The 56080-nt window shown below is 68.3% G+C and carries 56 protein-coding genes and 1 riboswitch (1 of these 57 cut by a window edge); of the genes, 23 read left to right on the forward strand and 33 right to left on the reverse strand.

The features are described from left to right. Positions 1-174 precede the first annotated feature (174 nt). Positions 175-1032 (reverse strand): LysR substrate-binding domain-containing protein, encoded by an 858-nt coding sequence (locus FHT36_RS16305; RefSeq protein WP_169123563.1) that lies wholly within the window; start codon positions 1030-1032, stop codon positions 175-177. Positions 1033-1128: 96 nt separating this feature from the next. Here FHT36_RS16305 and FHT36_RS16310 point away from each other — a divergent pair, with 96 nt between their 5' ends. Further along, complete coding sequence (locus tag FHT36_RS16310; RefSeq protein WP_169123564.1) at positions 1129-1509, forward strand: tautomerase family protein; 381 nt, start codon at positions 1129-1131, stop codon at positions 1507-1509. 125 nt (positions 1510-1634) lie between these two features. After that, positions 1635-1970: a GIY-YIG nuclease family protein gene (locus tag FHT36_RS16315; RefSeq protein ID WP_169123565.1), complete on the forward strand. Its 336-nt coding sequence runs from the start codon at positions 1635-1637 to the stop codon at positions 1968-1970. 11 nt (positions 1971-1981) lie between these two features. Here FHT36_RS16315 and FHT36_RS16320 read toward each other — a convergent pair whose 3' ends face one another. The 7 genes from FHT36_RS16320 to FHT36_RS16350 all read right to left on the reverse strand — a co-directional run bounded on the left by FHT36_RS16320 (position 1982) and on the right by FHT36_RS16350 (position 8846). Next, a complete protein-coding gene (locus FHT36_RS16320; protein WP_169123566.1) occupies positions 1982-3076 on the reverse strand; it encodes a ring-opening amidohydrolase in 1095 nt (364 codons plus the stop codon). A gap of 8 nt (positions 3077-3084) precedes the next feature. Further along, positions 3085-3858: an ABC transporter permease gene (locus FHT36_RS16325; RefSeq protein ID WP_169123567.1), complete on the reverse strand. Its 774-nt coding sequence runs from the start codon at positions 3856-3858 to the stop codon at positions 3085-3087. Next, a complete protein-coding gene (locus tag FHT36_RS16330) occupies positions 3855-4682 on the reverse strand; it encodes an ABC transporter ATP-binding protein (protein ID WP_169123568.1) in 828 nt (275 codons plus the stop codon). The genes FHT36_RS16325 and FHT36_RS16330 overlap by 4 nt, the downstream gene beginning before the upstream one ends. Next, positions 4679-6115, reverse strand: coding sequence for an allantoinase AllB (gene allB / locus FHT36_RS16335; protein ID WP_169123569.1), 1437 nt, complete (start codon positions 6113-6115; stop codon positions 4679-4681). The genes FHT36_RS16330 and allB overlap by 4 nt, the downstream gene beginning before the upstream one ends. Before the next feature lie 10 nt (positions 6116-6125). Further along, the gene (locus FHT36_RS16340; protein WP_169123570.1) at positions 6126-6917 is read right to left on the reverse strand and encodes an SDR family NAD(P)-dependent oxidoreductase; all 792 of its coding nucleotides are present in this window, start codon (positions 6915-6917) and stop codon (positions 6126-6128) included. Positions 6918-7022: 105 nt separating this feature from the next. Beyond that, a complete protein-coding gene (locus FHT36_RS16345; protein ID WP_169123571.1) occupies positions 7023-8078 on the reverse strand; it encodes an ABC transporter substrate-binding protein in 1056 nt (351 codons plus the stop codon). Positions 8079-8102: 24 nt separating this feature from the next. Continuing rightward, entirely contained in the window at positions 8103-8846 is a 744-nt protein-coding gene (locus FHT36_RS16350) for a cysteine hydrolase family protein (protein WP_169123572.1), read from the reverse strand. Between the two features lie 127 nt (positions 8847-8973). On the opposite strand from FHT36_RS16350, the gene FHT36_RS16355 reads away from it, so the two are divergent. Then, the gene (locus FHT36_RS16355) at positions 8974-9888 is read left to right on the forward strand and encodes a LysR family transcriptional regulator (RefSeq protein WP_169123573.1); all 915 of its coding nucleotides are present in this window, start codon (positions 8974-8976) and stop codon (positions 9886-9888) included. Positions 9889-10164: 276 nt separating this feature from the next. Here FHT36_RS16355 and FHT36_RS16360 read toward each other — a convergent pair whose 3' ends face one another. From FHT36_RS16360 to FHT36_RS16420, 13 genes are all read right to left on the reverse strand, one after another. Next, positions 10165-10848, reverse strand: a complete 684-nt coding sequence (locus tag FHT36_RS16360) for an SDR family NAD(P)-dependent oxidoreductase (protein WP_348644481.1) — start codon at positions 10846-10848, stop codon at positions 10165-10167. Further along, entirely contained in the window at positions 10845-11207 is a 363-nt protein-coding gene (locus FHT36_RS24900; RefSeq protein WP_348644482.1) for a DUF393 domain-containing protein, read from the reverse strand. Before FHT36_RS24900 ends, FHT36_RS16360 begins: the two co-directional genes overlap by 4 nt. Before the next feature lie 234 nt (positions 11208-11441). Then, the gene (locus tag FHT36_RS16370; protein WP_169123574.1) at positions 11442-12269 is read right to left on the reverse strand and encodes an ABC transporter ATP-binding protein; all 828 of its coding nucleotides are present in this window, start codon (positions 12267-12269) and stop codon (positions 11442-11444) included. Next, entirely contained in the window at positions 12266-13027 is a 762-nt protein-coding gene (locus tag FHT36_RS16375; RefSeq protein WP_246702278.1) for an ABC transporter permease, read from the reverse strand. The genes FHT36_RS16370 and FHT36_RS16375 overlap by 4 nt, the downstream gene beginning before the upstream one ends. Before the next feature lie 137 nt (positions 13028-13164). Beyond that, positions 13165-14160 carry an ABC transporter substrate-binding protein gene (locus tag FHT36_RS16380; RefSeq protein WP_169123576.1) on the reverse strand — a complete coding sequence of 332 codons (996 nt, stop codon included), beginning with the start codon at positions 14158-14160 and terminating at the stop codon, positions 13165-13167. 56 nt (positions 14161-14216) lie between these two features. After that, positions 14217-15692, reverse strand: a complete 1476-nt coding sequence (locus FHT36_RS16385; RefSeq protein ID WP_210257815.1) for an aldehyde dehydrogenase family protein — start codon at positions 15690-15692, stop codon at positions 14217-14219. After that, positions 15689-17302 carry a GMC family oxidoreductase gene (locus FHT36_RS16390; RefSeq protein WP_169123577.1) on the reverse strand — a complete coding sequence of 538 codons (1614 nt, stop codon included), beginning with the start codon at positions 17300-17302 and terminating at the stop codon, positions 15689-15691. The genes FHT36_RS16385 and FHT36_RS16390 overlap by 4 nt, the downstream gene beginning before the upstream one ends. 267 nt (positions 17303-17569) lie before the next feature. Continuing rightward, the gene (locus FHT36_RS16395; RefSeq protein WP_169123578.1) at positions 17570-18118 is read right to left on the reverse strand and encodes a MarR family winged helix-turn-helix transcriptional regulator; all 549 of its coding nucleotides are present in this window, start codon (positions 18116-18118) and stop codon (positions 17570-17572) included. Between the two features lie 34 nt (positions 18119-18152). After that, complete coding sequence (gene guaA, locus FHT36_RS16400; RefSeq protein ID WP_169123579.1) at positions 18153-19721, reverse strand: glutamine-hydrolyzing GMP synthase; 1569 nt, start codon at positions 19719-19721, stop codon at positions 18153-18155. Between the two features lie 106 nt (positions 19722-19827). Continuing rightward, positions 19828-20049, reverse strand: coding sequence for a hypothetical protein (locus FHT36_RS16405; protein ID WP_169123580.1), 222 nt, complete (start codon positions 20047-20049; stop codon positions 19828-19830). 597 nt (positions 20050-20646) lie between these two features. After that, positions 20647-21948 carry an RsmB/NOP family class I SAM-dependent RNA methyltransferase gene (locus tag FHT36_RS16410; protein WP_169123581.1) on the reverse strand — a complete coding sequence of 434 codons (1302 nt, stop codon included), beginning with the start codon at positions 21946-21948 and terminating at the stop codon, positions 20647-20649. A 22-nt stretch (positions 21949-21970) separates the two neighbouring features. Further along, entirely contained in the window at positions 21971-22633 is a 663-nt protein-coding gene (locus FHT36_RS16415; RefSeq protein WP_169123582.1) for a 5'-methylthioadenosine/S-adenosylhomocysteine nucleosidase, read from the reverse strand. A gap of 92 nt (positions 22634-22725) precedes the next feature. After that, positions 22726-23085, reverse strand: coding sequence for a hypothetical protein (locus FHT36_RS16420; protein ID WP_169123583.1), 360 nt, complete (start codon positions 23083-23085; stop codon positions 22726-22728). A 204-nt stretch (positions 23086-23289) separates the two neighbouring features. Here FHT36_RS16420 and FHT36_RS16425 point away from each other — a divergent pair, with 204 nt between their 5' ends. Then, entirely contained in the window at positions 23290-23799 is a 510-nt protein-coding gene (locus FHT36_RS16425; RefSeq protein WP_169123584.1) for a low affinity iron permease family protein, read from the forward strand. Between the two features lie 12 nt (positions 23800-23811). On the opposite strand, the gene FHT36_RS16430 is transcribed toward FHT36_RS16425, so the two are convergent. Then, positions 23812-25515 (reverse strand): tetratricopeptide repeat protein, encoded by a 1704-nt coding sequence (locus tag FHT36_RS16430; RefSeq protein ID WP_169123585.1) that lies wholly within the window; start codon positions 25513-25515, stop codon positions 23812-23814. A 154-nt stretch (positions 25516-25669) separates the two neighbouring features. Between FHT36_RS16430 and FHT36_RS16435 the strand changes: the two genes are divergently transcribed. Continuing rightward, entirely contained in the window at positions 25670-26200 is a 531-nt protein-coding gene (locus tag FHT36_RS16435) for a gamma carbonic anhydrase family protein (RefSeq protein WP_169123586.1), read from the forward strand. A 108-nt stretch (positions 26201-26308) separates the two neighbouring features. On the opposite strand, the gene FHT36_RS16440 is transcribed toward FHT36_RS16435, so the two are convergent. Further along, a complete protein-coding gene (locus FHT36_RS16440) occupies positions 26309-26977 on the reverse strand; it encodes a transglutaminase-like cysteine peptidase (RefSeq protein WP_169123587.1) in 669 nt (222 codons plus the stop codon). Positions 26978-27210: 233 nt separating this feature from the next. Between FHT36_RS16440 and FHT36_RS16445 the strand changes: the two genes are divergently transcribed. From FHT36_RS16445 to FHT36_RS16510, 14 genes are all read left to right on the forward strand, one after another. Further along, on the forward strand, positions 27211-27888 hold the full coding sequence (locus FHT36_RS16445; RefSeq protein ID WP_169123588.1) for a TetR/AcrR family transcriptional regulator: 678 nt from the start codon (positions 27211-27213) through the stop codon (positions 27886-27888). Next, positions 27885-28862, forward strand: coding sequence for an HlyD family efflux transporter periplasmic adaptor subunit (locus FHT36_RS16450; RefSeq protein ID WP_348644485.1), 978 nt, complete (start codon positions 27885-27887; stop codon positions 28860-28862). Before FHT36_RS16445 ends, FHT36_RS16450 begins: the two co-directional genes overlap by 4 nt. Next, positions 28859-29839, forward strand: a complete 981-nt coding sequence (locus tag FHT36_RS16455) for an ABC transporter ATP-binding protein (RefSeq protein ID WP_169123589.1) — start codon at positions 28859-28861, stop codon at positions 29837-29839. The genes FHT36_RS16450 and FHT36_RS16455 overlap by 4 nt, the downstream gene beginning before the upstream one ends. Further along, entirely contained in the window at positions 29836-30972 is a 1137-nt protein-coding gene (locus tag FHT36_RS16460; protein ID WP_169123590.1) for an ABC transporter permease, read from the forward strand. Before FHT36_RS16455 ends, FHT36_RS16460 begins: the two co-directional genes overlap by 4 nt. A 314-nt stretch (positions 30973-31286) precedes the next feature. Further along, on the forward strand, positions 31287-32951 hold the full coding sequence (gene ccoN, locus FHT36_RS16465; RefSeq protein ID WP_169123591.1) for a cytochrome-c oxidase, cbb3-type subunit I: 1665 nt from the start codon (positions 31287-31289) through the stop codon (positions 32949-32951). A gap of 10 nt (positions 32952-32961) precedes the next feature. Continuing rightward, positions 32962-33711, forward strand: coding sequence for a cytochrome-c oxidase, cbb3-type subunit II (gene ccoO / locus FHT36_RS16470; RefSeq protein WP_169123592.1), 750 nt, complete (start codon positions 32962-32964; stop codon positions 33709-33711). Positions 33712-33714: 3 nt separating this feature from the next. Further along, entirely contained in the window at positions 33715-33876 is a 162-nt protein-coding gene (locus FHT36_RS16475; protein ID WP_029557082.1) for a cbb3-type cytochrome c oxidase subunit 3, read from the forward strand. A 4-nt stretch (positions 33877-33880) separates the two neighbouring features. Beyond that, entirely contained in the window at positions 33881-34762 is an 882-nt protein-coding gene (gene ccoP / locus FHT36_RS16480; protein ID WP_169123593.1) for a cytochrome-c oxidase, cbb3-type subunit III, read from the forward strand. Positions 34763-35037: 275 nt separating this feature from the next. Further along, positions 35038-36501 carry a cytochrome c oxidase accessory protein CcoG gene (ccoG, locus tag FHT36_RS16485; RefSeq protein ID WP_169123594.1) on the forward strand — a complete coding sequence of 488 codons (1464 nt, stop codon included), beginning with the start codon at positions 35038-35040 and terminating at the stop codon, positions 36499-36501. 26 nt (positions 36502-36527) lie between these two features. Continuing rightward, positions 36528-37046 carry a FixH family protein gene (locus FHT36_RS16490; RefSeq protein WP_169123595.1) on the forward strand — a complete coding sequence of 173 codons (519 nt, stop codon included), beginning with the start codon at positions 36528-36530 and terminating at the stop codon, positions 37044-37046. A gap of 216 nt (positions 37047-37262) precedes the next feature. Next, entirely contained in the window at positions 37263-39491 is a 2229-nt protein-coding gene (locus tag FHT36_RS16495) for a heavy metal translocating P-type ATPase (protein WP_169123596.1), read from the forward strand. Further along, the gene (gene ccoS / locus FHT36_RS16500; protein WP_169123597.1) at positions 39488-39682 is read left to right on the forward strand and encodes a cbb3-type cytochrome oxidase assembly protein CcoS; all 195 of its coding nucleotides are present in this window, start codon (positions 39488-39490) and stop codon (positions 39680-39682) included. Before FHT36_RS16495 ends, ccoS begins: the two co-directional genes overlap by 4 nt. Next, positions 39679-40803: a hypothetical protein gene (locus FHT36_RS16505; protein ID WP_348644488.1), complete on the forward strand. Its 1125-nt coding sequence runs from the start codon at positions 39679-39681 to the stop codon at positions 40801-40803. Before ccoS ends, FHT36_RS16505 begins: the two co-directional genes overlap by 4 nt. A 47-nt stretch (positions 40804-40850) precedes the next feature. Further along, the gene (locus FHT36_RS16510) at positions 40851-41606 is read left to right on the forward strand and encodes an SDR family oxidoreductase (RefSeq protein ID WP_169123598.1); all 756 of its coding nucleotides are present in this window, start codon (positions 40851-40853) and stop codon (positions 41604-41606) included. Between the two features lie 12 nt (positions 41607-41618). On the opposite strand, the gene FHT36_RS16515 is transcribed toward FHT36_RS16510, so the two are convergent. The 3 genes from FHT36_RS16515 to FHT36_RS16525 all read right to left on the reverse strand — a co-directional run bounded on the left by FHT36_RS16515 (position 41619) and on the right by FHT36_RS16525 (position 44986). Continuing rightward, positions 41619-43127 carry a TrkH family potassium uptake protein gene (locus FHT36_RS16515; RefSeq protein WP_169123599.1) on the reverse strand — a complete coding sequence of 503 codons (1509 nt, stop codon included), beginning with the start codon at positions 43125-43127 and terminating at the stop codon, positions 41619-41621. Between the two features lie 121 nt (positions 43128-43248). Continuing rightward, complete coding sequence (gene apaG, locus FHT36_RS16520; protein ID WP_169123600.1) at positions 43249-43641, reverse strand: Co2+/Mg2+ efflux protein ApaG; 393 nt, start codon at positions 43639-43641, stop codon at positions 43249-43251. A gap of 124 nt (positions 43642-43765) precedes the next feature. Next, positions 43766-44986, reverse strand: a complete 1221-nt coding sequence (locus FHT36_RS16525) for an O-succinylhomoserine sulfhydrylase (RefSeq protein WP_169123601.1) — start codon at positions 44984-44986, stop codon at positions 43766-43768. 71 nt (positions 44987-45057) lie between these two features. Beyond that, a riboswitch (SAM riboswitch) is annotated at positions 45058-45138 on the reverse strand. A gap of 69 nt (positions 45139-45207) precedes the next feature. On the opposite strand from FHT36_RS16525, the gene FHT36_RS16530 reads away from it, so the two are divergent. Beyond that, entirely contained in the window at positions 45208-46335 is a 1128-nt protein-coding gene (locus FHT36_RS16530; RefSeq protein WP_169123602.1) for a 2'-deoxycytidine 5'-triphosphate deaminase, read from the forward strand. A 202-nt stretch (positions 46336-46537) separates the two neighbouring features. Here FHT36_RS16530 and FHT36_RS16535 read toward each other — a convergent pair whose 3' ends face one another. Next, positions 46538-46978: a hypothetical protein gene (locus FHT36_RS16535; RefSeq protein WP_169123603.1), complete on the reverse strand. Its 441-nt coding sequence runs from the start codon at positions 46976-46978 to the stop codon at positions 46538-46540. Positions 46979-47024: 46 nt separating this feature from the next. Continuing rightward, on the reverse strand, positions 47025-49256 hold the full coding sequence (locus FHT36_RS16540; RefSeq protein ID WP_169123604.1) for an FUSC family protein: 2232 nt from the start codon (positions 49254-49256) through the stop codon (positions 47025-47027). 148 nt (positions 49257-49404) lie between these two features. On the opposite strand from FHT36_RS16540, the gene FHT36_RS16545 reads away from it, so the two are divergent. Both FHT36_RS16545 and zapE read left to right on the forward strand, forming a co-directional pair. Further along, entirely contained in the window at positions 49405-50049 is a 645-nt protein-coding gene (locus FHT36_RS16545) for a glutathione S-transferase (protein WP_169123605.1), read from the forward strand. 110 nt (positions 50050-50159) lie between these two features. Continuing rightward, positions 50160-51347, forward strand: coding sequence for a cell division protein ZapE (gene zapE, locus FHT36_RS16550; protein ID WP_169123606.1), 1188 nt, complete (start codon positions 50160-50162; stop codon positions 51345-51347). Between the two features lie 3 nt (positions 51348-51350). Here zapE and FHT36_RS16555 read toward each other — a convergent pair whose 3' ends face one another. The 5 genes from FHT36_RS16555 to FHT36_RS16575 all read right to left on the reverse strand — a co-directional run bounded on the left by FHT36_RS16555 (position 51351) and on the right by FHT36_RS16575 (position 55637). Further along, positions 51351-51902 (reverse strand): hypothetical protein, encoded by a 552-nt coding sequence (locus tag FHT36_RS16555; RefSeq protein WP_210257817.1) that lies wholly within the window; start codon positions 51900-51902, stop codon positions 51351-51353. 76 nt (positions 51903-51978) lie between these two features. Then, positions 51979-52794 (reverse strand): WYL domain-containing protein, encoded by an 816-nt coding sequence (locus tag FHT36_RS16560; RefSeq protein ID WP_169123607.1) that lies wholly within the window; start codon positions 52792-52794, stop codon positions 51979-51981. A 121-nt stretch (positions 52795-52915) separates the two neighbouring features. After that, entirely contained in the window at positions 52916-54268 is a 1353-nt protein-coding gene (locus tag FHT36_RS16565) for a (Fe-S)-binding protein (protein WP_169123608.1), read from the reverse strand. A 201-nt stretch (positions 54269-54469) separates the two neighbouring features. Continuing rightward, on the reverse strand, positions 54470-55192 hold the full coding sequence (locus FHT36_RS16570; RefSeq protein ID WP_169123609.1) for a cytochrome c biogenesis CcdA family protein: 723 nt from the start codon (positions 55190-55192) through the stop codon (positions 54470-54472). Between the two features lie 7 nt (positions 55193-55199). Beyond that, complete coding sequence (locus FHT36_RS16575; RefSeq protein ID WP_169123610.1) at positions 55200-55637, reverse strand: thioredoxin family protein; 438 nt, start codon at positions 55635-55637, stop codon at positions 55200-55202. A 188-nt stretch (positions 55638-55825) separates the two neighbouring features. Here FHT36_RS16575 and FHT36_RS16580 point away from each other — a divergent pair, with 188 nt between their 5' ends. Then, positions 55826-56080, forward strand: the start of a protein-coding gene (locus FHT36_RS16580) for a Maf-like protein (protein ID WP_169123611.1). It continues 366 nt past the right edge of the window; 255 of the gene's 621 nt are visible here — the first part of the coding sequence; the start codon lies at positions 55826-55828; its stop codon lies beyond the right edge, outside the window.

Below are 56080 nucleotides of genomic sequence, written 5' to 3' on the forward strand. Positions count from 1 at the left end.
GCCTGCAAAGCACATGTGCAAAATGCCCTATCACAATCACAAAACCCCCTGCCGAAACCGGCGGGGGGTTTTTGCGTTCCAAGCAGTGCAAGGCGCGATGAAATGCCGAGAGCCGCGGCTGGAGTAACGTATTCCGAACGTCCTTCGAATACTGCAACCCCTCGTGCCTTTACTTCACGTTCGGGCTGCGCCCCGGAAGGCGGCGGCCAACGCCGCGAGCGCTTCGCGTGATGGGCCATCCTTCACCCGGCTGTGCAGCATGATCGGTTGACGGGGCAGGGTCGGCAGGCCGAGCCGCCGGCCGACGTCCATCGCGCCGAACGGCACCATGCGCGGTGAAAGAGCGGCCACGCCCAGGCCCGCCATCACGGCAGCAGCCACGGCCATGACTCCGCCGCCGACAAAGATTTCCCGCCACTTCACCCCGGCATCATCGAGAAGCCGGCAGGCCAGCGCGCGCACGCCGCAAGGCTCGGCCATCGTTGCGATCGGCAGCGGCTCGTCCGGGCGGTGTTGCCAGCCGGGAGCGGCGAACCAGCCAAACTGCTCTTCCGCGATCAGGCTTCCATCGTCCCGGTCCGACCTGAGGCGAATGAGCGCGCTGTCGATCTCCCGTCGGTCGAATTGCTGCAGGAGATCGGCCGACGAGCCGATCCGGATCTCGATTACAAGCTGCGGATCCTGGCTGTTCATGCGCGCAATCAGCGCCGGAAGCTCGGGGCCAGCAACGTGATCGCTGATGCCGATGGTGAGGCGCCGGCGCTGTTCCGAGAGGGAGGCCAGCGTCCGGTCGTGCAGTTCAAGCAAGGCGCGGGCCTGATCGAGAAAGCTTGCGCCGCGGGGTGACAATTGGACGTAGCGCGGGGTGCGATCGAACAGGCGGCATCCGAGGCGCCCTTCGAGCCGCTTCAGCTTGAGACTTACGGCCGCCTGGCTCGTGCCCATGGCTTCCGCCGCCCTGGTGAAGCTTTCCAGCTCGGCGATATGCACGAAGGTCCGAACGGAATCGAGGTCGAGTGGCGGATCCATCATATCAAAACGCAATCTCAGATATGAGCTGAGATAGCGTACCAAAAAGGAACGGCCATTCCTATTGTTTCGATATCGATCAACGGGAAGGAGCCACGCATGCCTCTCACGCACATCTCCCTCAGGGCCGGCAAGCCGGAAGCCTATCGCCGGGCCATTTTCGATAGCCTCGCGCGCGCCATGCAGGAGACGTTCAACGTGCCGCGCGACAACCAGTTCATGACCATCACGGAGCATTCGGCCGAGAACTTCCGGTTCGACCCTTCCTATATGGGCATCTCGCGCACCGACGATCTGGTGTTCATCCAGATCGCCGCGAACGACACGCGCACGGTCGACCAGAAGAAGGAGATGTTCCGGCGCATCGCTCTCTATCTCAGCGAGAGCCCCGGCCTTCGGCCGGAGGACGTCTTCGTCAACCTTATCGAGGTGAAGAAGGAGAACTGGTCTCTCGGGAACGGCGTCGCCCAATACGCCTGAGCGTCGGTCTCAGCCTGCGGGCGGGGTCGGGGTCGGTAGCGATCAACAGCGAGACCTCTCTTCGGTATTCATATTTACCCGGATGAAAGAGACATGTATATAATCCGGGTAAATATGGAGATGTCATGGACAAGCAGGCGCGAAAGGCGGCCGTCGCGGCCTATCGGGAGCGTAAGCCCGCATTCGGGGTCTATGCGATCATCTGCACCGCGACGGGGGAGGCGTGGGTCGGCACCAGCCGCACCGTAGACACGCACAAGAACAGGCTCTGGTTCGAACTCGGCATCGGCAGCCACGCCAATGGCACGCTGCAAGCGGCGTGGCGGTCGCATGGCGCCAGCGAATTCCGGTATGAGGAACTCGACCGGCTGCGGGATGATTTTCCCGATTTCGATCGGGACGACGAACTCAAGAAGCGTCGGGCCCTCTGGCAGACGCGGTTGCGCGCCCAATTGCTCTAGCGCGGCATCCTTCATTCGGGCAGAGAGACCCGCGCGCAATCTGCGAGGCTCTCGAGGATGACGGCCACCGGTCCCCCGCCGTCCGGCCCCTGATGTTCGGCGCCGCCGGACACATAGATCTCCGTGTGGCCGACCACGCCCGCCAAGGCGCCGGCGACGAAGGCGCGGGCGTGGCGGGTGGAGGAGATGTCGCTGTCGTCCAGCATGGTATGGCGCTTGCCGCGGATGAGGCCGCTGCGGCTCGCCTCGGCCTTGGCGAGCACGATGGTGTCTTCTCCCAGCGCGCCTCCGAGACTGTCGATGGCTTCGCGCACCGGCGCGACGTCGATGGCATCCGCCATCACCGCATGGGCGATGGCGAGCGGGCCGGTCCAGCTCTTCGACATGCCGAGCACGACGATCTCGTGGCCCAGCAATTCGATGCCGCTCGAGCAACTGGCGCGGCCGGACCACAGGCCGTAATCGGCGCAGATGGCGGCGTCGGAAAGGGCGTCCTCCGCAATCTCACCCAGCGCCAGCGCAATGCCGAGCGCGCTGGCGCCGCGCGAGAGGCCCATGGATTTCAGCGTGTCGGACGTGGCCGTGGTCGCGCCGCGCGCCTCGGCTTCGCGCACGCGGGCGGCGGTGAGAAGCGGGCACTTCACCTGCACGAAATGGACGTCGACGGCGTCGGTGATGCCGGCCGCTTCCATTGCCCGGCGCACGCCTTCGGCGACCGAGCGCACCTGACCCATCCGGCCGAGATGCTCGGAGGGAAGATCGGGGGTGTGGGCGCGGCCGGCGGCGAGGGCAGGGGAGGTGCCGTTCGCATCTGCCTCGGCCACCTCGAACACAAGCAGGTGGGGAGACATCCCGCCCTCGGTGCCGCCGGACATGACGAGACACACCTCATCCGCCGCATCGCCGAGATGGGAGCGCAGCAGCGCCTGCAAAGCGGCGACCGCGAAGCCGCGGGAAAAGTCGTTGACGCAGCCGTTGCCCTCGGTCTTGCCGAAGATGGCGAGGATGCCCTCGGGCGCGATGGCGCCGGAGGCGATGGCGGCGGCAAGGCCCGACACGTCGTCGGGGCTCGCCGTGGGGATGCGATGGACCTTGGCTGTGGGCATGGCGTGTCTCAGGCGAAGCCCGCATCGTCCTTGCGCCGCGCCCAGCCGATCACCCGCCCTTCGATGAGGGAGAAGATGGCGTAGAGGCCGACGCCCAGCAGCGCCAGCACGAGCAGCCCGGCGAAGACGAGGGGCACGTCGAAGGAGGAGGAGGCGATCATCATGAGGTTGCCGATGCCTTGGTTCGAGGCCACCGTCTCGGCAATCACGGTGCCCACGAAGGCGAGCGTCACGGACACCTTCAGGGAGGCGAAGAAATAGGGCATGGCGCGGGGCAGGCCCACATTGAACAGGATGTCGAGCTTGGTGGCCCTGAGCGCCTTCATCACGTCCTCCAGCTCCGGCTCCGTGGTAGCAAGGCCGGTGGCGACGTTCACGACGATGGGGAAGAGGCTCATGATCATGGCGGTGAGCACCGCCGGCACCGTGCCCGCCCCGAACCACAGGACGAAGATCGGCACGACCGCCACCTTCGGGATGGAGGAAAAGCCGATCAGCAGCGGATAGCCCGTGTCATAGGCGAGGCGCGAGGAGCCGATGAGCACGCCCAGCAGCACGCCGGAGACGATGCCGAGGGCGAAGCCCACCAGCGTGGTGTAGAGCGTCTGCACCGTGTGTGGCCAGATGGCGGGAGCCTGTAGCCACAGGGTGGCGAACACCTGGCTGGGGCGCGGCAGCACGATCTCCTTGATGTGGAAGATCACGCAGGCGAGTTCCCAAACGACGAAGAAGCCGATGATGACGGCAGCGGAGTTGAGGCGGCGGCGCAGGGCGTAGGTCATGCGGCGCTCTCCACTGCGGCGTCGGGCACGCGGGCTGAAACGATGAGTTCGCGCAGGCGCTGGGTGAGGGAGACGAAGCCCGGCTCGTAGGTCATCTCGATGGTGCGCGGGCGGACGAAATCCACCGCGCAATCCTCGACGATCCGGCCCGGCCGGGCGCGCATGACGCAGACGCGGTTGGCGAGGTAGCCGGCTTCCTTCAGATCATGGGTGACGAGCAGCACGGTCGGCCGGCGCGTCAGCCACAGGTCCTGAAGGATCGCCCACAATTCCTCGCGGGTGAACTGGTCGAGGGCGCCGAACGGCTCGTCGAGCATCAGGAGCTGGGGGTCGTGGATCAGCGCGCGGCAGAGCGAGGCGCGCTGGAGCATGCCGCCGGAGAGCTGCCAGGGAAACTTGTCGCCGAAGCCCGCGAGGCCGACCTGTTCCAGCAGGGCGTCGGCGCGGTCGCGGAACTCGGTTTTCTTCTTGGCACGGTATTGCTGGCGGAAGGGCGGCACGATCTTCAGCGGCAGCATCACGTTCTGCCGGATGGTGAGCCACGGCAGGAGGGTCGGGTTCTGGAAGGCCATGCCCACCCGCACCGGCTCGGCGCCGACCTCGCGCTGGGCCACGAACACCCAGCCGGCCGAGGCGGGGATCAGCCCTGTCACCAGCTTGAGGATCGTGGACTTGCCGCAGCCGGAGGGGCCGACGAGGGCGACGAAATCGCCCTTGCCGACCTTCAGATTGGTGGTGCCGAGCGCCTCCACAGTGCGCTCGCCGTGGCCATAGGTGAGGCGCACGTCCTGGAGATGGACGAAGGGAGGGGCATCCTCATTCATGCCGCCGCCTCCGGCCGGTGGGCGATGACGGCCGCCATGGTCTCATCCGTGTGCAGCGGCTTCGCCTCTGGCATCTGCTGGATGGCGTGGACCGAGCGACCGTGGCCCTTCGTCTCCGCCACCAGCGCGCGATCCTTCATCACGAAGCGACCGCGCACCATGGTATGGCGCGGCAGGCCCACCACGCCCCGTCCGTCCCAGGGCGAGATCTTGGAACGGGACTGGAGATCGGTGTCGCGCAGCGTCCAGGCGTGGTTCAGGTCCACGAAGGCAAGGTCCGCGTCGGCGCCGGGCAGGATGGCGCCCTTCTTCGGGTAGAGCCCCCACACCTTGGCCGGGTTCACCGCGCTCCAGCGCACATAGTCGCGGATGTCGTAACGGCCGGCCGCGACCTCTGTGAGCATGAGCGGCATCTGCGTCTCGACGCCGGGGAAGCCGCAATCCACGCTCCAGATATCGGCGCGGGTCTTCTCCTCCGGCGTGTGCGGGGCGTGATCGGTGGCGATGATGTCGATGGTGCCGTCGAGGAGGCCGGCCCAGAGCGGTTCGTTGTTCACGCTTTCGCGCACCGGCGGGTTGACGCGGATGATGCCGCGGCAGCGGGCGTAATCGTCCTCGCCCAGCATCAGGTAGTGGGGGCAGGTCTCGCCAGTGATGTCGACGCCGCGCGCCTTGGCGTCGCGCAGCGGGCCAAGCTCGGCGGCGGAGGAGATGTGCAGGATGTGGATGCGCGCGCCGGTCCATTCGGCGAGGATGGCGGCGCGGGCCACGGCCTCCACCGCCACGACGGCGGGGCGGGAGGCGAGATGGGCGAGCGGATCGTTGCGGCCACTCTCGGTCAGGCGCTTCTGGCGCCGCTCCATCACCGAATTGGTCTCGGCATGCAGCGAGATGCGCTTGCCGGTGGGCGCCACCATCTCGAACGCCTCCAGCATGGCCCCCGTGGAGGGCGTCGGGATGCGGCCGAAGGTGTTCCCCATATAGCACTTGAAGCCGATGATCCCGGCCTCGATCAGCTCAGGCACCTTGTCGATGGTGTCCTCGCCGAGCACCGCATAGAGGCCGTAATCCACATGTGCCTTGGAAGAGGCGATGGCGTGCTTCGCCTTGAGCGTCTCCCCATCCGCCACGGTGGGGATGGTGTTGGGCATGTCGAACACGGTGGTCACGCCGCCGAAGGCTGCGGCGGCGGTGCCGCTCTCGAAGTCTTCCTTGTGGGTGTAGCCGGGATCGCGGAAGTGCACATGCACGTCGATGGCGCCGGGCAGGATGTGGAGGCCCGTGGCGTCGAAGGTCTCCTTCGCCTCCGGCATGGCATCGGGCGCGCCCACGGCGACGATCGTCTCGCCGCGGATGGCGATGGAGGCCTCGATGACCGTCTCGGGGGAGACGATGCGCCCGCCATGGATGACGAGATCGACCGGTTCGTTCATGTCATCCTCCTCAGAGCATCGCCCAGCCGCCATCGACCGGCATGTCGATGCCGGTGAGCTGGCGGGATACGTCGCTGGCGAGGAACAGGCAGGCATTGGCCACGTCCTCGTCGGTGGTCACGCGGCGCAGGGCATAGTCCGCCGCGTGGCGGGCCATGGCTTCCTCCAGCGTGATGGAGAGTTTCTTCGCCATGTCGGCGCAGACCTTCTCGCGGAAGCGCGGGCCGTCCACCATGCCGGGCTCCACACAGTTCACGTTGATGTTGTGCTGGCCCACCTCCAGCGCGAAGCTCTTGGTGACGCCGCGCAGGCCCCATTTGGAGGCCGAATAGGCCATGCGCCCGGCCCGCCCGCGCATGCCGAAGGTGCCGCCCACATTGACGATCTTGCCATAGCGGCGCTCGATCATGGTGGGCAGCACGGCGCGCATGGTGTGGAAGCAGCCGTTCATGTTGAGGGTGACGATCTCGTCGAACTCCGCCGGGGTTGTCTCCACGCCGGTCTTGCCGATGGGGCCGGAGCCGCCGGCCACGTTGACTAGGATGTCCACCGTGCCGAAGGCTTCGACCGTCCGAACGGCGGCGGCATCGCAGGCGTCGGCGTCGGTCAGGTCGCAGGCGATGACGATGGCCTTGGCGCCGGCAGCGCGCACCTCGTCGGCGATCGGCGCGATGGCCGCCGTGTCACGGCCGATGAGGGCGAGGCGGCAGCCTTCGGCCGCGAAGGCGCGGGTGATGGCGGCGCCCATGCCCTTGGCGGGGCCGGTGATCAGCGCGACGCGATCCTTGAGCTTCAGATCCATGGGAGGTCCGTTGGGTAGGGAGCGGGCGCCGCTCCGCTCACGGGAGCGGCGCCGGGTCGGGACGTCGAACGTCTGCTTCAGGACTGCTCGTTCAGAACAGCTCGTTCAGAACAGCTTCTTGGGCAGGTCCGCCACCGGCGGCAGGAAGGCGGGATCGAAGATCTGTGAGGCCTTCGGGGTGGTGGGCAGCTTGTTGGCGTCCACCAGGATGTCGATGGAGTCCTGGAGGCGCTTCATGTCCACGTTGCCGAGGCCGATCTTGGCGATCTCCGGGTGGTTCATCTCCGCCTTCAGGGTGGCGTCGAGGCGCTCCTTCTCCACCGGGATCTTGATGAGGGGCTCACGCTTGGCGACGGCGGCCACGGCGGCGTCCGGGTCCTTCAGGGTGTCGATGACGCCCTTGTTGAGGGCACGCAGGAAGCCCTTGATGGCCTCGGGATTGTTCTTGATGAGATCGGCGGAGACGATGATGCCGTTGGAATAGAGGTCCATCCCGTAATCGCCGAAATTGATGTAGCGCAGCTTGTCATCGCCGGCGCCGATCAGCTTGGCGGAGAAGCGGATGGTGTTTACATAGCCGAACACGCCGTCCACCTGGCCCTGCATCAGCATCTGCTCGCGCAGGTTGGGCTGCATGTTGGTGATCTTGATGCCGGAGCAGTCGATCTTCGCCATCTTGCAGAAGGCCGGGAAGAGCTTCAGCGCGCCGTCATTGGCCGCGCCGCCGAGCGTCTTGCCTTCCAGATCCTTGGGCGTCTTGATCGGGCTGTCCGCCTTCACCGCGATGGTGAAGGGCGGCTGGTTGAACATGATGTAGACGGCGACCGGGGCGCCCTCCGGCTTCTTGGCGGCGAGCTCGATGAGCGCGTTCACGTCGCCGAAGCCCATGTCGTAGGTGCCGTTCGCCACCAGCGGCACCGCGGCGCCGGAGCCGTTGCCCTGGTCGAAGGTGACGTCGAGGCCTTCCGCCTTGAAGTATCCGCGGTCCTGCGCGAGGAAGAACATGCCCTGCGGGCCCTGATACTTCCAGTTAAGCACCATCTTCAGCTTGGTGTCGGCGAGGGCTGGCAGGCCAGCGGCGGCCGTCGAGGCGACGCCGAGGGCAAGGGCAAGCGCCAGTTTGCTGCGTGCGAGGCGTCGCGAGAGTGTCCGGAGTGTCATTCTGAAGGTCCCGTCTGGCTCTGGTTATTGTTGAGGCTGGTCTTCAAGGGCGGCGAGGAGGTCGCCGCTCGAAAGCGTCACGCCATAGAGCTGGCGCACGAGGAAGAGGATGGCGTCCGACACATAGGCGGGTGAGACGGTGGCGCAGGCGTCTTCCACCAGCAGGCAGCCATAGCCGCGAAAACTCGCGTCACAGAGCGTGGAGAATACGCAGCGGTCGATGTTGACGCCCGAGAATAGCAGCGTGTCGATGCCTCGGTTGCGCAGGATGGAGTCCAGCTCGTTGTCGTGGAAGCCGGACAGGCGATGCTTGTGCACCACGAGGTCGCCCGGCTCCGGCGCCAGCGCGTCGATGGTCGCGGCGCCCCAGTCGCCTTCCACGAGAATGCGCCCGCGCCCTTCCACCGAGGGATCGGCGTAGACCGGCCGCGTGCCCGCGCCCGACGCCTTGGCGAGGAGCGGGGCCGAAAGCTCCGCACGGTCCGCCCGCACCCCCCAGTTCACGAAGATCACGGGCAGGTTCGCCGCCCGCGCGGCCGTCATAAGCGCCTGAAGGCGGGGCACGATGGCGAGGAGCGGGGTGGGATCGACGCCGAGGCGGGGAAACCAGCCGTCGGGTTCGAGAAAATCGTTCTGCATGTCCACGATGACCAGCGCGGTGCGGGCGAGGTCGATCTCGGCCGGCTGCGGTGCGCCGGGGATCGTGACCGGCCGGGGCGTGGGCACGGGACGGGCGAAGCGCAGCGGGGGAGGGCTGGACAGGGACATGGGGCGCTCGCTGCAGGCTGGAGAGGGGCTCTCCAAACGGATGGAGACTGGCATGGGTCACTGATGCGATCCATTGCCGATTATTCCACATGCTGTAGCCTAAAAGGCTACGATGGGTGGAGACGGCATGCGGCACCTCAGATTCCTGCGCTACATGGACGAGGTGGCGCGCACCGGCTCCATCCGCGGTGCGGCCGACCGGCTCAACGTGACGCCCTCTGCCCTCAACCGGCGCATCATGGATCTGGAGGAGGAACTGGGGCTGAAGCTGCTGGAGCGGCGCCCCCGCGGCGTTCGCCTCACCTCGGCCGGGGAGGTCTTCCTCACCTATGTGCGCGAGCAGCTGAATGACGCCGACCGGATGCGCTCGCAGCTCGAGGATCTGCGTGGCCTGCGCCGGGGCACGGTACGGATTGCCTGCAGCCAGGCGCTGGCCCACGATTTCCTGCCCCGGCAGATCGGCGCATTCCGCAAGCGCTATCCGCTGATGACGTTCGAGGTGATGGTGGTGGACCATGAGCGGGCCATGGGCCTGCTGGTGGACTATGTGGTGGACCTCATTCTCGTCTTCCGCCCGCCCTTCCTCGGGCGCCTCAGGCCGATCATGACCCTGCCGCAGCGGCTGGTGGCGCTGATGAATGCGGACCATCCGCTCGCCCGCAAGGCGAAGCTACGCCTCGCCGACTGCACCGGTCATCCCCTCGCTCTGCCGGAATTCTCCACCGGCGGACGGCAGATGATCGAGGAGCGGCTCTCCCGCGCGGGGCTGAAGCTGTCGGTGGCGGCCGAGACCAATTCCTTCGAACTGCTGCGCGGCCTCGTCGCCCATACCGGCATGATCTCGTTCCAGATCGAGATCGGCGCCGAGCCGGACGCCATGCCGCCCGGCATCGTCGTGCGCCCGGTGGACGAGCGCGACCTGCCGAGCGCCGATCTCGTGCTGGGCCAGTTGCGCGACCGCAACCTGCCTCTTCCCAGCGCCCAGTTCGCTGAGCATCTGGCGGGCGCGTTGCGCGGGCGCATGGAGGGGCCGGCGGGGTAAGGGCGGAGCGATCCGCCTAGACGGCGTACGCCTTCATGGTCCCGACTTCCAAAGATCTGACGACCTTGCGCTGCCGATCGGAACCGCGATCCCGGCCATCTTCGGCTCTTCGGTCCAGTTCATGTGGTTGAACCCATATCCCTGGTGCACCGTGCGGGCGAGCAGGGTCGTTCGGGCCCGGGCGGTCGCGGGCCAGCCGGCCGATCATGGAGCGGTGGAAGGAGAGCTTGCTGAAGCGGTGGGGCGCTGCGCATGCGCGGCATGGGACGGGGGTGATCAGAACGGAAGGGGCTGGCCGTGGCGGTCGAAGAAGCCGCCGCTGTCCCCGGGACGCAGGCTCGCCAGCCCGGCAAGGATGTCGCGTGCCGCAGTCTCGGGCGTGAGTGTGTCCAGCCCCACCTTGGCGAAGGGCCGCGACAGCTGCGTATCCACCGTGCCGGGATGGAGGGCGACGCACACGGCGTGGGGATGGGTGCGGGTAAGCTCGATGGCGGCGGTGCGCACCAACTGGTTCAGCGCCGCCTTTGAGGCGCGGTAGCTGTACCAGCCACCCAGCCGGTTGTCGCCGATGCTGCCCACCTTGGCGGAGAGCGTCGCGAACACAGCCGGCGCATCGCGTGGCAGGCGGGGCAGGAAATGCTTCATCAGCAGCGCCGGGCCGATGGCGTTGATGGCGAAGGCGCGGGCCATGGCTGCGGGATCGACGGCGCGCAGCGATTTCTCCGGTTGCATGTCCGCGTCGGAAAGGAGCCCGGTGGCATCCAGCACGAGATGGGGCGTGCCGCCGGCGACCACCTGCGCGGCGGCCGCGGCGATCGAGTCTTCCGCGCACAGATCGAGCGGCGGCGTCGAGTGCCGCGACAGGCCCACCACCGTGTCGAACGCGCCACCCTTTTCGAGCGCTCTGGCGAGCGCATAGCCGATGCCGCCGTTCGCGCCGATGACGACGGCGAGCCTCACGCGCGCTCTCCCTCGAGGCGCCGGGCCAGACCCTGCAGACGCGGGCGGATGCGCAGGAAGGCGATGTAGGTCCGCTCCAGCAGCGCCAGCACGCGCGGATTGCGCGCCGCGCGCCCGAGCCAGCGCAGCCGCGGGATCTGCCGCCACATGGCGGCGAAGGCCGCTGCGCCGGAGACGATCTGCCCGTCCTCGCTGGCATGGAACCGCGCCAGCATGGCTCCCCGGTCGATCGGGCAGCCCGTGTCCGAGTTAAGATCGACGAAGCTGATGCGCGCGTCCCGATCCAGCCGCCGCATGAGGGCGATCTCGCGCCGGCAGAGTGGGCAGACGGAATCGTACCAGACGGTCACCGCGGACATGCGACGTTCCCCATGCGCGTGGGCGGGAGTGCCGGGCAGGCGCGGGTCATGCGGGTCTGGACCGGCAAGGTCGTCATTTGAGACGATACGGCCGGCCGCGGCGAGCGGATCGTCCCGGGACCGATTTTGCGGTCCCGGGACGTCTCTGGCTCATCTTTGAGCAGCACCATGGACGATGCCGCGCCGAAGACCGACGAGACCGCCCATGGCCGCAGCGAAGGATTGAACCGTCCCTCAGCCGGGAAGGCGCTGGGCGGCCTCGCGTATGGCCTTGAGCACCTTGTGCTGGAGCGCGAGGAATTCCTCGGTCTCCACGATCTCCGAGGTGCGCGGGCGCGGCAGGTCCACCCGGAAGGTCTCGCGGACACGCCCCGGCCCGATGCCCATGACCACGATACGGTCGGAGAGATAGACCGCCTCCTCCACGTCGTGGGTCACGAACAGCACGGTCAGCCGATGCTGCTCCCACACCTGCATCAGCAGTTCCTGCATCTGCTGGCGCGTGAGTGCATCGAGGGCGCCGAAGGGCTCGTCCATCAGCAGCATCTTGGGCCGGTATGAGAGCGCGCGGGCGATGGCCACACGCTGCTTCATGCCGCCGGAAAGCTCGCTCGGATAGGCGTTCGCAAACCGCTCCAGCTTCACGAGGGCGATGTGCTCCTCGGCGACGCGCCGGCGCTCGGCCGCCTCCATGCCGGCGGCCTGGAGGGCGAATTCCACATTCTGCTGGGCGGTGAGCCAGGGCAGCAGGGTGTAGGACTGGAACACCACGCCCCGGTCGAGCCCGGCATCGAATACGGGCGCACCGTCGATACGGACGGGAGAATAGTCTCGCCCGCCCGATGGATCGTCGAACGTCTCGAGCCCCGCGACGATGGACAAAAGCGTGCTCTTGCCGCAGCCGGAGGTGCCCACCACCGAGACGAATTCATTGGCGGCGAGGTCGAGGTTGATGTCGCGCAGAATCTCGATCTGTTGCGCACCGGTGCCGAAGCTCTTGTTGAGATGCCGGATCTCCAGCTTCGGATGGGAAGCGGCAATGGCGGACGCGGGTGCGGTCATCGTCCCCTCGTGGTGTAGCGGAAGAGGTGGGTTGCGGCCGCCTTCATGGCCTGGTCGGTGACGAGGCCCAGCACTCCCAGCAGCAGGATGTAGCCGAAGATGGTGTTGGTCTGGAAAAAGCGCTGCGCCACGACGATGCGATAGCCGAGCCCCGAGGTTGCGGCGACCAGCTCCGCCACCACCAGCCAGGTCCAGGCCCAGCCGAGGGTGATGCGCAGGGTGTCCCAGATACCGGGCATTGCGCTGGGCAGGATGATGCGGGTGATGATCTTGCGATCGGACAGGCCCAGCGTGCGGCCGAGGCCGATGAAGTCCGGGGGCACGCGCTTCACCACGTCCATGACCAGCAGGACCTGCTGGAAGAAGGTGCCGATCCAGATGATGAGGAACTTCTGGGCATCCCCGGTTCCCACCCACAGGATGGACAGCGGCACGAAGGCCACCACCGGCATGTAGCGCACGAAATCCACCAGCGGCTCCACGGCCGCCTCCCAGGTCAGGTAGCTGCCGACGAGGAGGCCGAGCGGGATCGCCATGGCGGAGGCGAGCAGGAAGCCGATGAGGATGCGGTAGACGCTCACGCCCATGTCGGTCCACAGGGTGCCATCCGCCGCCAGCTTGACCAGCTGGGCGACCACGCTCGCCGGGGAAGGCAGGAAGATGGGCCGCACCACCCCCGCCGCGGCTGCCACGAGCCAGACGAGGGCGATGGCCGCGAATACGGCGCAGGCGATGCCCAGGAACCGGGTGCGGCTCATGGGTGCCCTCAGCCCTCCGCGCCGCCGACGGCGGCGCGGGCCGGGGGATACCGGCATGGCGGATGGCGACCGGCCCGCGGGTCCGGACAAGAGGGAGGCTTCTCCGGCCGCGCTGCCCGGGCCGCCATCCACCGCGGTCACGGGACAGCCTTCACGAAGTCGACGACCACCACATCGCCGGCGGCCACGGGCTTCTCCAGCAGGCCCGCCTTCTGCGACGCATCGGCGACATCGCCGAGGGTCTTGCCGGAGAACGAGCCGGGCAGCAGATCCTTGTTCTGCACCATCGAGTAGAACACCACGCCGTCGAAGGCCGTCTTCAGTTCGTCGACGCTCGCACCGACCGCCTTGGCGATGATGGCGCGCCCGCCGGCCACGTCGGCGTTGTAGTCCTTCAGCGCCGCGTCCCACGCCTTGATGAGGGCGAGGATTTGGCCGGGCCGCTTCTTCAGGACATCCTCGCGGACCACCAGCACGTCCGAGATGAGGCCGGGATTGACGCCCGCGGTATAGAGCAGCTTCAGCTTGGAATCCTGCTGCATGGCGGTCGAGAGATAGGGCTCATAGGTCACCGCCACAGGCACCTGCCCGGCGATGAGCGCGCCGCCCGCATTGGCGGCCGGCATGGGCACCGGCTCGATGTCCTTGATGGAGAGGCCGTTGGCGAGCAGTGCATACTGCAGCAGCACGTCCGAGGTCGCGCCCTGCTCGTAGGCCACCTTCTTGCCCTTCAAATCCTTGATGGAGGTGATGTCCGGGCCGGAGAGGATGGCGTCGGCGGTGGTGGAGACGTCGAGCAGCGCCACGATCTTGATGGGCAGGCCGGCGGCCTTCATGCTGAGAGCAGCATTGGTGGGCACTGCCGCCACGTCCAGCGCGCCGCTCGCCACGGCCGCGTTGATGTCCTTCTGCTCGACGAAGTTCTCGATCTTGACCTTGGAGAGCCCCGCTTTCTTGTAGAGACCCTTTTCGGCCGCGATGTGCAGCGGGCCATATCCGAGCCACGGCTGCACGCCGACGACGAGGGTTCCGGCCTCGGGCTTTGCCGGAATTTCGGCGGCGCGCACCGGCAGGACGGCGAAGGCTGTAAACGCCGCGATGAGGGCGCCTTTGATGATCGGGGCAGAGATCATGGAGGAAGTCCTGTGTTTGAGCTGTGTTGCAGGAGGTCGAAGAAGCTTTCAGGTGCTCAGAACGGAAATTCGCGCTGACCCATCTGGATGGTGATCCACTTTTGCTCGGTCAGTTCCTCCCAGGAGGAACGACCGCCCTCGCGGCCGAAGCCGGAGTTCTTGACGCCGCCGAACGGAACATGAGGCTCGTCGGAGATGGTGCAGTCGTTGACATGCACCATGCCGGACTCAAGCCGCAGCGAGATGTTCAGCGCCTTCTGGAGATCGTTGGTGATGACGGCCGCCGAGAGCCCGTAGGCGGTGTCGTTGGCCACCTCCAGCGCCGCCTCGGCATCTTCCACGCGGATGAGGGAGACGACGGGGCCGAAGCTCTCCTCGTGATAGATGCGCATATCGCTCGTCACACCCGAGAGGACGGTGGGCTGGAAGTAACGGCCCTCATGGGTGCCGCCGGTGAGCACCTCGGCCCCCTTCTCCCGCGCGTCGGCGAGCTGGCTGTCGATGAAGGCGCACTGGCTCTCGCGGATCAGCGGACCGACCACAGACGTGGTGTCGCGCGGGTGGCCTACCGTCACGCCCTTCGCCTTGGCCACGAAGCGCTCTGCGAAGGCATCGAAAATGGGGGCTTCCACGATGACCTTGGAATTGGCCATGCAGACCTGGCCCTGGTGCAGGAACACGCCGAAGGCAGCCGCATTCACCGCATAGTCGAGGTCGGCATCCTTCAGCACGATGAGCGGGCTCTTGCCGCCCATCTCCAGGCAGAACTTCTTCAGGTGCTTCGCCGCTTCCACCGCCAGATGGCGCCCGGTGCGGGTGGAGCCGGTGAAGGTCACGAGCTTCACGCGCGGGTCCGCGATCAGGATATCGCCGACCTCTGCGGGAACGCCGGGCACCACGTTCAGCACGCCGGCCGGCAGGCCCGCCTCCTCGAACAGGTCGGCGATGAGCGCCGCGGAGATAGGGGTCTCCTCCGAGGGCTTGAGCACGAAGGTGTTGCCCGCCGCCAAAGCGAACGCGATCTTCTTCATGGAGAGCAGGAACGGCGAGTTGAACGGCGCGATGCCGGCGACCACGCCCAACGGACGGCGGACCGACATGGAAATCTGTCCCGGCTGGGTGACCGGCATGGTCTCGCCCATCACATGGCGGACGTCGCCGGCCGCGCTGCGCAGGCAATCGGTGACGTAGTCGATCTCCCACAGGGCCTTGTTGAACACCGAGCCGCACTCATCGATCAGGATGTCGCGGATCTCGGGGGTGCGCCGGTCGATCACCTCGGCCACCTTCAGCAGCATCTTCTCGCGGGTGCTGGCGAGGCTGGAGCCCCAGGATGCGAACGCGGCGTGGGCGGCCTCAATGGCGCGCGTCACCTCCGGCGCGCCGGCCTGCTGGGTGCGGGCGAAGAGGCTGCCATCGGCCGGGTTGATGCTGTCGGCCGTGATGTTGCGGGCCGAATTCACCCATTGGCCGTCGATGAACAGCTTGTAGGTGCGCACGCCGTCGACGACGTCGTAGGAGGCTGGGTTCATGCGGTGGTTCCGTCACGCTTCGGGGCTGGAAGGGAGTGAGGCAAGGCCAGGTCGCGGGCGATCAGCTCCGCCGCCCGCTCGCCGATGAGCACGCAGGGCGCGAGGGTGTTGCCGCCGGCGATCGCGGGCATGATGGAGCCGTCGGCGACGCGCAGCCCCTCGATGCCGTGCACCTTCAGCGATCCGTCCACCACGGCCATGGGGTCGCGCCCCATCCTGGCCGTGCAGGTCGCATGGAAGTAGGTGCCGGCGGCGTTCCGCAGGAAATTCACCATCTCGTCCGCCGCCAGCGGTCCAGGCATCAGCTCGCGCTTCACAAACGGCCGAAGCGCCTCCGAATGGCCCATGGCGCGGCAGATCTCGATGCAGCGGAGGAGCGCTTTGACGTCCTCTTCCGCGCTCAGGAAATTGGCATCGATCCGCAGCGGGTCGTCGGGGCCGGGCCCGGTGAGCAGCACCTGGCCACGGCTTTTGGGGCGCAACAGGCCCGGCGCCAGAGTGAAGGCCCGGGCGGGGTCCACAGGCAGGTCATAGGCGGGCCGGGTGATCTCGGAGCCGAACGCGCATTCCTCCAGCATGGGCTGAAGGTCGGGCGCCGGCAAAGAGGGATCGCTCTTGCAGAAGAAAGTGAACTCCGCCGAGTTGTTCCGGGGCGGCTCGGGAGTGCGATACTCGAACACGCAGCCAGCCACCAGGATGTGGTCCTGCAGGTTCTGTCCCACGCCCGGCAGATGCTGCATCACCGCGATGCCATAGCTGCCGAGATGGGTGGCATCGCCGATGCCTGACTGCATCAACACCTTCGCGGTATTGATGGCGCCCAGCGAAAGCACCACCTCGTGCCGCGCGCGGACGCGATGGACCGTGCCGGCGTGGTCGAATTCGACAGCGGTGGCGCGCGCGTTCTCGATGACGACCCGGCGCACGCGGGCGCCGGTGACCACCGTCAGGTTCTGCTGGTGGCGGCGCGGTGCGACATAGGCCGAGGCGGTGGTGATGCGCGAGCCGTCGCGGGCGATGTTCACATTGGCTATGGCGGCACAGCCGTCGCTGGCGACCGCCTCGGCATTGTGATCCGCGACCTTGGGAATGCCCTGTTCCTGCGCCGCGTCCAGCAGTCCGTGCACCACCGGAACCGGATTGTCCGGCAGGGTGATCCGCATGGGTCCGCCGGTGCCGCGCAGGGATGAGGCGGGACCGTCCCAATCCTCGATGCGCTTGTAGATTGCGACGGCCGCCTCGTAGCCCCAGCCGTCATCGCCGCTCTCGACAGCCCACAGGTCGAAATCGCTTTTGTGGCCACGCGCCCAGACGAGGCCGTTGATGGCTGAGCCGCCACCCATCACCCGCCCCATGGGCAGGGGCGCGCGGCGGCCGTTCAGCCCGGCGCAGGGTTCGGAGCGGAAGTCCCAGTCCCGTTCGGAGGCGATGTTGCGCATCCAGATCCTGGGGTTGCGCACCTCTTCCACGTCGCCTTCGTCGCCTGCTTCCAGCAGCAGCACCTTGACGTGGGGATCGGCGGCGAGCCGGCCGGCCACCACGCAGCCGGCGGCGCCACCCCCGCAAATCACGATATCGAAGCCCTCGTGGAAGGCTGTCGCGTCACTCATTGGCTGTCCCAAGGGAACCATGCGCTCATTTTCAAATTCGTTGGCATACCGCCGATCTACTTGCATGCGGTGTGCCAACGCCCGCCAGATTCCCGCCGCTCCTTTCAGCTCAAGCTTTGATGATCCGGGGGACGCGCGCGGCTTCTCATGCCGCCAAAGCGGTCATGCCCAAGAGATGCGCATAACACGTCGCATTTGCGTGCAGGGATGGGGATGGCGCTGGTGAAATGCCGATCACCGCGCGCGCACGGCGAACCGAGGCGGGGCTCAGCGCTCGTCGAAGCCGTCGACTGGCGAACGGGTGGTGTCGTTATTGGCGGCCACCAGCCGCCGAAGAGCTTGCAGGAAGCGGCGCCGCTCGCCCGGCGGCAGGGCCTCGACCGTCCGCGCATGGGCCCGCGCCGCGCCGTCCTGCACGCGCTCCAGCCGCGCGCGTCCGGCCTTGGTGAGGGTGACAAGCTTCATCCTCTTGTCCCGAGGCGAGACGGCGCGGCTGATAAGGCCGCGCATTTCGAGGCGCGCCACCACGTCGGCAATATTGGTCCGGTCCAGCCCCACCGCTCGAGACAGCGCGATCTGCTCCACCGCCCCCATTTGGTCGAGGACGGTGAGAAGGGAATACTGCACAGGCGTGATCCCCTCGGCCGCGCATTCCTCGGCGAACAGGGCCGCATGGATCTGGTGCAGGCGGCGGATCAGGAAGCCGGGACGTTCCGTCAGCTCCGTAATGCGCCAGTCTCGCTCCGGTACGCCGGAGGCCTCCCGGTCGCGCTCAGCGCCCGGTCGACCTGATGGCACGGAGGGAGACTTTGCCATAGTATAAATCTCACGGGCGCGGCCTGACCTCAGATCATTCCCACTCGATGGTGCCCGGGGGCTTCGACGTCACGTCGTAGACCACGCGGTTGACGCCCTTGACCTCGTTGATGATACGGGTGGCGGTGCGGCCGAGGAAGGTCATGTCGAAGGGGTAGAAGTCGGCGGTCATGCCGTCCACGGAGGTGACGGCGCGCAGGGCCAGGACGTGGTCGTAGGTGCGGCCGTCGCCCATCACGCCCACGGTGCGCACGGGCAGGAGCACGGCGAAGGCCTGCCAGATCACGTCGTAGAGGCCAGCGTAGCGGATCTCTTCCAGATAGATGGCGTCCGCCTTGCGCAGGATGTCGAGCTTCTCTTGCGTCACCGCGCCGGGGCAGCGGATGGCGAGGCCGGGGCCGGGGAAGGGGTGGCGGCCGACGAAGCTCTCCGGCAGACCGAGCTCTCGGCCCAGCGCCCGCACCTCGTCCTTGAACAGGTCGCGCAGGGGCTCCACCAGCTTCATGTTCATGCGGTCGGGCAGGCCGCCCACATTGTGGTGGCTCTTGATGGTGACGGAGGGCCCGCCGGCGAAGGAGACGCTCTCGATCACGTCCGGATAGAGCGTGCCCTGGGCGAGGAAGTCGGCGCCGCCGACCTTCTTGGCCTCGGCGTCGAACACGTCGATGAAGAGGCGGCCGATGGTCTTGCGCTTCACCTCCGGGTCCTCGACACCCTCCAGCTCCTTCAGGAACAGCTCGGCGGCGTCCACATGGACGAGGGGGATGTTGTAGTGGCCGCGGAAGAGGGAGACCACCTCGTCCGCCTCGGCTTGGCGCATCAGGCCATGGTCCACGAACACGCAGGTGAGCTGGTCGCCGATGGCCTCGTGGATGAGCACCGCCGCGACGGAGGAATCCACCCCGCCCGAGAGGCCGCAGATGACCCGGCCGGTGCCCACCTGCTCGCGGATGCGGGCGATGGCGCGCTCGCGGAAGGCGCCCATGGTCCAGGTGCCTTCGAGGCCCGCCACCTTGCGCACGAAATTGGAAAGAAGGCGTGCGCCGTCCGGCGTGTGCACCACCTCGGGGTGGAACTGCACGCCGTAATAATTGCGCGACACGTCGGCGATGGCGGCGAAGGGGGCGTTCTCGGAGGTGGCCACCACCTCGAAGCCCTCGGGCAGGCGGGTCACGCGGTCGCCGTGGCTCATCCACACGGTGTGGCGCTCACCGGGCCGCCAGACGCCGTCGAACAGGGGCACGGACTTCTGAACCGTCACCTCGGCGCGGCCGAACTCGCGATGGTGGCCCGCCTCCACCGCGCCGCCGAGCTGCGCCGCCATGCACTGCTCGCCATAGCAGATGCCCAGCACCGGCACGCCCGCCCCGAACGCCAAGTCCGGCGCCTTGGGGCTCTGCCCCTCGATCACCGAGGCCGGACCGCCGGAGAGGATGATCGCCTTGGGCTTGAGGCGGGCGATGGCCTCCTCCGCCTTCTGGAACGGCACCACCTCGGAATAGACCCCGTCCTCGCGCACCCGCCGGGCGATGAGCTGCGTCACCTGGCTGCCGAAATCGATGATGAGGACGGTGTCCTGGGAGGTGGCGGGCGCGGCGGTCATGGGCAAGCCTTGGGCGAGAGGGCGGTTTCGGCCCTTCCTTTAGCCGCAAAGCGACGATTCCAAAAGTCAAGCGCCGCGCAGGGCTCGTATGACCGCCCGGCGCGGGTCAGATGCGCGTCCAGTAGGCCTCGCAGCCGGCGGGGGCGTTCACCGCGCCGGAATGCCGGCGCTTCAGCTCGGCGCAGGCGAATGCGCGAGCTTTCTCCGGGAGGCGGGAATTGATGGCGGTGCCGATCTCGTCATAAGGCTCGCCGGAAGCATAGACATAATAGGCCCAGTAGCCGCCGACGAGGACGACCACGAGGAGCAGCAGGCGGATGAGACCCATGGCGCGACGCCTTCTCCTTCACCCGTGCGCGTCACGGGCAAGGCGGGAACGCCGGAGCTGCGGTGAAGGTTCACGCCGGGCCGCTGGATGGGAGCGGAGCGCCAGAGGGGGGCGAGAGGGGAGCAGAAGGCGAGCAAGAGGAAGAGCGGGATGGCGCAGAAGAGGCCGAACATGACCGCCCCCAAAAAAATTCCTAAATCAAAATCGGTCGTGCGAAAGACCTCCGGGGAGTTCGTCCTCATCCGTCCGATCGTATAGGGCGGTCCTTGCTCATAGGTGTAGCGCGTTTTTCTCAGGATTTCCCGTTCGGTCGTAAGCGCCCGCCAGCACCAAAACACCGTTATTGGCAGGCTCCAGATCAATGCGAGTACCCAGATTCTTGAGCCGGTCTTTTGATTGAAGACCCACCCAGGACAATAGGTTCGCGAGGAGTCGATCCAAGCCAGGATGCCGATAATCGTCGCTAGAACAAGGACGCACCCGAGCGCCGCCAGCCGCGTCACCTTCAGCTGGAACTTTGGGGTCAGCTTGGGAAACGGGTTCCAGTCTTCGCTGTAGCTCGGCATGGCACTCATCCCCGGGGCTCAAAAGCCACCTTCACCCCGCCCGCTTCATCACGCTCACGAAGAAGCCGTCCGTGCCGGTGCGGCGCGGGGTCATCAGCAGGCCCTCGCGGCTGGTCAGCGCGGCTTCCGCCAGCGCCGGGCCGGAGGCGCCGAGCGCGAGGACGTTCTCTGTGGGGGAGACGGGGGAGAAATCCTCGCGCTTGTTGAGGAGGGCGCGCACCTGGGCGCCGTTCTCCTCGTCCAGCAGCGAGCAGGTGACATAGGCGAGCCGGCCGCCGGGGCGGACATAATGGGCGGCCTGTTCCAGGATCTTCGCCTGCTCGGCGGTACGCTGGGCGAGGGCGCCGGGGCGCACGCGCCATTTGGCGTCGGGATTGCGCCGCCAGGTGCCGGTGCCGGTGCAGGGGGCGTCCACCAGAACGAGGTCCATCTTGCCTTCGAGATCGCCGAGCACGTCCTCGGCGCCGCGCGGGCTGCGCACCTGCACATTGCGCACGCCGGCGCGGGCCAGGCGCTCGTGCATCGGCTTCAGGCGGCGGATGTCGCTGTCATGGGCGTAGATCTGGCCCTTGTTGTCCATCAGCGCCGCGAATTCCAGGGTCTTGCCGCCGGCACCGGCGCACAAATCCAGCACCTGCCCGCCGGGCACGGGGCGGGCGAGGATGGCGGCGAGCTGCGAGCCCTCGTCCTGCACCTCCACCTCGCCACGCAGGAAGGCGGGCTCGGCGGAGACGGGCGGCGCCTTGCCCTCGGAATCGAGCTTGATGCGCAGGGCCAGCGGAGAGAAGCGGCAGGGCTCCGGGTGAAGGTGGGAGAGTTCCGCCTTCACCGCCTCGGGCTCGCCCTTCAGCGTGTTGATGCGCAGGTCCAGCGGCGCCCGGGCGGCCAGCGCCGCGCCTTCCTCGACCACGCTGTCGCCGAACACATGCCGCAGCGAAGCGTGCAGCCACTGCGGGTAGTCGCCACGCACGAAGGGCGCCGCGCCCTCGAGGCTCGGATCGGCGAGGCGGGCGCGCTCGGCCTCGGAGAGCGGCGCGGGGGCGAAGCGGCCGCCGTCGGCCAGTGCCGCGATGGCGTCCACCGAAAGGCCGCGCATGAGCGCGAGCATGCCGAGCACGAGGGCGCGCGGCTCTTCCGATCCCATCACATGGGCGGCCGAGGCGCGCCGGCGCAGGGTGTCGTAGAGGATGCCGGCGATGGCCGCGCGGTCGCCCGATCCGGCGAAGCGGTGGGAGAGGCCCCAGTCCTTCAGCGCATCGGCGGCGGGGCGGCGGCGCGCGGAGAGGTCTGCGAGGATCTCGATGGCGGCGGAAAGGCGGGCGGCAGGGGTCACGGTGGCTCTTCTGGTTGTCGGGTCAGGCCTGCGTCGCGGTGGGGGCAAGCCCTTCCGCGGTCAGCTGCCGGGCGAGTTGGTCAAGCGCGAGGGCCAGCTTCTCGTCGATGATGTGGAGATATTCGGTCCAGTCGGCATAGCCGGTCAGCTCGGCCTTGCCGTCGCTGATGCCGCGCAGACCGAGGAGGGGCACGCCGTGGCGGCGGGCGGCGCGCAGCACGGCGAAGGTTTCCATGTCCACCATGTCCTCGGGAATGGCGTCATAGGCCGCGCCCGAGATGATGGCCCCGCCGGTGGAGAGGGAAGCCTCCGGCACGCCGGCGATGCGGTGGGGTAGCTCGATCACCACCGGCTCATCGAGAAAGGGGGTCTTGCCGCGCTCGAAGCCCAGCGCCGAGGCATCCATGTCGCGATAGGCGACGCGGGCGACCTGATAGACCTCGGCATGGTCCAGCCGCCGCGAGCCGGCCGAACCCAGCGTTACCACCAGGTCCGGATGGCGGCCCTGATGGTGCAGGATGGCGAGCGCCCGCGCCGTCTCCACCGCCGCCTCCACCGGCCCGACGCCGGTGATCAGCGGGTCGATGCGAGCCTTGAGGTGCTCTCCATATTCCTGGCTGGTCGCCATGACGAAGAGGACGTCATGGCCGCCGAAGGCGAGGACGTGGCGGGCGGGATCGGTCATCGCAAGTTCCAGTGCGAGCACCCCTGCGGGCGCCCCGGGCGCAAGGACGAGACTCCTCGGACGCCACGGCGCGCCTGTCAACCGCCACGCTGTCAGATGGCGAGGAGGATGGCGAACGCAAACAGCACCCACATGAGCGTGAGCACCGCAAGGCTCGCAAGGTCGAGGCTGACGCCGCCGATGCCGCGCTCGGCCCGCAGCTTGGGGGAGAGTATCTGGGGGAAAGCGGAGGCAAGGCGCAGCAGCACGAAAATCCAGGCCAGCACGACGAAGGCCACGTCCGCCTTGCGGGTGAACAGGGCGAGGGCGGTGAGCGTGTAGAAAAGCACGGCGGCGAGGCCCGCGCGCAGCCCGTCCGCCGTCACCTCGGTGGAGCGCACCGCGCGCAGCAGCACGGCCAGCACCAGTGCCACATGCACGAAAAGCGGGAGAAGGATCATCTGAACGGTCATGAATGCCTCCGGGGAGCGCGACCTGGCATCGTATTCGCCAAGCGCGAGCGCTGCCACAGGCGGAACCGCCGGCGCGTCCGTTCGTTCCCTCGCCGCAGTCTTTCCCGTGGGGGGCTCTCTCTGAAGGGAATCCCGGCGGGCGAATGCATCGGCGCGCGGCGTCCCGTCCTGGCACGGCCACGCGGCCGCGCGGAGGCGTCGCACATGAGCCATCAGCAGGATATCCGGGAGTTGCGGCGCAAGGTCGAATCCGGCCGCGCCCCGCGCCCCTTATTCACCCGCGTGTCGCAGGCGGTCTCGCGCTATGCCGGAAAGCCCGTCACCTTCATCATCGCCGTTCTGGTGCTGGTGGTGTGGGGGCTCACGGGGCCGATCTTCGGCTTCAACGATACCTGGCAGCTGGTCATCAACACCTCCACCAGCATCGTCACCTTCCTCATGGTGTTCCTCATCCAGAACAGCCAGAACCGCGACACGGCCGCGCTCCAGATCAAGCTGGACGAGCTGATCGCCCGCCTCGATGGCCCGCGCGAGAGCCTGCTCGACCTGGAGGATCTGGACGAGGAGATGCTGGAGCGCCTCAGGCTGGAATATGCGCTCCTCGCCGACAAGGCGCGGGAGGACGGGGACAGAAGGGGTCGGGTGCCCCTCTCCGAGGCGCCGGAATGCGATCCCGGCCGGGGGAAGGCCGAAGGCGCGCCGGCGGCCGGCTGAACCGACCGCCGTTCAGAGCGCCGCAACGGCAAACGCCTCGGGCGGGGCTCCGGCGCGCATCCGCGTCGCCATGGTCTCGTAGGCGCTCTCGATGTGGCGGGCATAAAGGTCCACGGCGAACAGCGGCGAGGCGGGCAGTCCCGCCTGGAGGCGGGCGCGCACCTCGGCAAGCGCCGCGGGATCGCGGGCGAGGGCAATGGCAAGCGCCTCGAAAGCCTCGGGCGTCAACGTCGCGAGATCGCCGACGCCCACCTGCCGCATGAGGCTGTCCGCCACCCGGGAGGCGAAGGAGCGGCCGGTGCGGGTCACGATGGGCACCCCGCGCCGCAGCGCATCGCTGGCGGTGGTGTGGGCGGTGTAGGGGAAGGTGTCGAGGAAGATGTCCGCGTGGCCGATGCGGGCGAGATGCTCCTTCAGCGGCACGCGCGGCGCAAAGACCAGCCGCGACGGGTCGAGCCCGCGCCGCGCGGCCTCGCGGCGCAGATTGTCGTCGGTGCCGGCCCGCCCCTCCAGCAGCCAGAGCACCGATCCCGGTACGGCGGCGAGGATGCGGGCGAAGCTGGAGAAGGTGTCCGGGTCAAGCTTCCAGGCAGCGTTGAAGGAGACGAATACGAAGGCATCTTCCGGCAGACCGCAGGCGGCGCGGCCCGGCGGCTCGGCGACGGGCAGGTCGGGATCGTTCGGCTGGTAGCAGTGCGGCAGCTGGACGATCTTCTCGCTGTAGAAGGGCGCATCCGAGAACGGCAGCACCACCGGATCACCGATCACATAGTCGAAGAAGCTGGCCCCGCTGGTGCCGGGATAGCCGAGGAAGCCCACCTGCACCGGCGCGGGGCGATGGGCGAACAGGGCCATGCGTTCGCCCTGGGTGTGGCCCATGAGGTCGACGGCGATGTCGATGCCGAGTCCGGCAATCTGCCGGGCGATGTCCTCGGTGCTCGCCTTCTCCACGTCGATGAAGCGGTCCACGGCCCCCTTCACCCGCGCCCGCTCGGGCGAGCCGTCGTCCGGGCCGATGGAGACGGCGGTGATCTCGAACCGGCTCCGGTCGTGGCGTTCCAGCAGGCCGGCAATGAGGTGGGTGGTGGGATGGATGCGGAAGTCGGCCGAGACGTAGGCGACGCGGATCGGCCCCGTGGCGGCGCGCCGGGCCGCGTGATCGAAGACGAGCGGCCGCGCGGGCTGCTTCTCCGCCTCCACCCAGCGCCGTGCCCCGGCGAGATGCATCGCGGGGTCGTCCAGATAGAGCGTGAGGAAGGGAATGGAGGGCGCGCTCTGGCCGATGGCGCCGAGCCGCAGGTTCTCCAGAAGCCGGTCGTGGCCGCGCCAGTCGCAGGTGCCCCGGCGGGCCGGAAACAGCACGTTGGCCGCGAGCGGAAGCGAGGGGTCCCGCGCAAACGCTTCGCCCATGGCGGCGACTTCCTCCGCCTCGCGCTTGAGCGCGCCATAGGCGAGGGCGAGATTGTAATGCAGCTTGGCGTCGTCCGGCCGGCGCGTCAGCGCCTTGCGGTAGAGCTCGATGGCCTCCAGCTCCCGGCCCTGCCGGGCCCGGCAGATGCCGAGCAGCTGGATGACGTCCGCATGGTCCGGGGCCGTCTTGAGGATCTTGCGATAGGCCCGCGCCGCGTCCTCATACTGCCCGCGCAACTGGTGCTGGTAGCCGTCATAGAGCAGCTTCGCGAGCGCAGGCGGGAGCGGGGGAGGGGGCTGGGACATGGTCTCGACTGACTGGGCTCGGCAGGGGGAAGGGCGGGCCCCGCGCGAACGCAGGCGCCGGGCGCCTCTAGCATGCGGGCGCCGTTGGCGATAGGCAGGGGCTGGCGCGCCCGGCCGCCACGCCGGCCACCGACCGATCTTCTGGAGGAACCCAATGCCGCTTTATGCCCTCGACGGCATCGCCCCGGAGCTGCCAGCCTCGGGCAATTTCTGGATCGCCCCCAACGCCGTGCTCATCGGCCGGGTGATCGTGAAGGAGGGCGCGAGCATCTGGTTCGGCGCGGTGCTGCGCGGCGACAACGAGCCCATCGTCGTCGGCGAGGGCACGAACATTCAGGAAAACTGCGTCCTCCACACCGACCCCGGCTATCCCATGACGCTCGGGCCGAAGGTCACCATCGGCCACAATGTGACGCTGCATGGCTGCACGGTCGGGGAGGGGGCGCTGGTGGGCATGGGCGCGACCGTGCTCAACGGCGCCGTCATCGGCGATCACTGCCTCGTCGGCTCCATGGCGCTGGTCACCGAGGGCAAGACCTTCGAGCCCTATTCGCTCATCGTCGGTGCGCCGGCCAAGGTCGCCCGCACGCTGGACGAAGCGGCGGCCGAGCGGCTGATCGCCACCGCTGCCGGCTACCAGCACCGTTTCCCGCGCTACGCCGCCGGGCTCGAGCGCATCGACTGATCGCCGGACAGGAAACGCAAAACGGGCCGGAACCGCGGCGTCGGTTCCGGCCCGTTTTCGTCTCGCAGAGGCAGAAGCCGGCGAGGCGACCCGTTGAAGGTCAAGCTGTCAGCGGCCGGTGCCCACCACCGGCGGCACCCGCGTCTCGCCGAGGGACACCCACTGGGAGGGATCTTCCTTCGACTGGCGCTTCACGAAGCGATAGCCCGTGTCGGTCCAGGTGTGGATGTTGGCTTCCTGGTTATCGAGGATGAGGTCGCCCTTGTCGGTGACGACGGTGAGCACGGCATGGCCGTCGCCCTCATGGTCGCGCACCACGGTGATGAGTAGAACCGAAGTCGGCCAGCCGGCGTTGATGAGGCGGCGGCGCTTTTCGAGCACATAGTCCTCGCAATCGCCGCGACCGTCGTCGGGATAGGCCCAGCGCTCGGTCTCGCCGTAATGGTCGAGGTCGGTCTCGGGCTGGACGATCTCGTTGACGGTGCGGTTGACGCGCTCGAGTTCGGCCTTGCGATCGGCATCGAGCCGGATGGCGGGAATGACCGGGCCGGCCGAGCGGCAGTCGGCGCCATTCTCGGCGCAGAAGCGGACATAGCCGGACGGGGAAGAGGTGTAGCGCCCGTCGGCCAGATGGCGCGGTGCGAAGGCCGCGGCGAGGTTGGCGAGACGGATCTGCCCACGGGCGTCCTGCGCGGCGGCGGGGACGCTGGCGCCCAGAAGCGCGACCCATACGGTCAGCGCCAGAGGAAGGCTGAGGAGCGAAAAGCGCTTCGACATTGCCGGGGGTCCGAGCGGAGTTAACAAAAAGATAATGCCTCAGGCCGTCGCGCTTGGCTCCGTCAACCTTCTGTTAACCTTAATGGCCCGGTTTTCCGTTACCCCCGGATTTTGCGATCTTTCGCCGCTGTTGCGCCGCGGCCACCCGTTTCAGGGCCCTGACGCTGCGCCAACCCTTGGAGCGCACCGCCTTCGGTGCTAATGACTGACGGGTCAGTCATTGCGAGGCGCCCATGGCGCGAAGCCCTTCAGACGCACGGGAGACGCAGCCGGAGCCGCAGGCCCCGCCACGGCGGCGGCGTGCGCCGGCCATGGACAAGGGCGAGCGGCGGCGGTCCATCCTTGATGCGGCGCTGGCGGAGTTCTCGGCCCACGGCTTTGCCGGGGCGCGGCTCGACGACGTGGCGCGGCGGGCCGGCGTCGCCAAGGGCACGCTTTATCTCTACTTCTCCGACAAGGAGGCCCTGTTCCGGGGCCTGGTGGAGGAGAACCTGTCGCCCGTCCTCGTCGATGCCGGCGGCATGGTGGCGCTGTTTCCGGGGACCACCCGGGAGCTTCTGGACCTGCTCATCGAACTGCTCGCCCAGCGGGTGCTGGAAACGCCGGCGCAGGCGCTGGTGCGCCTAATGATCGCCGAGGGGCCGCGCTTCCCGGAACTGGCCGCCTATTATCATCGGGAGGTGGTGGTGCGCGGCCTTGCGCTCATCCGTGCCATCGTTTCCCGCGGCATCGCCCGCGGCGAGATCGACAGCGATATTCCCGCCCGCTTCCCCCAGCTCGTCATCGCCCCCGCCATCGTCGCGGTGGTGTGGAACAGCATGTTCGGCGCGTTCGACCCGCTCGACGTGCGCCAGTTCCTCGCCGCCCATCGCGACATGATCCTGCGCGGCCTTGGATGGAGAGAGACGTGACACGCGCTCCCGCTTTGTGCGCCATGCTTCCCCGTGCCCTTGCCCTCGCCGCTGCGCTCGGCCTTGCCGGCTGCGATGGCGACAGGGCAGGGGGCTTCTCCGGCTATGTGGAAGGGGATCTGGTCTTCATCGGCCCCACCGAGGCCGGGCGCGTCAGTGCGCTTTTGGTGGAGGAGGGGGCGCAGGTGAAGGCCGGCCAGGTGCTGGCGAAGGTGGAGGACGATCTCCAGACGGCAGACCGGGACGCTGCCGCCGCCCAGCTCAAGGAGGCCGAGGCCCGCCTTGCCAATGCCCGCTCGCCCCTCCAGCGGCCGGAGGAGGTCGCGGTGCTGGAAGCCTCGGAGCGGCGCGCCGCCGCCGCTCTCGACCTCTCCCGCATCGAGCTGAACCGCCAGAAGACACTGGTGCCCAAGGGCGCGTCGTCCCAGGCCAATCTCGATTCCGCCCAGCACCAGTACGACCAGAACCAGGCCGCCCTCGACGAGGCGCAGCGCCGCATCGCGGCCGCCCGCATCGCCTCGCGCAATCAGGACATCGACGCCGCCGAGCAGGCCGCGCAGGCGGCGAAGGCCAACCTTGCCGCAGCCCAGATCCGGCTCGACCGCCGCTCGGTGAAGGCTCCGGCGGATGGCCCCGTGCAGACCGTCTATTACCGGCCCGGCGAGATGGTGCCGGAAGGCCGGCCCATCGTCTCCGTGCTGCCGCCGGGGCTGGTGAAGGTGCGCTTCTTTGTGCCCGAGGCGCAATTGCCGAAGGTGGCGGCCGGTGCCCCGGTCACCGTCACCTGCGATGGCTGCGCGCCGTTCACCGCCAAGGTGTCCTTCATCGCGGCGCAGGCCGAATATACCCCGCCGGTGATCTACAGCCGCGAGGAGCGCTCCAAGCTCGTCTATATGGTGGAGGCGCGGCCCGACGATCCGGCCAAGGCGAAGCCCGGACAGCCGGTGAATGTGAGCCTCGGAGCCACGCCGTGAGCGCGGCGCCGGCACAGGCCGGCCCCGACCCGGATGTGGTGATCGAGGTGGAGGGCCTCTCCAAGAGCTTCGGCGGGCACCGCGTGGTGGACAACCTCACCATGCGGGTGCGGCGCGGGCAGATCTACGGCTTCCTCGGTCCCAACGGCTCCGGCAAGACCACCACCATCCGCATGCTGTGCGGGCTGCTGACCCCCGACGCGGGGCGCGGCACCTGCCTCGGCATGGACATCCTCACCGAGTCCCGCGCCATCCGCGAGCACGTGGGCTACATGACCCAGCGCTTCTCGCTCTATCAGGATCTCTCGGTACGGGAGAACCTGGAGTTCGTCGCCCGCCTCTACGGCGTGCCGCAGCCCGAGGCGGCGGCAAGTGCGGCCCTGCAGCGGCTGGGGCTGGAAGGGCGCGGCAAGCAACTCGCCGGCGCGCTCTCCGGCGGCTGGAAGCAGCGGCTCGCGCTCGGCGCCTGCATCCTGCCCGGCCCGGACCTTCTCCTCTTGGACGAGCCGACTGCCGGCGTCGATCCCCAGGCGCGGCGCGAGTTCTGGGAGCAGATCCACGACCTCGCTGCCGAGGGGCTGACCGTCCTCGTCTCCACCCATTACATGGACGAGGCGGAGCGCTGCCACGAGATCGCGTACATCGCCTATGGCAAGCTGCTGGCCCAAGGCACGGTGCAATCGGTCATCGCCGCCGCCGGCCTCACCACCGTGACGGTGGAGGTGAAGGGCGAGGCGGGGCAGGAGGCCGGGCGCCTCGCCCGTGACCTCGCCCGCGACCTGTCCCAGCGTGCGGGGGTGGACATGGTGGCCCCCTTCGGCACGGCCCTGCACATCTCCGGCCGTGATGCCGCGGGGCTGGAGGCGGCCCTCGCGCCCTTCCGCTCGGACGCGCGCCTGGCCTTCCGCGCCGATGCGCCGACGCTGGAGGACGTGTTCATAGACCTCATGCGCCGCTCCAAGGACGAGATGCGATGAGTGTGCGCGCCGCCCGGGGCGGCTTCTTCACGCGCGTCGGCGCCATGATCGTGAAGGAATTCATCCAGCTCCGCCGCGACCGGGTGACCTTCGCGACGATGATCATGATCCCGCTGCTGCAGCTGATCCTGTTCGGCTACGCCATCAACACCACGCCGCGCCACCTGCCCACGGCCGTCTTCACCCATGAGAACAACGAGGTGAGCCGCGCCATCCTCGCGGCGCTGCGCAACACCGCCTTCTTCTCCTTCGTGCGCGAGGTGAAGAGCGCCGAGGATGCCGAGCACATGATCCGCGCCGGCGAGGTGCTGTTCTTCGTGGAGATCCCGGCCGGCTTCGAGCGGGCACTGCGGCGGGGGGATGCGCCCCAGCTGCTGGTGGCGGCCGATGCCACCGATCCGGTCGGCTCGGCCAATGCGCTGGCCGCGCTCGCCGGCGTGGTCAATTCGGCCCTCGTGCGCGAGCGGTTCGTGGATGTGCCGGGCAGCGCGGCGTTCGAGATCGTGCAGCACCGGCGATACAATCCCGCCGGCACCAGCCAGCTCAACATCGTGCCGGGCCTGCTCGGCACCATCCTCACCATGACCATGCTGATCTTCACCGCTTTGTCGGTGACGCGCGAGATCGAGCGGGGGACCATGGAGAGCCTCCTCTCCATGCCGATCCACCCGGTGGAGATCATGCTGGGCAAGATCACGCCCTACGTGCTGGTGGGCATCCTGCAGGCCCTGCTCATCATGGGCGCGGGGATGATTCTCTTCGGCGTGCCGCTCGAGGGCAGCGCGATCCTGCTGGCGGTGGCGACGCTGCTATTCATCGTCGTCAATCTCTCCATCGGCTACACCTTCTCCACCCTGGCGCAGAACCAGCTCCAGGCGGTGCAGATGTCCTTCATGTTCTTCCTGCCCTCCATCCTGCTGTCGGGCTTCATGTTTCCGTTCTCGGGCATGCCGCTCTGGGCGCAGTGGATCGGCGAGGGGCTGCCGCTCACCCACTATCTGCGGATGGTGCGCGGCATCCTGCTGAAGGGGTCCGGATTCTCGGACCTGACCACCGATGCGGGCGCGCTGGTGGTGCTGATGCTGGTGGCGATGGCCATAGCCGTGGCGAGATTCCGGCAAACTCTGGACTAAAAGCCGTGCGGCATGTGGCCGCGAAGCTTTGGCGCTTGCCCGATTCCGTCCTGTGGAAAATAGTGGTCCCCGTGGTGGAGCCTGGAGGCGTTCCAGGCTCACGCGTCCAGCGTTTGCTTGATGGCTATGCGACCCGATGTCCGCTGCGCTGCGGCATTTGGTGAGGTGACTTGCGACGGCCCGCCACAGCGCACATCCGTATTTCGCCGGGCATAGCCTTTGACATGCGTCAAGGTGAAAAACGGTCCTAGGGCGATGTACTGCGCCCTAGTCCCCCGGGTGTAGTTCTGCGCTCCGGCGTGAAGGGTCCACAGATGACAACATTGCAAGCTCCAATCCAGCCCCCGGCGAAGTCGTTGAGGTGGGGTGAGGGCGCTCTCATCGGGGTGTTCTCCCTCTTCGCCCTTTTCTCGATCGTCGTGGCGGCGAAGGCCTACACGCCGGAATATGCATTCCATGCCTACCTGTTCGCCGCGGCGAGCATCGCGTCGGTGTTCGCCATCGGCAACCGCTACATGAACCGCCCGGCGGGCGCGGTGCCGCAGTTCATCGACGGCAAGCCCAACTACAATATGGGCGTCGTGAAGTTCGCGACCGTCGCCGCCGTGGTGTGGGGCATCGCCGGCTTCCTCGTGGGCGTCATCGCCGCACTGCAGCTGGCCTTCCCGATCGTGAATCTCGACCTGCCCTGGATCTCGTTCGGCCGGCTGCGCCCGCTGCACACTTCGGCGGTGATCTTCGCCTTCGGAGGCAACGTGCTCCTCGCCACCTCGTTCTACGTGGTGCAGCGGACTTCGCGCGCCCGTCTCGCCGGCGATCTCGCCCCCTGGTTCGTGATCCTCGGCTACAACTTCTTCATCGTCATCGCCGGCACGGGCTATCTGCTCGGCATCACCCAGGGCAAGGAATACGCCGAGCCCGAGTGGTATTCGGACCTGTTCCTGACGGTGGTCTGGGTCACCTATCTGCTGGTGTTCCTGGTGACGCTTCTGAAGCGCAACGAGCCGCATATCTATGTGGCCAACTGGTTCTACCTTGCCTTCATCATCACCATCGCGGTCCTGCATCTCGGCAACAACGCGACCATCCCGGTGTCGGTCTTCTCGCCGAAGTCCTACATCCTGTGGTCCGGCGTGCAGGACGCCATGTTCCAGTGGTGGTACGGCCATAACGCGGTGGGCTTCTTCCTGACCGCCGGCTTCCTCGCCCTGATGTACTACTTCATCCCCAAGCGCGCCGAGCGGCCGGTCTATTCCTACCGCCTGTCCATCGTGCACTTCTGGGCGCTGATCTTCATCTACATCTGGGCCGGCCCGCATCACCTGCACTACACGGCTCTGCCGGACTGGGCGCAGACGCTGGGCATGACCTTCTCGGTGATCCTGTGGATGCCCTCCTGGGGCGGCATGATCAACGGCCTCATGACGCTCTCCGGCGCCTGGGACAAGCTGCGCACCGATCCCGTCATCCGCATGATGGTGGTGGCCGTCGCCTTCTACGGCATGTCCACCTTCGAAGGCCCGATGATGTCGGTGAAGGCGGTGAACTCGCTCAGCCACTACACCGAATGGACTATCGGCCACGTGCATTCCGGCGCGCTGGGCTGGGTCGCCTACATCTCCTTCGGCGCCATCTACTGCCTGGTGCCCTGGCTCTGGAACAAGCGCGAAATGTATTCGGTCAAGGCCATCAACTGGCACTTCTGGGTCTCGACCCTCGGCATCGTGCTCTACATCTCCTCCATGTGGGTGGCGGGCATCCTGCAGGGCCTCATGTGGCGCGCCTACACGCAGCTGGGCTTCCTCGAATACTCGTTCATCGAGACGGTCGAGGCGATGCACCCGCTCTACGTGATCCGTGCCCTGGGCGGCATCCTCTTCCTGACGGGCGCTCTCATCATGGCGTGGAACGTCTGGAAGACCATCACCACCCCCCAGACCGCAGCCGAGCGCGAGCTCGCCCTGCAGGCGGCCGAGTGAGGAGGCGAGCATGGCAACCCAAGGCACCTCCATCTGGTCCAAGCACCAGATCTTCGAGAAGCACTCCTACTGGCTGATGCTCGGCATCCTGGTGATGATCTCCATCGGCGGCCTCGTCGAGATCGCGCCGCTCTTCTACCTGAAGAGCACCATCGAGAAGGTGGAGGGCATGCGTCCCTACACCCCGCTCGAGTTGGCCGGCCGCAACATCTATGTCCGCGAGGGCTGCTACAACTGCCACTCGCAGATGATCCGCCCGCTGCGTGACGAGGTGGAGCGTTATGGTCACTACTCGCTGGCGGCCGAGAGCATGTACGACCGCCCGTTCCAGTGGGGCTCCAAGCGTACCGGTCCCGATCTCGCCCGCGTCGGCGGCAAGTATTCGGACCTGTGGCAGGTGGAGCACCTGAACAACCCGCGCTCCGTGGTGCCGGCCTCCATCATGCCGAGCTACCCGTGGCTGGCGAAGACCAGGCTCAACGCCAAGCACATCGGCGAGGAGATGCGGGTCCAGCAGGTTCTCGGCGTGCCCTACACCGACGAGATGATCGCCAAGGCGCAGGACGACCTGAAGACCCAGGCGACCACCGATGCGGCCGACTCCGACGGCCTGCAGAAGCGCTATCCCAAGGCGCAGGGCCGCGACTACGACGGCAATCCCGGCGAACTCACCGAGGCCGACGCGCTCATCGCCTATCTGCAGATGCTGGGCACGCTCGTCGACTTCAAGCTCTACGACAACCAGGCGAATGTGAGGTGATCGATGCACGACACCTATCTCGGCCTCGCGGCCTTCGCCCAGACGGGGGGCCTGATCCTCTTCGTCGTCGCCTTCCTGCTGGTGGTCGCTTACGCCTTCTGGCCCTCTAAGGCGAGGAAGAAGGAATTCGACGACGCCGCCAATATTCCGCTCAAAGAGGATTGATCCCGTGAGCACGACCAACGACACCCACGGCAAGGTCGACCAGGCAACCGGCGTCTCGACCACCGGTCATGAATGGGATGGCATCTCCGAACTGAACAACCCGCTGCCGCGCTGGTGGCTGTGGGTGTGGTATGCCTGCATCGTCTGGGCGATCGGCTACTGGATCCTGTATCCGGCCTGGCCGCTCGTCTCCTCCGCGACGCCGGGCATCCTCGGCTGGCATTCGCGCTCGGCGGTGGCGGTGCAGATCGCCGATCTCAACGCCATCCGCTCCGAGAGCGCCGCGAAGCTCGCCAACGCCTCGCTCGAGCAGATCGAGCAGACGCCGGCGCTGCTCTCCCTCGCCCGGGCCCAGGGCCGCGTCGCCTTCGCCGACAATTGCGCGCCCTGCCACGGCGCGGGCGGCGGCGGTGCCACCGGCTTCCCCAACCTCAATGACGACGATTGGCTGTGGGGCGGTTCCCTGGAGCAGATCCAGCAGACCATCGAGCACGGCATCCGCGCCAACGATCCCGACACCCGCCAGGGCAACATGCCGGCCTTCGGCAAGGACGGCATCCTGCAGAAGCCGGAAATCTCGGCGGTGGCGGACTATGTGCGCACCCTCTCCGGCATCGCCAAGCCCGGTGCGGACTACGACAAGGGCAAGGAGGTGTTCGCCTCCAACTGCGCCGCGTGCCATGGTGACGACGGCAAGGGCAACCAGGAGATGGGCGCCCCCAACCTCACCGACGGCATCTGGCTGTACGGCTCCGACAAGGCCACCATCGAGTATGGTGTCATCAATGGACGCGGCAACGTGATGCCGTCCTGGCACGCGCGCCTCGACCCGACCACGATCAAGGCTCTCACCGTCTACGTCCACTCGCTGGGCGGCGGACGCTGAGCCTGAAGCTCCGGGGCCTCGCGCCCCGGACGCGCCGGCGGCCAGCCTTCCGGGCGGACACGCGCACCGTCCGGACCAGGCCGCGCGGCGGAGATGCCAAAAGGTCGCGCGACCAAACGTCGGCGCGACCTTTTGCTTTGGGGATCGCATTTACATTCTAAGATATGAATGTAGCGCTGCGGATCGGAGACGGGGGTCTTCGAATCTGCGCCCGAGGGGCAAGGCCCCGATACGTACGGCCGGTCCGTCTTGACCGGCGAACCGCGGTGAAGATGATGACTGCCCTGTCCACCAAGTCCCAGGACAAGAAGGCCCCCGTGGTCGTGAGCGGCGACGACGACATCCCGCTCTACGAGGCCCGGCGCCAGATCTATCCCCAGAGCGTCCACGGCCGCTTCCGCACCATCAAGTGGGTCCTGCTCGGGATCACCCTCGGCATCTACTATCTGCTGCCCTTCGTGCGCTGGGACCGCGGGCCGGACGCGCCCAATCAGGCCGTGCTCATCGATTTCCCGGCCCGTCGCTTCTATTTCTTCTTCCTCGAGATCTGGCCCCAGGAATTCTATTACGTCGCCGGCCTGCTCATCCTCTCCGCGCTCATCTTGTTCCTGATGAATGCGGTGGCCGGCCGTGTGTGGTGCGGCTATCTCTGTCCGCAGACGGTTTGGACCGACCTGTTCATGGCCGTGGAGCGCCTGATCGAGGGCGACCGCCGCGAGCGGATGATCGCCGACGCCCAGCCCTGGTCGATCGACAAGTTCGCCCACAAGACGCTGAAGCACTCCATCTGGCTGCTGATCGCCTGGTGGACCGGCGGCGCCTGGGTGCTCTATTTCGCCGATGCGCCCACGCTGGTGGTCGAGCTGGCCACCTTCCAGGCGTCTGCCGTGGCCTACATGTCCATCGGGGTGCTCACCTTCACCACATACGCGCTCGCCGGCCACATGCGCGAGCAGGTCTGCACCTATATGTGCCCCTGGCCGCGCATCCAGGCGGCGCTGACCGACGAATACGCGCTCAACGTCACCTATCTCTACGATCGCGGCGAACCCCGCGGCTCGGTGAAGAAGGCGGCCGTGCTGCGCGAGAAGGGCCTGCCCGCCGGCGACTGCGTGGATTGCGGCCAGTGCGTCGCGGTGTGCCCCACCGGCGTCGATATCCGCCAGGGTCTGCAACTGCCCTGCATCCAGTGCGGCCTGTGCATCGATGCCTGCAACACGGTGATGCACAAGATCGGCCGTCCGGGGAACCTCATCACCTATGAGAGCGAGGCGAACCTTGAGGCGCGGGCCGCCGGCAAGCCCTTCGTCCAGCGCATCCTGCGCCCGCGGACCATCCTCTACGGCGTGCTGATCGCCTTCGTCTCCGGCCTCATGCTCACCGCGCTGATCGGGCGCTCGACGGAAGGCGTCTCCGCCATCCACGACCGCAACCCGCTGTTCGTGCGGCTCTCCAGCGGCGCGATCCGCAACGCCTACACCATCCGCCTCATCAACAAGAAGCTGGAGGAGCGGACCTTCATCCTCTCCGTCGAGGGCGTCCCCGATGCCAGCCTCGAAGTGATCGGCGACAATGCGGACGGCCTCACCATCGGACCGGACCAGACGCGGGAGGTGCGCGTGCTCGTCACCACCGGCGACAAGCTCCCGCCCGCGGCTTCCCTGCCGGTGACGTTCCGCATCCGCGACAAGGCCTCCGGCCTGTCGGCCTCCGTCACCGACCATTTCATCGGCCCCTGAGCGGGCCGCACGAAGGGAAACACACCATGGCTCGAGCCTCTGCCCCGGCCGCCAGCACCCCGAAGCCACCGCGCGAGCTGACCGGCCGCGCGGTGCTCGCCATCCTCCTCGCCTTCTTCGGCGTGGTCATCGGCGTCAACGTCATCATGGCGCGCTTCGCCGTCACCACCTTCGCGGGGGTGGAGACGGAAAGCTCCTACAAGGCCGGCCTTGCCTTCACCGCCGAACATCAGGCGGCCGAGCGGCAGGCGGCCATGCACTGGAAGGTGGACGTGTCGCTGGGCTCGCCCGGCGGCGGTGCCCGCGAGGTCAACATCATCGTGCGCGACGCCACTGGAAAGCCGCTCACCAACCTCGTCGCCGATGGCGTGCTCGCCCATCCCACCGACGCCCGCCGCGATGTGGTACTGGACCTGGAACCGCTGGGCGACGGCCGCTACAGCGCCCGCACCCAGGCCGGTGCCGGACAGTGGGATCTGGTGATTGATTTTGCGCAAGGCGGCGAACGGGTCTTCCGGTCCAAGAATCGTGTGCAGCTTCCGTAAGCCGCTTGAACGGGCAACCGGCATCCTCCGGGCCTCCCGAGGCGGCATCGAGACTGCCGGGCGGCCACCGTCCAGTGCCGCCCGTGCCTTGGGTACGAGAGGTTGGGCGGTTCGTCGCGCCGCCGGCCTGTCGTACTCACTTTATTTCATGGCACGGTGCTGATCCGTGCCGCGGGCTGAGCCCGCACCCTCCCTGCAGCCCCCGGGGACCTGAAGATGTCTGAGGCGATCGACTATTCCATCTTCGTCGGCACGTCCGAGGACGGTCTGGCGCAGATGAGTCTCGCCATCGACGGCATCGACTGCGCCGCCTGCATCGGCGAGATCGAGAACGGGGTGAAGGCGCTGCCCGGCGTGGTGCGCGCCCGCCTCAACTACTCGACCCACCGCCTCACCGTCGCCTGGTCGGAAGGCACCTCGCCCGATCGGGTGGTGGGGCAACTGGAGGCGCTCGGCTACCGCGCCCACCCCTTCGCCGGCCGGGCGGAGGAGAGCGAGGCGCGGCACGCCCGCTGGCTGCTGCGCTGCCTCGGTGTCGCGGGCTTCGCGGCCATGAACATCATGCTGCTGTCGGTCTCGGTGTGGTCGGGCAACGTCACCGACATCACCCCCGAGACGCGCGATTTCTTCCACTGGATCTCCGCGCTCATCGCGCTGCCGGCGGCGGCCTATGCCGGACAGCCCTTCTTCCAGAGCGCGGTCAGGGCCATCCGCTCCGGCCGGCTCAACATGGACGTTCCGATCACCATCGGCGTCACGCTGGCGCTGGGCATGAGCGTGGTGGAAACGGCCATGAGCCAGCCGCACGCTTATTTCGACAGCGCCATCATGCTGCTGTTCTTCCTCCTCGCCGGCCGCTACCTCGACCACGAGGCGCGCCGCCGCACCCGCGCCACGGCCGGCAACATCGCCGCGCTTCGGGGCGAGATGGCCCATCGCATCGGCGCCGATGGCGTGCCCGTGCTGGTGCCGGTGCAGGCGCTCCAGCCGGGCGACACCATCCTCATCCATCCCGGCGAGCGGGTGGCGGCGGACGGCTTGGTCGCTTCCGGCCTCTCGGCGGTGGATGAAAGCCTCGTCACCGGCGAGACGCTGCCCCGCGCCCTCAAGGCCGGGGATCACGTCTATGCCGGCAGCCTGAACGGGGAGGGCGCCCTCCACCTCACCGTCACTGCGGGCGGCGAGAACACCCTGGTGGACGACGTGCAGCGCCTGCTCGACGGCGCGCTGGCCGAAAAGGGCGCCTATGTGCGCCTCGCCGACCGGGTGGCGCGGCTCTATGCGCCGATGGTGCACCTCACCGCCCTCGTCTCGGCCATCGGCTGGCTGCTGGCGGGCGCCGGGCTGCACGATGCGGTGATGATCGCGGTGGCCGTGCTCATCATCACCTGCCCCTGCGCGCTGGCGCTCGCCGTGCCGGCGGTGCAGGTGACCGCGACCGGCCGGCTGTTCCGTGCCGGCCTCCTCATCAATGCCGGTGATATGCTGGAGCGCCTCGCCGCGGTGGACACCGTGGTGTTCGACAAGACCGGCACCCTGACCCTGCCGGAGCCGGCCCTCGCTCTGCCGCGCGGCGCCGATCCGGACATGGTGGCGCTAGCCGGCCGGCTGGCCCTGTCGAGCCGCCACCCCCTCGCCGGCGTCATCGCCGCCCGGGCGAAGGGGCCGGCGCTGGAGCACGTCACCGAAGTGAGCGGGCAGGGCATCGAGGCGATCATCGACGGCCGTCGCGCCCGCCTCGGCAGCCTCTCCTTCTGCGAGGCCATCGCCCCCGCTGATCTTCCCGCCGATGCCTCCCTCATCGCCTTCCGCCACGGCGAGAAGGTACTCGTAATGGGCGTCGCCCAGGCGCTGCGGCCCGATGCGCGCGAGGTGGTTGCCGAGCTGAAGGCCCGTGGCCTCGACGTGCGCATTCTTTCCGGCGATCGGCCGGCGGCGGTGGCGCCGGTGGCCGAGGCGCTCGGCATCGTCGCGGCAGAGGCCGGCCTGAAGCCCGCCGACAAGATCGCCGCGCTGGACGCCCTCAAGGCCGCGGGTCGCCGCGTGCTCATGGTCGGCGACGGCCTCAACGACGCGCCGGCCCTCGCGGCCGCCACCGTCTCCCTTTCGCCCGCGAGCGGAGCCGCGGTCACGCAGGCCCATGCGGACGCGGTGTTCCTCGGCCGCCGGCTGTGGCCGGTGCTGGCCGCGGTGGACGGGGCCCGCACGGCGGCGCGGCTCATGCGGCAGAACCTCGCCATTGCGGTCGGCTACAACATCATCGCCGTACCGCTCGCCATCGCCGGCTTCGTGACGCCGCTGGTGGCGGCGCTCGCCATGTCCGGCTCTTCCATCCTTGTGACCGTGAACGCCTTGCGCGCGGCCCGTCCCGGGCGCAAGGAAGAGGTGGTGGGGGACGACGGCGCGACGGGCGAAGCCGGTGCGCTCACGGAGGTGGCGGCGTGAACGTCCTCGTCTATCTCGTGCCCCTCGCGCTGCTGCTAGGCCTCGGCGGCCTTTTCGCCTTCCTGTGGAGCCTCAAGAGCGGGCAGTATGACGACCTCGACGGCGCGGCCGTTCGCGTCTTGTCCGACGACGACCTGCCCGACAATGCAAGGCCCGCGTCCACCGCCGCACCGGAAAGGCACCGCTCGTGAGGCGCGCCGCGCCCGCTCCCGAGCCCCGGGCGGGGATGCTGGTCTGCGTCTGCGACCCGCAGCTCGACGCCCCGGCCAATGACAACGGCCCTCGCGCCGTCTCCACCTTCGGTCTCGCAGTGGGCTTCGCCTTCGCCGTGCTGGCGCAGACGGTGGCTTCCGCTGCGCTGCCGCTCGCTGGCGCGCAACTGGCGCCCCGGCCGGAGCTCGTCACCTGGCCGTTCGCCGCTTTGCTGCTCGGCGCGGCGCTCGCCTCCTTCCCCGCCTCCTTCCTGCGCGATGCCTTCGGCCGGCGCACCGGCTTTGCGCTGGGCGCCTCGGTGGGCATCGCTGGCGGCGCCCTGCTGGTGGCGGCGCTGATCCAGCGCCAGTTTGCCTGGGCCTGCCTCGGCGCCCTCTGGCTCGGCATGGCGCAGGGCTTCTCCTTCTTCTACCGGCACGAGGCGGCCGCCGCGAGCGGACGGCCCGCCGCCGCCACGGCCGGGGTGCTGGCCGGCGGCCTTCTTGCTGCCGTCGCCGGGCCGTCGCTGGCGGGCTTCGCCGAAAGCCTCGCCGCGCCCTTCTTCCTGGTCGGTGCCGCGGCGCTGGCGGCGTTGGCGCATACCTGCTCGCTGGGCGTCGCGGTGATGCTGGCTGATGATCCCACCTCGACCTTCCGCCCCAAGGTGACGGCGCCCCTCTCGGCCATCGTTTGGCCGACGCTGGTGGCCGGCACCGCCTGGTTCGGCATGAACGCCGTCATGTCCGGGGCGCCGCTGGCGCTGGTGGGCTGCGGCATCGGCGGGGCTGCGGTGTTCGGCTTCATTGCTTTACACGTGGCCGCCATGTACGCGCCGGCCGTGCCGCTGGCCCTCGCGGGGGACCGCCTGCCGCCGCTGGCCATCGCGCTGACGGGTGTCGTGCTGGTCGCCATCGGCGTGCCGCTGCAGCGGCTCGCGACGCCGGAGAGCATCACGGCGGCGCTGATCTGCGTCGGCGCCGGCTGGTCTGTCGCCACGGTGGGGGCCACCGCCTGGATCTACCAGTCCGGCCAGCCGAGCCGCCTCGCTTTGGCGCTGCATGACGGCGGGCTGTTTGCCCTGGCCATCTGCGGCGCGCTCACCGGCTATCTGCTGGCCTGAATCCGCCGGGAGCGGTAGGCAGGGGAGAGCAACCCCGGAGCCCCGCCGTGACCCATCCCTTCGCCCTTGATGGACAGACCGCCCTCGTCACCGGCTCGGCCTCTGGCCTCGGCTTCGAGATGGCGATGGCGCTGGCTCAGGCCGGTGCCCATGTGCTGGTGAACGGGCGCCATGCCGAGCGGCTCGGCGCCGCCGTCACCGCCATCATCCGCAAGGGCGGCAAGGCCGAGCCCTTCCTGCTCGACGTGTTCGACGCGGAGGCGGTGGATGCGGCCATGGCCAAGGCCCCGCCCATCCACATCCTCGTCAACAATGCCGGCGCCCGCGACCGCCGCGCCTTCCTCGACATGGAGGACGCCGACTTCCGCCGGCTGGTGGAGATGGACCTGCTGGCCCCCGCCCATCTCACCCGGCAGGTGGCGCGGGGCATGGTGGCGCGCAAGGCGGGCGGGCGCATCATCAACATCACCTCCATCGCCGGTCCGCTCTCCCGCGCGGGGGATGCCGCCTACACCACGGCCAAGGGCGGGTTGGAGGCGCTGACCCGCGCGCTCGCCGCCGATCTCGGCCCGCACGGCATCACGGTGAACGCCATCGCCCCCGGCTACATGCTCACCGCGGCCAACGAGGCGCAGTCGCGCGACCAGACGCTGCGGGAATGGCTCTCCCGCCGCACCTCGCTCGGTCGCTGGGGGCACCCGGAGGAGGTGGCGGGGGCGGCGGTGTTCCTCGCCTCGCCGGCGGCCTCCTACATTACCGGCCAGATCCTGGCGGTGGACGGCGGCTACATGGCTCACTTCTGACGAGCGGGCGCCTCAGCGCACCCAGAAGCGCGGCATGAACAGGACCAGCACGGTGAGGATCTCAAGCCGCCCCAGCATCATGGCGGCGGTGAGCAGCCACAAAGCGGGATCTGGCAGACCGCCGAAATTGGAGGCGGGCCCCACCACCGGCCCGAGGCCCGGCCCCACATTGGCGAGGCAGGCGATGGCCGCCGAGAAGGCGGTGCGCAGATCGAGCCCCATCATGTTGAGCGCGACGCCCACCAGGAAGAAGGTGAGGAGATAGAGGAAGACGAAGGAGAGCACCGAGCCCACCACGTCGTCTGCCACCGGCGCCCCGCCATAGCGGATGGGGAAGATGCCGGCCCGGAACGAGATGCGCTTCAGGTGCTGGCGGATGGCCTTGGCGGTGATGGCGAGCCGCAGCGCCTTCAGGCCGCCCGAGGTGGAGCCGGTGCAGCCGCCGAGAAACATCAGCACGAAGAAGAGGGAATCCGAGAACGGACCCCAGTTCGTGTAGTCCGCGGACATGAAGCCGGTGGTGGAGATGAGCGAGCTGACCGTGAACAGCGCGTTCCGCAGCGCCGTCTCGCCGCTGGCGATGCCCTGCAGGCTCTGCTGGGCGAAGGACAGCAATGTGAACGCCGCGACGATGGCGAGGAAGACCCGCACCTCGGGGTTGGTGAACAGCCGGCTCGTATCCCCCGACAGCGCCCGCACATAGAGCGGGAAGGGCAGCGCCGCGGCGAGCATGAAGACGATGGCCACATAGTCCACCGCCGGGCTGGCGAACACCGAGAGCGAGGAATCCGAATTGGCGAAGCCGCCGCTCGACAAAGTGGACATGGCGAGCGTCACCGCATCGAACGGCTTGAGGCCCGCCGCCAGATAGCACCCGGCGCAGATGACGGTGAGCAGCACATAGGCCTGGAGCAGGCGCTTGGCGATGCTGCCGGCGCGGGGCAGGAACTTGTCGGACTTGTCCGAGGATTCGGTGCGGAACAGCTGCATCCCGCCGATGGACAGCACCGGCAGCACGGCGATGGCGATGGCGATGATGCCGATGCCGCCGAACCAGTGCAGCAGAGCCCGCCATAGCAGGATGCCCGGCGACATGGCATCGAGCCCCGACATGACGCTGGCGCCGGTGGTGGTGAGGCCGGACATGCTCTCGAACATGGCCCGCGTAAAGGAGAGGCGCGAAGACCCCCACATCAGCGGCAGGGCGGCAAACACCGAGAGCACCACCCAGACCGAGGTGGTGAGCACGAAGGCCTGGCGCAGGTCGAGCTTGCGGGTGAGCTGGCCGCGTCCGGTCATCCACAGGAGGACGCCGACGAAGATGGTGACGGCGGCCGAGCCGACGAAGGCGGCGCCCGCGAACGTCTCCCGGCTGTTGGCGCGGGCAGCGAAATCGGCCACGGCCGGCGCCAGCATGGCGGCGCCGAGGATGGCGAGCAGGATGCCGAGCGTGGCCGCGACCGGGCGCAGGCTGAGGACCGATACGGCCTCGGCCTCCACGGTGGGAATGCCCGCGTGCATGATCTCCCCTCTCGCCCGGTTCGCTGCAACGTCAATAAAGGACAGGGGCCAAAAAAACCTAAAGCTGAAAGGCTAAAGCTGAAATCGTCCCGCCCGGCCGGTGCCGGGCGGATGCATCAGGTCAGTTGAGGACGCGGCGCACGTCCGGCACGTCCAGCGAGAAGGCCGGGATCTCGATGGAGAAGGGCTCGCCGGTGTCGGTGACCATCTCGTAGCGTCCGCGGATGATGCCGGTGGCCGTGTTGAGCGGCACCCCGCTGGTGTATTCGAACCGGCCGCCGGGCGGCAGGGTCGGCTCCTCCCCGACGACGCCAGCGCCGTGCACCTCCTCGGTGCGGCCGTTGGCATCGGTGATGATCCAGTGGCGCGCCTTGAGCTGCACTGTCTCCTGGCCCAAATTGGCCACCTCGATCGTATAGGCCCAAAAATGACGGCCCTGGTCGGGCTCAGACCGCTCCGCCACATAACGCGGCGTCGCAGTCACCTGAATATTCCGAGTGATGGCGCGGTACATACCCGCTCTAGCTCCTCACACCGCGGGAGAAAATGCCCCCGCGGCGCACAGTGAACCCGCGTTGTCGCCCGCGCGCAACAGGGCGTGGTGCAGCGCGGCAACCCGCGCGCTGCGCCGCCAGCAATCACAAGGCTTCTGCGGCACCGGCGAGGTCGGCGATCAGGTCGTCGGCGTGCTCGAGGCCCACCGAGAGGCGCAGGAGCCCGTCGGAAATGCCCATCTCCGCCCGCGTCTCCGGCGTGAATCGCTGGTGCGTGGTGGTGGCGGGGTGAGTGATGAGGCTCTTCGCATCGCCCAGATTGTTGGAGATGCGGATGAGCCGCAGGGCATTGGCGAAGCGGAAGGCGCCCTCCTTGCCGTCCTTTACCACGAAGGTCACGAGGGTACCGCCGCCCTTCATCTGCCGCTTCGCCAGCTCCGCCTGGGGATGATCGGCGCGGCCGGGATAGATCACCTTCTCCACGCCCGGCAGGGCGGCGAGGGCGTCGGCCACCTTGCCGGCGCTCGCCTGCATGCGCTCCACGCGCAGGGCCAGCGTCTCCAGCCCCTTCAGCATGATCCACGCATTGAAGGGGGAGATGGAGGGGCCGGTCTGGCGCAGGAAGGTCTGGAGATGGTCGGTGACGAACTGCTTCGAGGAGAGGATCACCCCGCCGAGGCAGCGGCCCTGTCCGTCCACATGCTTGGTGGTGGAATAGACCACCACGTCTGCCCCAAGCTCGAAGGGGTGCTGGAGCAGGGGGGTGGCGAACACATTGTCCACCACGAGCCGCGCGCCGGCCGCGTGGGCGATCTCTGCCACCGCGGCGATGTCGATGAGGTCCAGCGTCGGGTTGGTGGGGCTTTCCAGGAAGAATATCTTGGTGTTGGGCTTCACACCCGCCTTCCAGGCCTCAAGGTCGCCGCCGTCGATGAGCGTGGTCTCGACGCCGAAGCGGGGGAGGAAGTCCTCCAGGATCCAGCGGCAGGAGCCGAACAAAGCGCGGGCGGCGAGCACGTGGTCGCCGGCCGAAAGCTGAGACAGCAGCGCGGCATTCACCGCCGCCATGCCGGACGCCGTGGCCCGCGCCGCTTCCGCCCCTTCCAGCAGCGCCATGCGCTCCTCGAACATGGCGGTGGTGGGGTTGGAATAGCGCGAATAGACGAAGCCGGGGTCCTCGCCCTTGAACCGGGCCTCGCAGCTTTCGGCGTCGTCATAGACGAAGCCCTGCGTCAGGAAGAGCGCCTCGGAGGTCTCGCCGAAGGGAGAGCGCGTCGTCCCGCCATGGACTAGCCGTGTTTCCGGGTGGAGTGTAAGGGGATCGCGGGGAACGAACCGGGGGGTGGGCTTTGGCGCCACGGACATGACGGTCTCCGAGGGGAGGCCGAGGGGACCTGACCGGGCCATGCAGCATCGGACGCGCCGATGAGGCTTCCCTTGTCGTCTCCCCGGCCTTTTAGCATGGTTGTTTAACGTGGCTGCAAGCCGGCCGGCTCAAATTCTCCACAGCCGCACTAAAGAGCGGGGCCCCCTTGGCGTCAAGGGCTCCGTCCGGTAAATCGAACAAAAAGGACGGGAAAGCGGATATGACGGTGCGTGCCACGGAGCATCTGAAGCCCGGCATCCTGCCCGCAGAGGCGATCGGGGCGCTGAAGGCGTCCGGCGCCATCGCCTGCCGCAAGGCGCTGGACGACGACCAGATCCAGCCGGCGAGCCTGGACCTGCGCCTCGGCCGCACCGCATGGCGGGTGCGCGCGAGCTTCCTGCCGGGCGCCGGCGTCTCGGTGAAGGAACGGCTCGGCGACCTCGCCTTGCACGATTTCGATCTCACCAAGGGCGCGGTGCTGGAAACCGGCTGCGTCTATCTGGTGGAACTGTTCGAGCGGCTGAAGCTGCCGGCGGATCTGGCCGCCGCCGCCAACCCGAAGAGCTCGACCGGGCGGCTCGACGTGTTCGTGCGCGTCATCACCGACGGCGCGCGCGCCTTCGACACCATCCCGGCGGGTTATAACGGCCCGCTCTATCTGGAAATCTCGCCGCGCACCTTCCCCATCCTCGTGCGCACCGGCTCGCGCCTGTCGCAGGTGCGGTTCCGGCGCGGCGTCTCGCGGCTGTCCGATCTGGAGCTTCTGAACCTCCAGACCGCCGAATGCCTCGTGGATGCGGCGAGCCCGGACGTGGCGGCGGGCGGCATCGCGCTGGGCGTGGACCTCGCCGGTGACGCGCTGGGCGGGCTCATGGGCTTCCGTGCCAAGAAGCATACGGGCGTGATCGACGTGGATCAGGCCGGCGTGCTGGACGTGGCGGACTTCTGGGAGCCCATCCATGTGCGGCCGGACCGGCCGGCCAGCCTCGTGCTCGACCCGGACGCCTTCTACATCCTCGCCTCCCGCGAGGCGGTGCATGTGCCGCCGGACTATGCGGCGGAGATGGTGCCGTTCGATCCGCTGGTGGGCGAGTTCCGGGTGCATTATGCCGGCTTCTTCGATCCCGGCTTCGGCAATCCGGCGGCCGGTGGGCGCGGTGCGCGGGCGGTGCTGGAGGTGCGCTCCCGCGAGGTGCCGTTCATTCTGGAGCACGGGCAGACGGTGGGCCGCCTCGTCTACGAGCGCATGGCCGCGCGCCCCCACACGCTCTATGGCGCCGACATGCGCTCCCACTATCAGGGCCAGGGGCTGAAGCTCTCCAAGCACTTCAAGCCGGTCGCGCTCTAGAGCGCGATCTGAGCGGATTAGAATCAACCCGCTCAGTGAGCCGCCCTCTGAACCAGAGTGGAGAACGCGCCGGCTCGTCCTTGGAGCGCTCCGTTGCGCGTGTCGACGGGGATGCAGCTGATTTGAACGTCGGCCGTCGTTAAAGGTTGCCGTCGTTAAAGAAAGCCGCAGCGGGCGCCAGACACGGCTCGCGTATGACGGGTCAGCGCGAAATGGTCGCCTTCCACTTACCCGCAGCTTTCGACCAGGCGCAATTGTAATCGCCAGCGATCATATTGCCCTTTACGGTTCCGGTATATTCGCAGCCGGCCTTGCCAACGCCGGGCCCAGACGTGTCATCCCGCGTGATCGAAACGACATTTCCACTCACGGTCATCTGAAGACTGGCGCGGACAACACGATTGTCTTTGGTCCAGACGGCCTGAAATGTGTTGGACCGGCCGACGCGCGTCCACACGCCCTGCCATCCCGCCTCCTGCTCGTTCCAGATCGTGCCCAGATCGACGGGCGTCTGGGCGTTGGCCAGATGCAGTCCCGCGGTCGTAAGCGCCATCACTGCCACCAAACTGAAAACGCCAGCCCTCTTCATCTTCCCCCCCGCATGGGTGATGGTCGGCGCGATCCAATTCTGCTCGGCCGTCACCTCGATTTCTTTTCTACAGCCACGTCGACCGCGATCAAGGCTGGATCTAGGGCGTGGGCGTGGTCGGGGCGGCGCCCGCAGCGATCATGTCTTCCTTGCGCCACGGCTTGTCGCGCAGGCCCGCATTGAGTTCGCGCAGGGGGCGCAGCAGCGCTTCCGAATAGGCGAGATAGTCCGCCACCAGCGGCAGCGTCTCCCTCAGCTTGGCATCGTCGGCGAGGCCGAGCACGGTGGAGACGGCGGCCGCGACCGCAGGATTGGCGGCATCGGCACTGCCCGGGCCGGCCTGGCCGAGCACCACCTCGAAGGCGGTGAGGGTGCGCGAGCGGGCGGCCTCCACCACGGTCACCAGTTGCTCCGACGGGTTCGTGGCGGCGAGGCGGTGGGCCACGTCCTCCATGAGGGCGAGATAGGTGATGAGCACGTCGAGTGTGGAGACGATGTTGGCCACGTCTCCCGCCGAATGGCCGAACACCTGCTCGGCGCCGAGATGAGGCAGGCGCAGGCCAAGGCCGCGCACGTCCTGCACCAGGGCGGCGACGCTGGTGGTCTCGCCCGGATGCGGCCACCAGGAGGCGAAGGCCGAGCGGCAGCGCCGGAGCAGCGCGCGCACTTCGGGCCGGACCTGATCGGTGAGATAGACCGGCAGCACCATGAATGACACGGCGAGCGCCACCGCCGCCCCGATGGCGGTCTCGTAGACGCGGGCGATCATGCCCTCCGGCCCAAGCCCGGAGATGATGTGGAGGCCCAGCACCACCGAGAGGCCCACCGCGGCGGAGGCGATGTCGTAGCGGTCCTTCTGGGTCACCACGGCGATCATCTGCGCCAGCATGCAGAAGGCGGCCATGACCCAGATCTGCCCCTCAAGCGCGACGAACAGGGCAAAGCCCAGGGCCACGCCGATGAGAGTGCCCACCGTGCGGTAGCGCACCCGCGTGTAGGTCTCGCCCACGCTGTTGCCGATGACGAACATCACCGTCATCGTCGCCCAATAGGCGTGATCGAGATGGATGAGGAGGTCGAAGGCGGTGGTGATGGCCGTCGCCACCGCCCCCTGGCAGGCCACTCGGTAAGGCGCGGAGAGGATCTGGCGGCCGTCCGCCCCCTTCACGAAGAGTGGGATGGCCTTGGGCGACGGGGGCAGGGCGTCCGGTTCCTCGTCCGGATGGGGCGGCGGGAAAGGCGCCATCTCGGACACCGCGATGCCGGTGACCACCATGGAGAGGCGGTCGAACGCCGTGAGCGCCCGCAGCAGCGCGAAGCGCGCCTCGCCCGGCAGGTCCGGCGAAAAGGCGACGTGGCGCAGTTGCGCGACCGCCCGTTCGAAGCGCTCTTCCGCGTGGACGTCGGAGACGTCCACCGCCTCCAGCCGGCGGGCGATGTGGTCGGCGGCGGCGGCGAAGGGCTGGCGCCAGTCCACCGTGTCGGGCGTGTTCTTCGGAACGCAGCCCGCGAGAAGCTGCACTGCCACCCGCAGCCGGTAGAAGCGCACGCGCAGTTGCTCAAAGTCGGAGTGGGCGGCCGGGTCTTCCGCGATGGCGTTGGCGAGAGCGTTCCATACCCGCCCGCGCAGATGCTCCAGAACCTCCGAGGCATCCGGGGGGAAGGGATGGTTCTCGCGCACGGCCGCCGACAGCTCGCGCAGATAGCTGGCGACCGCGCCCTGCATGTCGAGGGTGGTGTCCACGAAGGCATTCACCGCCGACGGCCGCCACGGCGACAGGCGCACCGCTGCCGCCACCAGCGCCCCCTGGCAGAAGGCGATGAGCAGCATGGCGGCTTCCATCCGCGTCGGGCGGATGATGGTGCCCACCGTGGCCACCACGATCAGCGCGAGGCCGAGGCGCTGGCCGTCCATGCCGTTGCGCCGCAAGGCGAGGGCGATGAAGGACAGCGGGATCAGCAGCAGCTTCTGCACCATGTCGTTGGCCGCGCCGTTGCCGGGGCCGATGGCGGTGAGGAGCGCGAGGAAGACGACGGAGACGCCGAACAGGCGCAGCATGGTGCGCCCTTCGGCGGCGACGCTGGCGCCGGGATTGAACGAGATCATCACCAGCGCGGCGCAGCCGGCCATCATCGGGAAGGTGGTGTCCATGCCCAAGCGGAAGCCCACCGAGGTGGCATAGCCCGTGACGATGACGATGACGAAGGAGATGCCCAGCGCCAGCGCGCGGGTGGTGTCGATGCCGCCGGGATCGTGATCGGCCAGCCAGCGCTTCACGCGGCGGGCGAACGGCTCGCGCGGACGGTGGCGGGGCGGGGCAAGGGGTTCCATCGTGCGGGCTCGGCTGTTCCTGTCGGGCGGGACGGTGGATGACGAAAGAATTTGGCCTAAGCGCGGTCGCCTTTTGGCAGGCGGGCCTGACGGGGGCGGGTCTGATGGGGATAGTGTGCTCTGGTGGTCAATACGGAGACCGGACGGCGTGTCACCCTTCAAACTCTACTGCTTCGCCCAGTCGGGCAATGCCTATCGTGCCGCCCTCATGCTGGAGCTGTGCGGCCTCGCCTGGGAGGCCCGGTTCGTCGACTATTTCAACGGCGAAACCCGCACCGAGGCCTACAAGCGCGACGTGAACGAGATGGGCGAGGTGCCGGTGCTGGTGGATGGGGAGCTGAAGCTGTCCCAGTCGGGCGTGATCCTCGACTATCTGGCGAAGCAGGCTGGCCGCTTCCTGCCCGACGACGAGGCCGGCCGGCGCGAGGTGTTGCGCTGGATCCTCTTCGACAACCACAAGTTCACATCCTACTTCGCCACCCTGCGCTTCATGGTGGGCCTGCGTGGCGAGGGCGAGAACGAGCTGACCGCCTTCCTCAGGACACGCGCGAGGGCGGCCTATGCCGTCGCGGACGCGCACCTGCAGGCTTCCGACTTCCTCGGGGGAGACCGGCCCACCATCGCCGACATCTCGCTCGCCGGTTACATCTACTATCCCGAGCGGGCGGGCGTGGTGGTGGAGGATTATCCCGCATTGGCCCGCTGGGCCGGGCGCATCGCCGCCTTGCCGGGGTGGAAGGCGCCCTACGAGCTCATGCCCGGCCATCCTCTGGCCCTCGCCGAGACGCCCTGAGCTTCAACTTTCCGCCAATCTGCTCTAAGCGGATGCGGCAGTGCACAAGCGCCGATCCGCGGCGCGGCAGGTGAAGGCGCCGGGAACGGCGGGTGAACGGGAACACGTTCATGGCGGGTGAGACGACGGCGCGGGTCACGGAGCTTTATGCGGCGAAGCTTGCCGCTGGGGAAATCTCGGAAGATCCGGCCCAGGCCGAAGTGGTGGAGGAATTCGCCCGGCTGGAGCTGGAATTGCGGCAGCGGGCGCTGGCGCAGAAATCCTCGGCGCTCGGCTGGCTGTTTCAGCGCCGCGCCCCGGTCCAGCCCAAGGGCATGTATGTCTATGGCAAGGTCGGCCGCGGCAAGACCATGCTCATGGACCTCTTCCTTGATGCGCTGCCGGCCAAGGGCAAGCGCCGGGCGCATTTCCACGAATTCATGGGCGACGTGCACGAGCGCATCTTCCGCGAGCGGCAGGCGCAGAAGCAGGGCGAGCGCAAGAGCGCCGACCCCATCGCCCCGGTGGCGCAGGCGCTGGCCGACGAGGCCAAGGTGCTGTGCTTTGACGAATTCCACGTCACCGACATCGCCGACGCCATGATCCTCGGCCGGCTGTTCGAGAAGCTGTTCGCCGACGGCGTGGTGGTGGTGGCCACCTCCAACGTCGCGCCGCAGGATCTCTATGCCGGAGGCCTCAACCGTGCGTTGTTCCTGCCCTTCATCGGGGAGATCGAGCAGCGCATGCGCGTCATGTCCCTCGATTCGCGTACCGACTACCGCATGGAGAAGCTGGAGGGCGTGAGCACCTGGCACACGCCCCTCGGCCCCGCCGCCGATGCGGCGGTGGAGGCGGCGTGGCGGCGTCTCGCCGGACCGACCGGGGGCAGGCCGGGAGAGATGCTGCTGAAGGGCCGCAAGCTCGTCATCCCCGCCATGGGGCAGGGCGCGGCGCGCTTCTCCTTCGCCAATCTGTGCGAGGCGGCGCTGGGGCCGAACCCGGACTATCTCAGCCTCGCCCGCCTCTTCCACACCATCGTGCTGGAGCACATCCCCATTCTCGGGCCGGACCAGCGCAACGAGGCCAAGCGCTTCATCTCGCTGATCGACACGCTCTACGATGCCAATGTGAAGCTCATCGCCTCGGCGGCCGCCGAGCCGGAGCAGCTCTATCTCGGCACCGAGGGGGCGGAGGCCTTCGAGTTCGCCCGCACCATCTCGCGCCTGCACGAGATGCGCTCCAGCGAATATCTCGCCAAGCCGCACGGCCGCACGGATTCCGTTGCTTCCGGCAATACGACGGGCCTCGTCGAGACCTGACGCCTACCGTGTGGTGAAGAAGGTCATCACCACCTTGTCGTTCTCGCCCACGAGGCAAAGGAAGCGGTGGGCCTTGTCGGAGCGATCGCGCTTGATATAGGCCTCGCCCATCAGCACGGCGGTGATCTTCTCCTGCCCCACGGTGGTGTCGGCCTTTGCGATGGTGAGGCCGTCCATGTCGATGAGGATGTCATCGACGGAGGGCGAGTTTGCCTTGAGCCGTGCCAGAGCATGGGCCTTGCAGGCGGCGGCGCGCTCGGCATCCCCGGGCGCCTGCGCTTCGGCGTCCTTGAGCGCCTCCTCGGTGACGGTCTGTTCCGCCCGCGACTTCAGCGCATCTTCCGGCTTGGGCGCGGCCAGAGGCGGCGCGACCTGCGGCGACACGACGGGGGATGTGGCCGGCGCGGGCGTTTCCGTGGCGGGCGCGGGGCGCGGGGGAACGGGATCGGCCGGGGCGGCCTGCTGCGCCAGCGCGGGGCCGCTCAGGAGCGCGCCCGCGAGGAACAGCCCCGCAAGGGCAGGGCGGAAGAGGCGGATCGGGCGGGCAGACGTCATTGTGTCCTCCGGATGGTTTCGGAGGACAACGCAGGCGCGGCCATATGGTGCCGCCGCGCCTGTGCTTTGGTGAAGCCTATCTTACGTGCCGGCCGGTGAGGGCATAGCAGAAGGCGTCGAGCATCTCGGCCTCGGCTTCCTTCAGCGTGCCGTCGGCGTTGATGACGCGCATGCCGGCCTTGAGCAGGGTGGCGATGGCCTCGGTGCCGCTCTCGAACAGGGTGTCGAGAGAGCTTTCCACGGACTCGGGCGTCGGACGCAGGCGGGCGACCCAGGCGGCGAGGCGCTCGCGCTCGGTGCCGGTGAGGTCGATTTCCTCGGCGGCGCAGGCGCGCTCGCAGAAGAAGACCATCTCCTCCACCTCCGCCGCGCCGATCTCGCGGTCCGCCCGCGCCAGCGCGGCGAGGAGCGCGATGCCGGCCTTGCGGATGACCAGGCGGATGCGGTCCCAGCGCTGGTCCTCGGGCTCCTCCGGGGCCACCACCTCCGCGTCCTTGGGCCAGATGAAGCCGAAGGTCTCGTAGAAGAAGCGCGACAGCGGCTCGCGCTTCGCCCCGTCGAGGTCGGTCACGCCGGTGATGCGGTCCACCCGGAAGGCGCGTGCCGCCTGCCGCTCGTGGCATTTGGCGATGAGGATGGGCACGCCCTCCACATTGCGCTGCACCGCCCATACCGAGATGCGGCGGTGGCTGATATTGCCCGCATGGTCCACATAATCGATGGCGAAGGACTGCCCGTCGGCGGGGTCATGGTCCTCCGCCGCGCCGGCGGCGAGGGTATCGTGGGGGTCGTCCTCGGGCACCGAGACGCGGTGGGCGTCGGTATAGAAGGGGGCGCCGATCATCTCGACCCGGTCGAGGATGAAGGACTTCAGCGAGGTGATGGCGTTCATGGGGGCGCTCGCACTGAGGCCGATGCATCGGGCCGACGACGGTTCCCCCATAGATAGCTGGCGCAGCGTCGCCGATAAAGCTTTTCCCCGTGGTGGCTCCCGGGCGCCTTCTTGTGGTGCCTCAGTCCCGATCCAGCGCATCCCGGATCAGCAGCGCGATGTGGCGCGCCTTGCGGCCCGACCCGTGCTCGATCTGGTGGCGGCAGGAAAAGCCGTTGGCGATCAGCGGCGCGTCGTCCGGCGCGGCGCGCATGGCCGGCAGCAGGGCGATCTCGGCCATCTGCATGGACGCATCATAATGCTCCGCCTCCAGTCCGAAGCTGCCGGCCATGCCGCAGCAGCTCGTCTCCACGACGTCGTAGGAGAAGCCGGGGATGAAGGAGAGCACCTTGCGCGTCGCCTTCATCACCCCGAACGCCTTCTGGTGGCAGTGGCCGTGCAGCACCGCCTTCGCACCGGAAAGCGCCTTGAGCTTCAGTCGCAGCCCCCGGTTCTGGTGCTCGCGGGCGAGGAATTCCTCGAACAGATAGAGCTGCTTGCCCAGCGCGCCGATCTTCGGGCCGAGGCCGAGGCTGTAGAGCTCGTCCCGCAGCGAGAGCAGGCAGGAGGGTTCGAGGCCGATGATGGGCGTGCCGGCGGCGATCTCGCCCTCGAAGGCGGCGAGCACGCGCCGGCCCTCGCTGCGCGCCTTCTCCACCATGCCGGTGGTGAGGTAGGTGCGGCCGCAGCACAAGGGACGGTCGGGCTCCGCGTCGGCGGGATCGGGCTTTGCGATGCGGACGCGGTATCCGGCGAAGGTGAGCACCTCACGGGCGGCCTCCGCCACCTCCGGCTCGAAATGGTGGCAGAAGGTATCCACGAACAGGATCACGTCGCCCCGCTCCGCCAGATGCGGCGCGGCGGGCGGCGCGACATAGGCGACGGGCGCGGGCTCCGGAATGGGGCGGCGCGCGGTGATGCCGAGGAAACGCTCGGCGAGGCGGGCCATGGTCGGCACGCGGTTGCGCAGGAGGATGGCGAGGCGCAGCAGGCGGCGGCGGCGGCCGGTCCATTCCGGCACCCCGCCGAAGAGACGGGTGCGCAGGGGCACGCCCTTGATCTCGTGCCGTTGCGCCAAATATTCGGTCTTGATGAGCGTCATGTCCACGGCGCTCGGGCATTCCTTCTTGCAGGCCTTGCAGGACACGCACAGGTCCATGGCCTCGTCGAGCCGGGGATCGGCGAAGGCGGCGGCGTCGCTGCCGTCGTTCAGCGCGGCCTTGAAGGCGGCGACCCGGGCCTCGGTGGAATGGGCGCGGTCGCCGGTGATGCGGTAGCTCGGGCACATCACGCCCTTGCCGGTATTCTGACAATCGCGGCTGTGCATGCACACGGCCACGGCCTTGGCGTAGTTCCCGCCGGTGGCGGGAATGCCGGAATAGGCGTCGCCGATGCCGTAGGTGTCGTAAGCCGACCAATCCAGAAAGGTTTTCATGCCGCGCGGGTCCTTTTCACCCGCGCCCATGCAAGAGGCATACCCCCTGGGCATAGGAAGAGCCCGGCGGCGCACGTGGGATAGGCGTGCGCCACCGGGCGCCGGCCGCAGCCTGCGGGACGCGCAGGACACCTGCAGCCGGAGGGAGACGGCCCCTGTTCGGCCCGTCTCTGGATCGAAGCGGGAACGACCTGCGGGAGGTCAGAACCGCGTCGTCAGCGTGGTGAGCCAGGCCGGGGAGACCTGAACCAGCGCCGCTTCGATCCGCTTGTCGGCGCCGGTGGCGATCAGCAGGCCGACCACCACCAGCACGAGACCCATGAGCGCCTTCGCCCCCTTGCCGCCGGAGATCATCCGCGACCGCCAGCGCATGAGCGTCGGGCGGGAGAGGCTTCCGGCGAGCGCCAGCGGCAGGCCGGCGCCGAGGCCGAACAGGCCCATCACCGCCGTCACCTCGCCGAGGTTGCGGCCCTGCGCGGCGAGCACCGAGGCCGCGCCCAGCGTCGGCCCGACACAGGGGCTCCACACCGCGCCGAGCAGCAGCCCGACGGCGAACTGGCCGCCCACGCCCTCCGTCGCGAAGCCGGACAGGTGCCGGCTGGCGAGGTCGCTCACCGGTCCGCCCGCCGTGGCGAGCCGCGTCTGCAAAGGTGGCACGGCGAGGACCGCGCCGATGCCGATCATCAGCACCGCGCCCACCATTCGGAAGGCATCCCCTTCCAGCCCGATGGCGTAGCCGACGGTGGCGACGAACAGGCCGATGACGGTGAAGGAGAGCGTCACCCCCACCGCCAGCGCCAGCGGGGCGAGGCGGTGCTCGGCCGCTGCCGCGCCGAGCACCAAAGGCAGCAGCGGCACCACGCAGGGCGACAGGATGGAGAGCACGCCGGCGAGGAAGGCGAGGCCGAGGCTGCCGAGGGCCATGGCCGCCTCAGACGCCCTTGGCCAGCAGCGCCTCGATGGACGGCTTGGCGGTATCGCCCACGGAACGGCCTTCCTCGGTCTTGCCCTTGTAGACGATGAGGGTGCTCTGGGAGCGGGCGCCGAAGGCCTTCACCACGTCCTTCTGGCTGTCGAAATCGACGCGGAACACCACCATGTCCTTGAATTTGGGGGTCGCGAGCAGCTCGCCGAGAATGGGCGCCTGGGCCGCGCACACCGGACACCAGCCGGCATGGATCTCCACCAGGATGGGCTTGCCCGCCTTCTGCGCGTCGGCGAAGGCCGCCGGCGTGTAGGCGGCATGGGCGGTGGAGGATTGTGCGGTGGCGCCGTGCTCGGTGCCGGCGAGGGCGGATGCGCCGGCCAAGGCCGCCGCGGCAAGCGGAAGGGCGATCGCGAAGGCGAGGGTGAAACGGCGGGTGAACATGATGGCGTCCTTCTTCCCTGGATCGGCTGCGCGTGGCCGACATTGGGCTTTTCGGGGCGCGGCTGCGGGCGGTTACAGGGGCCGGAGCCATCACGGCCAGTTGATCGGCGTTCACAGGCCCGGCCAATTCCGCTAGACCACGGACCAGACAGGGGCCGGCGCGGGTCGGCCCGGGAGGAATTTGCTCCGTGAACGATCAGGTGAAGCTCGTCCTTGCCTCCGGCTCTCCCCGCCGCCTCGCGCTGCTGAACCAGGCCGGTATTGATCCGGACCTCCTCATGCCCGCCGACGTGGACGAGACGCCCGAGCGCGGCGAGCTGCCCCGCCGCCTTGCCCAGCGCCTCTCGCAGGAGAAGGCGAAGCTGGTGGCCGGCCGGGCCAAGGATGCCGAGATGAACGCGCTGGTGCTCGCCGCCGACACGGTGGTGGCGGTGGGCCGGCGC

Origin of the sequence: Xanthobacter sp. SG618 (assembly GCF_012932745.1) — a bacterium.
GTDB classification, from domain to species: Bacteria; Pseudomonadota; Alphaproteobacteria; order Rhizobiales; family Xanthobacteraceae; genus Xanthobacter; species Xanthobacter flavus.

Bases quoted from the DNA above. Each gene is read 5' to 3' on its own strand.
- FHT36_RS16305 (WP_169123563.1), bottom strand. From the start codon at position 1,032: ATGATGGATCCGCCACTCGACCTCGATTCCGTTCGGACCTTCGTGCAT.
- FHT36_RS16515 (WP_169123599.1), bottom strand. From the start codon at position 43,127: ATGCACGCGGGCATTCCCACCGTGGAGGCCGAGGCCGTATCGGTCCTC.
- FHT36_RS16430 (WP_169123585.1), bottom strand. From the start codon at position 25,515: ATGTCCCAGCCCCCTCCCCCGCTCCCGCCTGCGCTCGCGAAGCTGCTC.
- FHT36_RS16565 (WP_169123608.1), bottom strand. From the start codon at position 54,268: ATGAAAACCTTTCTGGATTGGTCGGCTTACGACACCTACGGCATCGGC.
- allB (WP_169123569.1), bottom strand. From the start codon at position 6,115: ATGAACGAACCGGTCGATCTCGTCATCCATGGCGGGCGCATCGTCTCC.
- FHT36_RS16370 (WP_169123574.1), bottom strand. From the start codon at position 12,269: ATGACCGCACCCGCGTCCGCCATTGCCGCTTCCCATCCGAAGCTGGAG.
- ccoO (WP_169123592.1), top strand. From the start codon at position 32,962: ATGGCAACCCAAGGCACCTCCATCTGGTCCAAGCACCAGATCTTCGAG.
- FHT36_RS16475 (WP_029557082.1), top strand. From the start codon at position 33,715: ATGCACGACACCTATCTCGGCCTCGCGGCCTTCGCCCAGACGGGGGGC.
- FHT36_RS16495 (WP_169123596.1), top strand. From the start codon at position 37,263: ATGTCTGAGGCGATCGACTATTCCATCTTCGTCGGCACGTCCGAGGAC.
- ccoN (WP_169123591.1), top strand. From the start codon at position 31,287: ATGACAACATTGCAAGCTCCAATCCAGCCCCCGGCGAAGTCGTTGAGG.
- FHT36_RS16315 (WP_169123565.1), top strand. From the start codon at position 1,635: ATGGACAAGCAGGCGCGAAAGGCGGCCGTCGCGGCCTATCGGGAGCGT.
- FHT36_RS16345 (WP_169123571.1), bottom strand. From the start codon at position 8,078: ATGACACTCCGGACACTCTCGCGACGCCTCGCACGCAGCAAACTGGCG.
- FHT36_RS16440 (WP_169123587.1), bottom strand. From the start codon at position 26,977: ATGTCGAAGCGCTTTTCGCTCCTCAGCCTTCCTCTGGCGCTGACCGTA.
- FHT36_RS16425 (WP_169123584.1), top strand. From the start codon at position 23,290: ATGAGCCATCAGCAGGATATCCGGGAGTTGCGGCGCAAGGTCGAATCC.
- FHT36_RS16445 (WP_169123588.1), top strand. From the start codon at position 27,211: ATGGCGCGAAGCCCTTCAGACGCACGGGAGACGCAGCCGGAGCCGCAG.
- FHT36_RS16375 (WP_246702278.1), bottom strand. From the start codon at position 13,027: ATGAGCCGCACCCGGTTCCTGGGCATCGCCTGCGCCGTATTCGCGGCC.
- FHT36_RS24900 (WP_348644482.1), bottom strand. From the start codon at position 11,207: ATGTCCGCGGTGACCGTCTGGTACGATTCCGTCTGCCCACTCTGCCGG.
- FHT36_RS16320 (WP_169123566.1), bottom strand. From the start codon at position 3,076: ATGCCCACAGCCAAGGTCCATCGCATCCCCACGGCGAGCCCCGACGAC.
- FHT36_RS16540 (WP_169123604.1), bottom strand. From the start codon at position 49,256: ATGGAACCCCTTGCCCCGCCCCGCCACCGTCCGCGCGAGCCGTTCGCC.
- FHT36_RS16385 (WP_210257815.1), bottom strand. From the start codon at position 15,692: ATGAACCCAGCCTCCTACGACGTCGTCGACGGCGTGCGCACCTACAAG.
- FHT36_RS16570 (WP_169123609.1), bottom strand. From the start codon at position 55,192: ATGGCCCTCGGCAGCCTCGGCCTCGCCTTCCTCGCCGGCGTGCTCTCC.
- FHT36_RS16330 (WP_169123568.1), bottom strand. From the start codon at position 4,682: ATGAATGAGGATGCCCCTCCCTTCGTCCATCTCCAGGACGTGCGCCTC.
- guaA (WP_169123579.1), bottom strand. From the start codon at position 19,721: ATGACCGCCGCGCCCGCCACCTCCCAGGACACCGTCCTCATCATCGAT.
- FHT36_RS16310 (WP_169123564.1), top strand. From the start codon at position 1,129: ATGCCTCTCACGCACATCTCCCTCAGGGCCGGCAAGCCGGAAGCCTAT.
- apaG (WP_169123600.1), bottom strand. From the start codon at position 43,641: ATGTACCGCGCCATCACTCGGAATATTCAGGTGACTGCGACGCCGCGT.
- FHT36_RS16395 (WP_169123578.1), bottom strand. From the start codon at position 18,118: ATGGCAAAGTCTCCCTCCGTGCCATCAGGTCGACCGGGCGCTGAGCGC.
- FHT36_RS16420 (WP_169123583.1), bottom strand. From the start codon at position 23,085: ATGACCGTTCAGATGATCCTTCTCCCGCTTTTCGTGCATGTGGCACTG.
- FHT36_RS16555 (WP_210257817.1), bottom strand. From the start codon at position 51,902: ATGACGTCTGCCCGCCCGATCCGCCTCTTCCGCCCTGCCCTTGCGGGG.
- FHT36_RS16340 (WP_169123570.1), bottom strand. From the start codon at position 6,917: ATGGATCTGAAGCTCAAGGATCGCGTCGCGCTGATCACCGGCCCCGCC.
- FHT36_RS16460 (WP_169123590.1), top strand. From the start codon at position 29,836: ATGAGTGTGCGCGCCGCCCGGGGCGGCTTCTTCACGCGCGTCGGCGCC.
- FHT36_RS16325 (WP_169123567.1), bottom strand. From the start codon at position 3,858: ATGACCTACGCCCTGCGCCGCCGCCTCAACTCCGCTGCCGTCATCATC.
- FHT36_RS16390 (WP_169123577.1), bottom strand. From the start codon at position 17,302: ATGAGTGACGCGACAGCCTTCCACGAGGGCTTCGATATCGTGATTTGC.
- FHT36_RS16525 (WP_169123601.1), bottom strand. From the start codon at position 44,986: ATGTCCGTGGCGCCAAAGCCCACCCCCCGGTTCGTTCCCCGCGATCCC.
- FHT36_RS16490 (WP_169123595.1), top strand. From the start codon at position 36,528: ATGGCTCGAGCCTCTGCCCCGGCCGCCAGCACCCCGAAGCCACCGCGC.
- FHT36_RS16560 (WP_169123607.1), bottom strand. From the start codon at position 52,794: ATGAACGCCATCACCTCGCTGAAGTCCTTCATCCTCGACCGGGTCGAG.
- FHT36_RS16380 (WP_169123576.1), bottom strand. From the start codon at position 14,160: ATGATCTCTGCCCCGATCATCAAAGGCGCCCTCATCGCGGCGTTTACA.
- zapE (WP_169123606.1), top strand. From the start codon at position 50,160: ATGGCGGGTGAGACGACGGCGCGGGTCACGGAGCTTTATGCGGCGAAG.
- FHT36_RS16355 (WP_169123573.1), top strand. From the start codon at position 8,974: ATGCGGCACCTCAGATTCCTGCGCTACATGGACGAGGTGGCGCGCACC.
- FHT36_RS16575 (WP_169123610.1), bottom strand. From the start codon at position 55,637: ATGTTCACCCGCCGTTTCACCCTCGCCTTCGCGATCGCCCTTCCGCTT.
- FHT36_RS16350 (WP_169123572.1), bottom strand. From the start codon at position 8,846: ATGTCCCTGTCCAGCCCTCCCCCGCTGCGCTTCGCCCGTCCCGTGCCC.
- FHT36_RS16415 (WP_169123582.1), bottom strand. From the start codon at position 22,633: ATGACCGATCCCGCCCGCCACGTCCTCGCCTTCGGCGGCCATGACGTC.
- FHT36_RS16435 (WP_169123586.1), top strand. From the start codon at position 25,670: ATGCCGCTTTATGCCCTCGACGGCATCGCCCCGGAGCTGCCAGCCTCG.
- FHT36_RS16405 (WP_169123580.1), bottom strand. From the start codon at position 20,049: ATGGGTCTCATCCGCCTGCTGCTCCTCGTGGTCGTCCTCGTCGGCGGC.
- ccoG (WP_169123594.1), top strand. From the start codon at position 35,038: ATGACTGCCCTGTCCACCAAGTCCCAGGACAAGAAGGCCCCCGTGGTC.
- FHT36_RS16530 (WP_169123602.1), top strand. From the start codon at position 45,208: ATGACGGTGCGTGCCACGGAGCATCTGAAGCCCGGCATCCTGCCCGCA.